The organism is Ruegeria atlantica, from assembly GCF_013033965.1.
Taxonomy (GTDB): Bacteria; Pseudomonadota; Alphaproteobacteria; order Rhodobacterales; family Rhodobacteraceae; genus Ruegeria; species Ruegeria atlantica_D.
In genome coordinates this window covers 173,015-230,685 of record NZ_WQFE01000006.1, presented here as the reverse complement: position 1 = coordinate 230,685, position 57,671 = coordinate 173,015, and the positions used below count along the sequence as shown (strand labels likewise).

Here is a 57,671-nt window from a genome sequence, read left to right as displayed (position 1 = left end):
TCGCTGTTTCTGCTTGAGGACAGGTTGATCGAAGCCGGAGTCGATCCCGGCATTCTGTGGAAAAAGCCCCAGGATTGGAGCAACATTTCGCGCTATGTTGAGCCCTGGATCGGAACGACCGCACAGGAATTGGCCAAAGCCGCTCTTTCAATTTGCGCTGTTATCGACTTTGAGGCGATTTTCATCGATGGCGCGTTCCCGCCGGGCGTCCGGGAAGAACTGGTTTCAAGGGTGCGCCGTTACTTAATTAATCAGGACAAGCGCGGATTGATTCCTCCGGTCGTGGAAGCCGCGGCGGTTGGGGAAAACGCCCGTGGCATCGGGGCGGCAAGCAGCCCGATTTTCCGCCAGTTTCTATTAAACACCAATGCAGGTCTGTCTGGGATGTAGCCGAAGCAGCGTCGCGATCAAATATGCTAATCAGAAAACTCGGCAATCCCGATGTTTGAGATTGCAGCTGACTAAAGTTCACCAATCACCAACGCAAATACCCAAGTCGCCAGAGCCGCCTGGAGGCAACCGGTCTCGCCGGGCATGTTTGGTCTCGATTCGAACACACTTCGACAAGTTTTTGACAGGCATCTTGAATATGCAGCTCGTATCCCACAAGCATTCTGCAATTCATTGCTACTTTCGTTGAATGCTTGATGACTGAGCTTTTGGCTGAAGTGATAAAGTTCAAAGGATTATGATGCGCGCAGTCGTATTGTTTTTTACGCTTTACTTCTTGGTGCTTGCCGGAACTGTTCAAGCTCAGAGCGTCATCCCTCTTTCTGAGAAAGGCGGATTATACGCAGCCTATGTGGTTCCGAGAGATGACTTCGACCGCGTGGACGTACAGCTAATTGTTCTTTCGGGGGCGTATGATGATCCGGAACCATCTGGGACCGCTCATCTAACAGAGCATCTGGCCGCGTTTTCAGCGGACGCCACAATACTCAGAAAGCCCCGAGAGCGCGACATCTATGCGACAACGCACAACGTATCAACAGTGTACACGAATTCCGGCGTGCCTTCTGACATAGAAATGCTGTTGCAGTTGTCACGGGCCGTTCTTGACACGCCATCACTGCCTGCAGGATTTGCGAAAAGCGAAATTGATATAGTACAGCGTGAAACTCTGCTGCGCGAAAGGCAGTCTCCGCTCCGCTGGCTCCGAAGAATTGCGCTTCAAAACCTCTATGGCACTCTACGCGGCCGGGCAAACAACACCATTAAAGATCTTCCCAATTTGAACCTTGAGAAGGCCTATCAGTTTCACGAAACACACTATACGCCATCCAATGTGACGTTAATCGTATCGGGAAAAATTGAACCTGGTAAAGCCGAAGAACTCGTAGCGCGAATATTTGGGGACACAGAACCTTCTGAGGCCCCTCATAAACGCTGGTTAGACCACAAACCAGATCCTGAGCTTAGGTTTGTTGAACGCATTCGGTCGGACAAGTTGGCGCATGACACAGTGCAATTTGCGAAATTCGTGGACTTCGAAAATCGATCAACCAGCATCGATATGCAGGGCGCATTTTTTATCACCACCGATATTTTGAACGAAAGGCTTTATAAGGCCCTGTACTATCAAGACGAGCGTATCTTCAGCGTCGACGCTGACTGGTTTTTTGCCAAGAACGCTGATCTGGAACTTACCATAGATTTGCACCTGATGCCCGGCTTCAGCTTGGACATGGCGCACAGTCATCTGGCAGAGACTCTGGCCAATTTGTTGAACGAACCGATCACCAGGGATGAGATCAATCAAGCGCGCCAGACGCAGGTCGTTGGAGCCCGGAATGCCGCGCGCCGACCCGTAGCTTTTCTATCATTCCTGACGAATGTGGCTTCTGATGGCTTCCCCCCTGTCAGCCCGTCGGTATTTATCGACATCTTGAACGAAACGACAGATCAGGATGTTATTGATTTTGCGGAAAAGATCATCAAGCCATCGGCCACATCTGTCGTGTTGGCCGAAAAAGCAGATTAACATGCAAACACTCAAAGGCCAGTTCATTTCCTCTCTCTTAATGGTCCTCAGCCTGTTGTCAGCGCAGCAGGCCCGAGCAGAATTGATTGCAACGACCGGTGATGCGAAAATTACTTATCTGGAGCCTCTGAGAAACGGCATTTCAGAACTCTCTCTGGTTTGGCCGATTGATCGACCGACAAAGGATCGGGTGGCCGCATTACGTGCCGGTCTCGCAAGCGTAGTTTCCGGAGGAACATCAAGCCGTTCTTCCTACAAAATTGCTGAATACAGGCAGTTGAAGGGGATCAAGCATTTCGTTGAAACAAGTCGCCATAGTCTGATGCTCACTGTTTCGGCGCCAAACGAAGTCTTTCCAGAGACCATCATACACCTCGAAAATCTCTTGCTTGAGCCGGAATACTCGGACGGCTGGTATGCAAGAGAGCTGCAGCATTCCAGCTCTATCAAGTCTACCAGAACCAGAAGGCCAGAAGATGTTCTGAAGGAAGTGGCGCATTTCCTGGAGTACGAACCTGGCGACGCAGTTGCTGAAGTGGGGGATGGCGAGTTTCGTTTTGGCCGGCCCATTCAGGCAATTCTACGATCCGGAGATCAAGAAGTAGAACGCCGCACTCTTCGATTGGTCAACAAGCTTCCCCGCCCGAAGGGTAAGTGGGAATTGCCTTTCGCAAGATGGGCTGATGCGTTGTTTGGCGCCAATGAGGAAGATTTCACCCTTCCGAAGGGTGTCATTCACTTTGCCGATCCTGACTCTACCGAGATGCTGATCCTTTTTGTCAAAGCTGAAAAGTTTGCAGATGAGACTGAACAGATTGGGACAAATGTCTTGGTGGATTACATCGGTGCTAATCAAGGATCCGAGATGTTTCGTATTATCCGCCAGGAAATGCGCGCGGCTTACGATCCACGCTCGGACTTCGTTGTCATGGGAAAGAAAAAGGCGATTATCTCACTAAGCGCCACAGTTGAGGCCGTGAGATGGCCTGAAGTCTATGAGAAAATAAGGGACATTTACCAGAGTGTCCGCAGCGGGAAAATTGAACAAGAAGGTTTGGGGATTCAGTTCAGTCAGTTGGACCGGGCTTACTATCGCGACTTTTTCACTGAACCTGTCTGGGGAGCGCGACAATACCTGCACGAATATCCCGAGGGCACCGACGGCACTATCGAAATTCCGCTTTTTGGCGTGTTTCAATCACTGTCGTTGGAGGAGACGGCAGCAAACTCAAATGAGCTTTTGCCGCCTTTGGAGGATTTCCTCCTTATACTGATCGGAGGTGGAAGTTCACCTTCGGACATCTTGCCTACAAAAGGTTACTGCTCGCTGCCGAAAAGCACTCCCTTAAGGTTTTGCCTGGATGTTCTTTCCAAAGCTGAAAACTTATAGGCTATGCTTGGCGCCGTGACACGCTTGCAACGGCCGCCGACGACAAACGAATGCTGCGTGAAATTGGCTTTGCTTATGCGGATGTGACTGAGGGTTACGTCCATGCATTGCGATCGGACCAGGCCACTTTTGAACGGGCACGTCAGCGGTGGGGCGAGTTTTTTGCTCAACTGCTTCTCACAGACCGGCATCAGAAAACCACTGCTGGAGCTATTGGTGGACAAGCACTGCTGTTCGAGATGAACGCATTGTTTGAGAGATACGCCGCCAGACTGGTCACTCGTGCGCAGGCCGGCAGGTTTGGGGTGTCACGAGCCTGACAGCAAAACGGAGGCGGCATTGATGGTGCGCTTGCACGGAAGTCGGGCGTGAGTCCCAAGAAGGGGTGTCATTCTAGTCTAGGATAGCTTTCGGATGCCAACTTTTCAAATTTGAAGACACTCCCAATACTCTAGGTTTTGCAAAACCAGCTTTCGGAAATAGGATGTGTGCAGTTTTATTCAATTTGCATTGGAACAATGGCATGGCAACAGAATGCTGGACCGTCGGATCATACCTGGCAAAAAGACTGCAAGAAGCTGGGATCGTAGAGTACTTTGTGGTCCCGGGTGACTATAACCTGGTTCTTCTGGATGAATTGCTGTGTAACCGGGATCTGCACATGGTCAGTTGCTGCAACGAGCTCAATGCAGGCTATGCAGCAGACGGATACGCCCGTGCGACAGGAGGGCCGTCCGCGGCGGTTGTGACCTATTCGGTCGGTGGATTGAGCCTTTTGAATGCTGTTGCGGGCGCTTATGCCGAAGATCTTCCATTGATCGCTATTTCCGGAGGGCCAAACACGAATTCTGAGGCTGAGTGGGAATATCTGCATCACACGCTGGGAGAGGTTGACTACGACTATCAGCGCGAGATCTTTGCCCGTGTCACGGCCGAGGCCGTCACGATTCATCATCCGTCCCTTGCCCCTGTGGCAATCGACCGGGCGATCGACACCGCAATGCTTCGGCGCAAACCGGTTTACATCGAAATCGCCTCAAACATAGCCGGTGCGCCCACATCAGCGCCCGTGCCGCGCAGTTTTGCGAGACGATCCAGCAGTGATCCGAACACTCTGGCAACCGCTGTGGCGCAGGTTTCGGAATTTCTGAACGCCGCAGTGCGCCCAGTGCTGATCGCCGGAAGCAAAACCCGCGCGGGTCAGGCAGAGACTGCGTTGCGCGGGCTTGCTGCCACCTGTGAATATGCACAGGCATCCATGCCCAATGCCAAAAGCTTTTTGAATGAAGCAAATGAAAACTTTATGGGGATTTATTGGGGACCTGTAAGCACACCGGGCTGTGGAGAGATTGTCGATGCCGCGGACGGGCTGTTGTTTGTCGGCCCCGTTTTCACCGACTATACCACTACCGGCCACCAGCTTGGTTTTGATCCCGGCAAAGCAGTTATGGTTCATCCGACCTCTGTTCTTTTGGGTGACACCCATTTCAGCAACGTTCGTATGGACGAGTTTCTGGATGCGCTGGCGGACAAGCTGACGCCGAATGATGGCGCGGTCACGACATTTGAACGTGTCAGAACTCCGCAAAGCCTACCCGAGCCCGGAGTGCCCGAAACGGCGCTGACGGTTCGGCAACTGTTTGCCCGTGTTCAGAAGATGTTGGACAAACATAGCACGCTGCTCGTTGAGACGGGGGACTCATGGTTCAACGGGATGGAGATCACCTTGCCCGAAGGGAGCCGTTTCGAGATACAAATGCAATACGGGTCCATTGGCTGGTCTGTCGGTGCATCGCTGGGATACGCGTTGGGCAATGCCGGGCGCCGACTAATCTCATGCATCGGTGACGGTTCGTTTCAACTAACCGTCCAAGAGGTTTCGACCATGATCCGGTATAACGCAAAGCCGATTATTTTCCTCATCAACAACGGCGGTTATACGATCGAAGTCGAAATCCACGACGGGCCTTACAACACCATCAAGAACTGGGATTATGCGGGCCTGATCGACGTGTTCAGCGCCGGGGAGGGCAGCGCCTGGGGATGTAAGGTGACAACAGAAGGCGAGTTGGACAAGGCGATCGAAACGGCTATGGATCATGATGGTCTGTGCCTAATCGAAGTTCTGATCGACCGGGACGATTGCAACGTCAATCTGCTGCGGTGGGGCAATCAGGTTGCGCGAAACAACGGTCGGCCCAATCGATGCCGATAGGGGGTGTATGTTCAAATCGTGACAGGCTAATAAACAAAGCCGGTCGCATTCCTGTCAGCTGCTGCGGATTGACCGAAACTCAACTTGGAATTTGTGGCCGTTGTTAGTCCGGGCTTAGTGAATGCGGTGTGCCTTCGCAGCTTCGCAACGCCGCACTGAAAGTCGGCTTTGGGTCGTCCTAGGCGAGCGCCGTGAAATTTGTAGCGTCTTGGCGTCCAGTCAGCTCCACAGATGAAGGCAGATACGGGACACAAACTAGGGCTTTGATGTGAGATACTTTTCCTTAAGGTAGGCGAAACCCCTTTCCCCGCTTTGGCGACAAAAGGTCAGCCGGGTTTCCATCTGCCTTTGGCGATAGGCGCCTGGAGGTGTCTATACTCACGACTTCGTCTATGTCAGCTACGCGCGGTAGGTTGAGGCGCGAGACTGCGCCAACTATCGCCGCCGGTCCGGCACTGGTCACAACGACCTCCAGCTTGTCGAGCTTATCGCAAACGCTATCCGGGTCGGTGTTCGGAGCGATCCGAAAAATCAAGGTTTGTGTCTCGTTCGGATCCCCACTTTCCGCCCAAGCAGTCAGACTGGCCGGAAGCTTGTTCGACTTTGGGTTTTCGCCTTTGTCTGTCATATTACTCTCAAGGTTTAGGTGACCACCGAGTAGTTCAAGAGCCCTTCGACATCGACTTTGCCGTAACCAAAAGCTGGGTTCCACACAGCGCCGGTATCGTCGTCGCGCTGACCCGTGGCCCGCAGCCGCAACTGCACGTCCTCTGGTGTAAGATTGGGTTCCTGTTGCAACATAAGCGCTATCACGCCGGTCAGGAAAGGGGTCGCCATGCTGGTGCCCTGGATGGAGATATAATTGTTTCCAGGCAGGCGCCGCGACGCATATCTTGGATCGGTTGCCATCGAGCTGTTGCTGGCCAATGCGGCGACCACATGCTGCCCCGGGCCAGCGATAGTTGGGCGCTGTACGCCTGTTCGCGTGGGTCCGTTGCTTGAAAATGGTGAAATTTGCCCTACTGAAAGCCCGGGAACAGACGAACCGCCTGGCAAGATCGAAGCGCGGCTGACGAAGGAGCTGACCGAGATCGCGCGCTCTTCCGACGCTGGCATGCCAATCGAGTAGAGGGGTGAATTCTGCGACATGAAGATGTTCCGAGCGTTGTCGAAATCAGCTGTATGTCCCCATGCGTGGACCTCGCCTTGAATAACCCGTGTCGCGTACAGTCGGATTGTCCAGCGGCGGTTTCGCTGTAGAGCTCCGACCGCGAAGAACAGGTTTGTGTCGCCGTTGAATTGATCCTGTCGCATATCCCCAATGAACTGGCCCGCACTTGATTCTTGAAGTTGGCCGTTTAGGGCAATTTGGCTCCCGTCCGGGTCGACTACCGAGGCATCAACCTCGTCTCCGCGTGGAATCCATATGTCGATCCATTGAGGAGAATCGCGAATGGTAAACTCGATATCGAGCGCAGCACCTTCAATCAGTACACCCCGAAAGTGGATGCGGTCCTGTGCTTCGTTGCCGGCCGCCACGACTACGATCCGGCCAGGCCCGCTTTCCTTGGAAATAACATTCTCCAGCGCACTTGTCCCGTCATGCGGACCGATGTGGCCGCCAAGCGACAGGTTCACTACGGCTGGGCGGTCTCCAGCGGCGTCAAAAATACGCCGGATTCCTTCAATCGTGTGAGTGTCAAACAATGAGTCCGACCGCACGCCCATCAAGGTTGCTCGCGGTGCGACACCTCGAAATTGGGCGCCGTTCGAGGCGCGGCCATTGCCAGCAGCAATCGACAAGCAATGTGTGCCGTGACCGTTGAGATCGCCTTGTGGAACACCAACGCCGCCGGCGAGAGCGTTGTCAATCTGGCTTTTGTCGAATACATCAAAGATGTCCTGATCGCTGGCCTGATCGCGCCTCGCATGGATGAACATTTCAAGCCGACTGTCATTAGGACCACTTTGAAAATCCGGATGGGTCCAATCGACACCACTGTCGACAATCCCGACGACGACGTTGTAGCCGGTAAGTGTTGGATGGCTGGCCGCGGCGATGTCGGCGCGTGTCGCCGGGCCGCGCGCCTCGTCAAGAAGCATGTGCAGCTTGCGGCTGAGCTCGGCACGCCGCAGGCCAGGAATTCTATCGAGTTCAGCTATGTTTTCTTTGGGGATATTGGCCAGTACGACATTTGGGCCGCGCGAAACGATTTTGCCGCCAATATTGTCCAGTTCATCTACAACCTGCCGATGCGCTGAACCATCGAAAACAAGTTTTACCGTCAATGTCTCACGGGGTAGAATGGCGGTCCGACTGACATTCGCCTGGCGGCCTTTCGGCACGGGCGTTTGGGCTAGCTGCATCGTTGCGGGTGGTTCGTCGAGGAACGTATCTGAAAAAAGAGTTTCGGTCTCGATTACCGTTTTTGTCAGTTCGTAGAGCCCGCCATCGAATACCGATTGTCTGGTTTCCATTTCGAAAATCCTCCAACTGAAACAAAATAGAAGAAACACACGGCTTATGCGCAGTATACGCACTTTTCAGCGGACTTGCGATCACACGCGACAACCCGCCATTGTGGATGGTATAGCTATCGCCCTGTGCCAGGCTGTTTCCAAGGAACTGCCGCCCTACGATGTGATGAAGGGCTGCGGGATCTGATCGCCAACATGGTCGTCCTTAAAACAGGTGTGGACCCGCAAGATGTCGCCGTATTTCATGCCTACGAAAATGGCGGGTTTGGAGATTTTCTGCGAGCGGCTGTCAAAGCCAAGTGGAGCGTTCTTTTGACGGGCCAGACGTCCTCCGGCAAAACCACCCGGTTGGCTGCGAATGCGGATCAGTTCGGTAGGTCGTAACTGGCGATTCTATTGTAACCTACGTATGTCATTGCACAATTTTCCAAATCCAGTCAGGAAGCGCTTTTGGCATATCCATGCGCATTCACCCCACTGACTTTCAGATCACGGTCGGGGACCTGAAGACCTTTCAGTGACAGACCGACAGTAGCCAGGTGCTTACAAATTCGTTTTGCCCTGATTGTGGCGTCCGCATCCGTCACCAAGCCAGCAAGGCGGCTGATCACCTCAGCCTCAAGCCAGGATCTCTGGACGACACGAGCTGGTTGCAACCCACGCATCGCGAATTTGCCCCAAGTGTACAGTCATGGCTAAGAGTTCCGAGAAAAGCACAGGTCATCAACAGCGGGCCCTCGGATTGCGCTTGGCTTTTGGGACAAGGTTGAGATAGTGACGCCGTGCACTCAACTACCATTGGACTAGAAATCCCTGATTTTTGGACCGGTATTACTTGAACAACAGCCTTGCAAAGCCCCAGAAATTCCCAGCGATCGAGTCAAACAATCACGACGTTCAACACCTTGAGGGATGTCAGAAAAATTTGACTTTTACTTCCAAAACTGACCCTACCAGATCCGGCCAAACTTACTTTTCCCAAGTATTCGCTCTCTTTCGGCAGACGACGCACTGTATTGCCGCAAGCCCGCTCTGAGCTCAAGGTGCTCTTAGATTGAGGCATTGACCCAGAATAAGCCGTTGCTTCGCCGCGAACGTCCGTGCCCGCAAACAGGCGTATGCTTGCCGCCGGCAAAAATGGCCACGAGTTTTTGCCGCTGCCGACAAAGACGCCGAAAGTTTCTGGGCAATTACAAGCTCCGGACTGGAGCACCCTAACCTTGGACCCCACTAGCTGTTTAAGACGGATACCGGTCGCCTGCGACCTTTTTGTTGATGTCATGAAAGCCGCAATTGGCTCAGGCGCGGCGAATGCTCACTTCGTCGGCAGACTGTGAGTTTGAGTTCGTAGGAATTACGCACGTGCAGAAAATGGCTGGAACTTGGATTGCGCCGGCAGCATCGCCGTTGGATGGTGGATGACTGCTTTGGATGGATCCTGCATTGCAAAAATTTGCTGGCGATTTTTGCAGAGTTATTGTCACTACGATTGTCTGTTCGGCCTGTTGCGTGGGGCAGTGTTGTCGCAACTGGCTCTGATGAATTGCGCAAGCGAGGTTCCAATCGGTTTATCAACCTTAACAAAGAACGCTGATATTCACGGACTGTCATTGTTCTTGGTTGACTTAACTCCGCATCATCACTTCTACGTCTTGCATTTCGTGGACAGCTTGCGCGAATAGATTGAGGGCTGCTGGTATTCCTGTTTCTTTGTGAGCATCGACCAGACGATCTTGGCGACTTTTTTCGTATTTCGGTTGTTGTGAGGCGGAAGGACTTGTCCGCGATGATCTTCGCGGAACAGAGATCAAGTTTTTGGGGTGGGCGCTTTATGATGACCGCACGTGATGTCATACTGACGACCAGAAGCTTCCGGATGAAGCGACCACCTTTCTTGCTGATCTTGCCCATTCGTTCTTTGCCGCTGCTGGACATGTTTAGTGGTGTGAGGTCCAGCCTGTCTGACGTCAGCACTTTATGCAGCGACAATCGCTGAAGCCGTGTTCGGCCCGGTTCTAAGCCTGCGCTTGACGATGAATTTACCCACAATTGCTGTGATCTACAAATCCGGGGCAGGATTTGGCACCCGTACTTAACACGCTTGCCGGCGTTGTGCGGGGCGCTCAGCGCGCGCTGCTCATACTTGACATAGACCAACATAAGGGAGGCATTCAGAAGCAGCGTCATATCTACAATTTCGGACCGATCGCGCGTTTGTTGACAAATCCGTGATCGAAATGGTTTTCCTATTGGTTTGAAAGAGTTGCGTTCGATAGTCTTTGTGAGATCGCGCTTGGCTGAATGCAGGTCGCGGTTGTGTGGTGGATACAGCTCAATCTGGATCTGGCCACGTTCTCTCTTCGGTGTAGCGCCACATGCATCGAAGAGAGTTTGGCAGGAAGAAAGCTTGCCGTGCAATTTTTGTGTCGAAGACCTTGGCAATCGCGTCTACGTTCACCAAGATAGCCGGTTTATTTTACATAATCTCTATTATCGGAGTTGTGAATCGCAAATGGGTACATTTTGATTGGATTGCGACTTTCCCCCATCTTGCTTAAAAACACTATACGGCGAAGACGCCTTAGGCTCAGGACTCATAGTTAGAGAATTACGATAGCAGCCAGTGCGATTGCGGACAGGCAGACCATTGGGCATCTGTCGTATCACTTTGCTACCCGGCGCCAGCCCTTAAGTCTACCGAACTTGATCTCTATTCGGTTTGGGCCGAGCTCGACCGTCTGACAACAGTTGAACCCATTCAATGGGCAAGTTTGACAGATGCCTTGTAGTCTGAGACGCTCCCACCATTCGCAAAGGAGATTCTAACAATGGACCAGCCTACACTCTGATCCCGCCGCGCGCTGACCTGGATTGGCAGAATGCGCGTTGAAAAACTCCTGCGGAGGACTCTGACAATGGACAAACGACGCTAGCCTCTTGTGGGCGTTAACTGTCGTGCATCTGCGCGACTTCAGCTTCCTTTTGTCATGAGGTGCATCATGCCCTTCAAACCACCAAAAACCGCCCTCGGGCGGGCCCTTCCTGCTGTGGAGGACACAGCTAAAACCGCCAAGTTAGTGAAAGCCAAAGTCAAGCCGCCGCGCGACCTGCGTATGAAGACATCGCCGCGTGCGGCCAAGCGCTTGAACATTCCCGGCAAAGCGGGGGGTCGATAGAGACTAGTGCGGGGCGTGTTGAGCGCCCCGCATTTACGTCCGGCACCGGTTACTGTGAAGTACGAGCATGCGCGTGAAATTTGGAATAACGTGTCTGCTTTGCAGATCTTGCGACAGCAACGGAAGTAGTCGCTGGGTAGTAAAGTGGGGCAAGGCGATCTGCTGATCGACCAAGCCCAAGGAATACAAACCTGTGCCGGTATCCAGGCTACGACGAGGCCAATTTGGCCTTCCGCTTAACTGCGACACGACCAGAAATCAGCGAATACTTCAACGCTTTCTGACGTCGACTTGTAACGTTTGGATCGTCGAGGCACGCAAAGAGGGCAAAAACTAGGGTGTTGAATTCAATCAGAGGCGTATCTCAATAATTTAGTCTCATTGTTTACGCACTCCGACATGGGGGAAGATCAACACCGGAAACTTTGATAATGCATCTAACGTTCAATATAGAACACGGAAACTTACCAGCTTGTTCCGAACGCTCGACCGGGAACCAGTAAGGTTGACCCGCGCGAATTCATCTACCATCCTGTTTACGTATAGCTTGTTTTATTGTGCTAACCTGCACGTTTGTTTTGGCAAGGTCGATGGAATGACCGATAACTCACAAAAGAACTACGTGCATGATACCCATCGTTTGCGCGACCCGGGGCAAACACTTAGCGTCGTGCAACCATTTCTTCGAGAAATGGGTATTACTCGGATTGCAAATCTGACTGGACTGGATCGGATCGGTTTGCCGACCGTTATGGTGGCGCGCCCAAACTCCCGGTCTGTTGCAGTGTCGCTGGGTAAAGGATTGTCGCTACAGGCAGCGCAGGCATCGGGCGTTATGGAAGCTATCGAATCCTGGCATGCCGAACGTGTAAGTCTACCGCAACGGCTGGCGAGATACACAGATCTGATCGACGAAGTGGATGTTGTGGATGTGGACAGACTTCCTCGGGTAATTGGCGCGCAATTTGATCCAAACCGCAACATGCTTTGGGTTGAAGGTCGAGACTTGAACCGTCAACACGCCTGCTGGGTTCCCCTTGAGATGGTGGATACCGACTACACCGCTGCTCCACTCGCTGGGCAGCGCGCCTTTCCCAGAACGACAAACGGCTTGGCTTCGGGTAACAATGTCGCCGAGGCCAGTTGCCATGCAATTTGCGAATTGATTGAGCGCGACGCAACGACGCTGTGGTCTCATCGACCCAAAACTGCGCGGCTTGATCCCGAAACCATCGACGACTCGAGATGCCAGGAAGCCATCGAAATGGTGTCAAACGCAAATCTAGAGATCGGGTTGTGGAACACGACGTCGGATATCGGTATTGCCAGCTTTCGTTGCGTAATCTGTGAAAGTGGTGGGCAGCCAGGACACATCGGCATCGGCGACGGATGTCACCCAGACCGTGCAATCGCCTTGCTGCGCGCAGTGACAGAGGCCGCCCAAACGCGGCTGACCTACATCTCGGGCGCGCGCGACGACCTGGACCCGGAAGAGTTCACCGATCAGGCAAAAACGGATCGGTGTCGATATATTCGAAATCTGATCGACAGTTCAGCTCCGACAGAGGCTTTCAAAGACTGCCCGACACATTCAACCGACACGTTCGAGGATGACCTGGCGTTGCTTATGAACCAGTTGGAGGTTGTCGGGATTTCTCAGGTGGTAGTGGTGGACCTGTCCCGGTCCGAATACGATCTTTCGGTGGTACGAGCGGTCGTACCGGGCTTGGAGGCACCGCATGACGACGCGGACTATGTCGCCGGCAAAAGAGCACTGCGGGTCAGGGAAGCATCCGCATGACGATCGCCATATTTGTAGGCCCTACCCTGCCATCACACGAGGTGACCGCACACCTAAATGCGACGGTTTTGCCACCGGTTCGGCAAGGTGATGTCTATCGAGTAGCAAAGGACCGGCCGCAGGCCATCGGGATCATTGATGGGTTTTTTGAAGGTGTGCCCTCGGTTTGGCACAAAGAAATTTTATGGGCGATGGAGCAAGGGATACCTGTCTTTGGCAGCGCCAGCATGGGTGCCTTGCGAGCTGCGGAACTCGCTGATTTCGGAATGATCGGTGTTGGCAGTATTTTTGAGGACTACCGCAGCGGCGTTTTGCATGATGACGATGAGGTTGCCGTTTTGCACAGCCCGGCAGAGCTGGGATTTCAACCTCTCGGCACACCGATGGTGTCCATCCGAGCCACTGTTAAATATGCGCAATCCGCAGGGATACTACCTCCTGAAAGCGCCGCAAAAATACTGGAACATGCCAAATCCAGACACTACCGACACCGCACGTGGCAGGACATCGGCAAAGTGCTGAAGGATCTGCCCGGCGTTACGGCCCTCGTGGATTGGTTGCCTGAAGGCGAAATTGATGCCAAGGCAGACGATGCACGCGCGATGCTCGCACTCATGGCGGATTGTCTGTCGCAGGGCACCCTCCCCCCAAGCCCTGTAACGCGGACCGAGACGACATTGGTTTGGAAGCAGCTACGCAATCGTATAGACGTCGACGAGGTCAAAAACCACGCGGTGATCGACGAATTGAGGTTGAACCCAGACCTTTACTCAGAACTGCGGAACCGTGCCGTACTGAGCGTGATTGCCCAAGAAGAAGCCGCTGAGCAGGATCAGAAGCCAGATCGTGACGCCCTGATCCGGCAAATGACGACCCATAGAGCCAACGCAGGACTATCTCACAAAACGCATTTGGTAGAATGGTTGGCGTCCAATGATCTGAACCTCGCGGAGTACGAGGACATTTTGGCGGATGCTGCGCGCATCGATGCGACGGTCGCGGCGCGCTTGAAACAGTTGCACGGACCGTTGTTGGCCGAATTGAAACGTACCGGCAGATATGTCGAGTTACGAGATCGGGCGGACGCCAAGAAAAAAGCCGCTGTTGTGAACGAACACCGTTCAGGCGCGGATCGTCTGCAAATGATCCTGTGGTATTTTGAAACGCGCCTGAAACAGGATGTACCGGATAACTTGGATAGCTACGCGGCTTCGCTTGGCCTGTCCGGACGCGCGGCACTTGATAAATTGATCGAAGCAGAGTTTTTGTATTGCCGCAGGAAGTCCTGTGCGGACATCCCCAAAAGCCAAGAGACTGCCGTCAGACACGAGGGGTCTATTGATGAGTGTACATAAGCATGTAGACGTTGAAGAACCCGGCACACGGTTTCTGTTGTATCCGCAATCGCCTTTTCTGGAACCCGGCATCCAGCCGGAACTTGTCGAGATTTCAGCTCCGCAAGGCAGCATTGGGCCGGGGCCATCCGGGCCGCGCATGTACACCGTCAATCCTGTCGGTAAAACAACACCTTACGGCGCCATCGTTCCGGGGCCGAATGGACCCGGCATGTATCTGCCGCCATGGGACGGGTACGTCCAGCCGCCTGCGATGCCAGATGAGTTCGGGAATTTTTTTCATATTGCCCCAACCGATCCCGCTTTTGAGGCCGCGCATTTGTTCGGGTCAGCCCATTTTACAATGGATGTGTGGCAAGGTTATTTCGACCGGCCGATCCCCTGGCATTTTGCGCGCGATTTCGACCGGCTTGAACTGTCGCTGCTACCCAGTCTGGACAACGCGCATATTGGCTGGGGGTTTCTGGAAACGGGCGGCACACATGAACATGGAAACGAATACCGCCCTTACAGCCTGAACTTTGACGTGGTCGCCCATGAAATCGGTCACGCCATTATTTACAGTGTCATTGGCATGCCTTCGAATGGGGATGCATCGGGTGAGTATTATGGGTTTCACGAATCCGCGGCTGACATGGTGGCCCTGCTGGCCTCGTTGCATTTCGGATCGGTTGTCGATGACCTGCTGGAAAACACACGGGGCAATCTTTACACGTTCAACCGTTTGAACCGATTTGCGGAACTGTCAGAAAACGCTCAGATCCGAGTTGCCGCCAACACCCGGTCCCTGTCCGAGTTTGCAGCAGGATGGACCAGCGAACACGATCTGTCCGAACCATTGACCGGGGCTATGTTCGACATTTTCGTGGACATCTACCATGAACGCCTATTGCTACATGACCTGATCTCACCCGAAGAAGAACACCTGTCCGATCAGCTGGAGGATTCACCGGACTACAGCGAGGTTATGCAGGGTATTTTTGATGCACGTTACGCTGAAAACCCCGATGGGTTCCGCATCGCTTTGCTTGAAGCACGCGACTATCTGGGGTCTTATCTGGCTGACACGTGGGAGCGGTTGGACGCAGATATGCTCAGCTATTTCGGCGTTGAAAAAGCTCTGCTCGCGGTTGACCAAGAGATCACTGGTGGCGCGTTCCGTAACATCATTGAAGGCAACTTCCGCTCGCGTGATATTGGCCTGACATCTGCCGGACCGCGTCTTCCCGATCCCGAGGAAGAAAGCCACTCGAACTCGGTTCGCACGAAGGTGCCGGAATGACGTGCAAAATCCTTTATTTTTAAGTGGTTTTGTGGCATGCAATCGGAAGAAGATTTTTGGAACGCATTTGCCCGAATTTTCTTTTCGGGTTTAATTTGAGGGGGAGATGAGGATTCTGGCTTCGTCGATCCCGTAATTGGGAGAGAGAAATATGCCTGAATCCTTGCTCAGTTTTTCAGAAGTGTTGATATACGGTCGTGAGCTCGAAGATTTAGAGTACAAACGTATTCCGTCCGGCGGAAAGGGTGATAACAAGCATCTGGACAAGCAATTTGGCGTAGCTAAAGGAGACATGGGACCTCGCTTCGCCAAAATTTATGGCTTTGCCTTTGAAGGTACCTACTACGATATGCCAGAGCCGGTGATTTTTCTGGTTCATGGTAAAGGTGAGCTGGTCGCTGATCCTGCAAAACCTGCAGACGATGCATCCAGAGCACCGAAAGAGCCGGGTATTGGCGGTGTTGCTGCAGCAGATTATCAGGTGGCAGACGAAATTCGAGTCTGGAAGTATGACAAATCCGACCAGACCATGCGTATGGATGTGATGACCGGTCAGTTCGAACAGGTCCTGCTGGACATCTATTTCGGCTTTGACAGCCCGGCCATTAGCGGCGCCAAAGTGAGCGGCGCAAAGGTCAGTGGCGCGAAAGTAAGCGGAGCAAAAGTCAGTGGTGCAAAAGTGAGCGGCGCCAAGGTCAGCGGCGCAAAGGTGCGCGGCGGCGATTAAGTCTAACTTACAAAAGGAAATTCAGGGCCCCCTATCGTGGGGCCCTTTGCTATTCAGAACCCGGCTTTTTTCAAACCTTCCACAAAGTGCTGCGTGTCTTCCTCCAGCCGATCCGGCTGAATGGACGTCCACCGGTCCAGCGAAAAGTTAGGGTGAGCTTCGTGGTGTTTTTCCCGTATCAGGCGGGCCATGTCCGTTTGGCCAAGCTGCGCATAGCTAGCAGCCAGCATACGCTGCCCCTCGGTCGGATTATTCATCTTGTTGACCGTCTCAATGACATCCTCATACCGTCTTAGATTATAATACGCTCCACCCAAGTGCCAAAGGTATTGATCCGGGAAGTAGGGATTTAGGCGCATTGCTTGCTGAAGATGCGTTATGGCCGTTTCATTGTCGCCCGAATGGGCCAGCGCGTCTGCAAAGTCAGAATGCATATCCGCGTCATTCGGGTTTAAAGCCAACGCCCTCTGATAGGACTGAATGGCTGCGTCATGCTCTTTGCGGTAAAGGTGCACATAGCCCAATTCGCCGAAACCACGCGCATCAGTCGGGTCCAACTCGATTGCGCGTTGCGCCAGCATCAGCGCTTTTTCCAACGCCTGCGATGGCTCGTCGGCCCAGGAATAACGCCAATCAATATTTAATGTTCGCGACAGCGCTGCGGCAGCACGGGCATACCTTTCGTCCCTTTCTAGGGCTGATTGATAGAAATTCTGGGCCTTGCGGTTGTCGTTTCGGGTATATTTGAAGATGTGATGCTGGCCTTGCAAAACCGAACCATAGGCTTCCAGATCGGATGGGATAGCCTGAATCATTCGCCGCTTTTCATGCGACTCGATCATCACTGCTGTGGCCGCAACGATGCACTCCGTCACTTCGTCAAGTATGTCGAAGATATCGTCAATTTTGCGATCAAACCGTTCGCCCCAGATCGTGCGCTCGGTGTTGGCATCAATCAATTCAGCGGAAATCCTAATGCGACTGGCCGATCGACGTACGCTGCCGCGTGCGACATACCGAACGTTTAGCTTTTGCGCTGCCTCTTTTGGAGGCATCGATTGTGTCTTGAAGAAAAACGACGAGTTCCGGGCGATGACAAACAGATTCCGAAACTTGGACAGGTTCATGATAATGTCGTCTGTCAGACCTTCGGCAATCCAACTGTCAGATTCATCCCCGCCTGAGCTGCTGAAGGGCAGAATCGCCACTGACGGCGTGTCCGGCCGCTCGAAGATGTCTCCCTGCAAATCCGGACGCATCGTGCCAGCCATTGTCGCACCGGCCATTTCGCTGCGAACGCAGTATGTCGAGATCGGATTCAGGATGTTCTTTAGCTGTTTTGGTCCAAGAAACTCGTACCCAAAACGCAAGCGATTGCAGACCTGCTCATATACGGCCGAGCTGACATAAACCCGTTCAGGCTCTGCAATTTCTTGCAACCGGGCGGCGATATTGACGTTGTCGCCGTGTATGCCGCGCTCGTCGATCAGGATTTCTCCGAGGTGAATCCCGGCCCGGAACTTGATTCGCTTGTCCTGTGGCCTGGTTTTGTTGTGATCGCTTGCGATCTGATGCAACTCGACCCCAAACTCCACTGCGCTGGTTGCAGTTTCGAACAGGACCAAAATCCCGTCTCCACGCACTTCGACAACGCGACCGTGGTATTTAGCACAAGACTCTTCCAGTAAAGATATCAATGATTTCAATTCATTATACGTATCCAGCTCATTTTCACTCATAAGCCGGGAATATCCAACGACATCAGCAAACAATACCGCGCCGAGTCGTTGAGTAATTGGAATGTCAGAAATTGTCGTACTCACAAGTGTAACTCTTTTTTCGGATTCAATGCGGACCCGTAACCAACATATATCAAAATTAGCTTTTGACGACTGAAGCTGTTTTGACCAGAACTGATCAAACCTCTGATTTCCGAGGCGGCCATGACCAGGCGACGCAATCGTTCGGTCCTAGTATCACCGTCGTCTTCGCATCCAGTTCCTGCGCCAGAACCTCTCGATGAACCATCCATTCGGACTTCAAAATGCCTACGACAACCATGTCACTAAACTCTCCTTCAGCGAACCAGGCTTGGCGCATCGTCCCTTCTATCTGGAACCCGATCTTAGCCACGAGATCGCGACTGTGATGATTGTCTGCGCGATAATAAGAGGTTATGCGATTTAAACCCAGCTGCCGAAACGCCAAATCCAGCACCAAAGCGGACGCCCGCAGCCCAACACCGGATCTGCGCATGGCCCTGTCGACAAAGACCGCAACCACTGCATCGCGATTGATGTTGGAGATGGACTCAAGCCCAGCCAACCCAACGGCTTTACCTGCGGAGGACTCGACCACAAACCAACATTTGCGGCTGGCATCGGAAGACGTGAATGCGTCTTTCCACCATTCTTCGGCATGCGATGTATTGAGGGGAACACGCGTCGTACGATCAAAGCGCGCAAGGTCTTCAACGTCCTGAAACCAACTCAGAACGGAATCCAGATCTGCCCTTTCCATTGGGCGCAACCTGAACGTGTTATTTGAACTGCTGCTCACGATAAAAAGTACCTTTGAAAGAAATCTGTAAAATCTGTTCAGACACTAGCACAAAAGTTTCGGAATTACGAAACGAGAATACAATAACTCAACCGCACGATTAACCCGTTACAGAAGTTGGTTTTTTGACAAGGCAGGTCAAAAACCTGCTGCAACTTGTGTTTGGTTCGACCTAGTTCGACGGTACGGCCAGTGCCGGTTAGAATACTTGGGAATCGCGTCGGCTGCGGCAGACAAATGTTCGAAAAACTGAATATCGTGCGCCGGATCACTCGGGCCACGGCAGCGAATATGTTTTGACGTTGGTGAAGAACTTCATTGCTTCTATCACACCTTCTTTGACGCCATTGCCGCTGTCCTTGATGCCGCCAAACGGGGACATTTCGATCCGGTATCCGGGTTGTTCCCAGATATTGCAGGTGCCGACCTTCAAACCATTGATAAAGGCAATCGCGCGGTTCAAGTCATTTGTGCAGACCCCGGCCGATAGGCCAAATGCGGTTCCGTTCGAGATATCCATAACCTGCGCGTCGTCATCCGGGACACGTACGATCGGTACGATTGGCCCAAACGTCTCTTCCATCACCAACTCGCTGCTGTGGGGCACCCTGTCGACAACAATCGGAGGTAACAATGCCCCGTTACGACCCGGATGATAGAGGATATCCGCCCCCTCTTCTGCTGCCATTTGCACGCGACTTTCGAACAATTCAGCAGCTTGCTCATGGATGACGCAACCCAACTGCGTTTCCGGGTCCTGAGGATCACCAAACCGGATGGCCTTGGCCTTTTTCAAAACAAATGGCACAAACCTGTCTGCGACGCTTTCCTGAACCAAAATGCGCTTGATCGCGGTGCAACGCTGTCCCGAATTTCCGGTGGCCCCGGCCATAGCGATACTGGCGGCCTTGTCCAAATCGGCGTCGCTCAAATCGTTCAGAACGATCAGAGGATCGTTGCCGCCCAACTCTAGTGCCTGTCGTTTGTAACCCGCCTTGGACGCGATCATCTTGCCCACCGACACGCCTCCGGTGAAGGTGATGATGTCGATATGCTCATTGGTGATCATCTCTTCGCCTATGTCCTGCGGCCAGCCAGTCACGACTTGAAACATCTCCGACGGCAGCCCTGCTTCGTACAGGATGTCTGCCAACGTCAATGCTGTCAGGGGGGTCAGCTCGGTCGGCTTGCAGACCATACAGTTATTGGTGGCTATGGACGGCGCAATTTTGTGACTGACCATGTTCAGCGGATGATTGAACGGTGTAATCGCACTGATGGCATTGACTGGTTCGCGTTTGGTAAAGATTTTGCGCTCTTTACCGTTGGGGGTCAGATCACACGAGAATACTTCTGCATCGTCCTTTAGTGCCTCAGCTGCGGAAAACTGGAAAACGTCCTGCGCGCGCCTGGTTTCGTAGATCGAGTGCTGATGGCAGATGCCAAGCTCAAGCGTCAACCATTTAGCGAGATATTCCCGTTTCTCGCCAATCAAGATACCGGCGCGCCGCAGAATTTCACTGCGTTCATAGCGCGTTAGTTTTGGAGTGTAATTTGCCGCAATCTCGAATGCTCTGCGCGCATGTTCAGCGGTACCAGCGGGGACGGTTCCGACAACCTCATTCGTGTAGGGGTAGTGTACGGGGACGGTAGCATCGGTAAAGACGATCTCGCCACCTATTCGCATGCCTTCGTTGCGGACATCGGAAGTGTTCATGATACCGTCCATGTTTATGGGGCCGCCGCTACAGTGACATATTTGTTTAAGCGCGGATGTTGCGGATTTTCGATCATGGGAATGACGATGAAAGGAACTTCCTTCTTGGTCAATGCACCGCAAGCAGTGACGTCACTCAAGATTGCCAAAAAAATGCCACGCCTGGTGCGCAATTCACACCATTGATCTTAGCTATCCTGCGACCAAGACCGGCGGAAGTTATGTGGAGAGATCTTGTATCGGCCACGGAAATGCACCGACAGCCTATCCGTGCTGGAAAACCCGGAGGCAAAGGCAATCTCGGATACGCTTAGATCGGTCTCATTCAAAAGGGCAAAGGCGCGATCCAGCCTGAGGTTGTTGTAATATTGGCCGGGTGACATCTTGGTGTGTTGCTGGAACAGCCGCTCCATATGGCGTCTGGAAAGAGATGCCTGACCTGCCACCGCCTCAAGGCTTAATGGCGTTTCAACGTTGTCCCGCATGATCTGGACTGCTTCGACCAGCTTGGCGTTGCGGGTCCCCAAAAGCGCCGAGACAGGCGAAACCTGCTTGCTGCCGCTTTCTCCGACACGCCTGTGCAAACACATCTCGGATACATTGACAGCCAGAGTATTGCCGAACAGTTCCTCGATCACTTCCAACATCATATCGGTGCTTGCATGCCCGCCGCCACAGGTGCGCAGTTTGCCGTCTATCTCATACAGGTTCTGGGTTGGCGTCATCGAGGGGAAGTACTCGCAGAACCCAGGGCGGTTTTCCCAATGGACCGTGAATTTCTTATCTTTGATCAAGCCCGCCTTGGCCAAGGCAAATGCCCCGGTGCAGATACCGCCAAAATCGCATCCATGGGCCTTTTGCCGACGAATCCAATTCAGAACACGGTCGTCAAACGAAGCCATCGGCTCGGTGCCGGAACACACGAAAGTATATGCCCCTTGCTCGAGGTCGTGCATAGGTTGGTCGGCCTGAATGCGAATACCGTTTGAGCACGTGACCGGAGCGCCATCCGTCGTCAGAACGTACCATTCGAACAACTGCTTCCGGGCCAATTGGTTTGAAACACGCAGAGGTTCAATCGCGGCGCTGAAAGCCAGCATCGTGGTTTTAGGCAGCAACAGGAAATGGAACGCCTTGGGCGGCCCATCATAGGGAACATCGACGGAGATCGCCCCCTTGGGCAGGAAACGCTGGCTGTCCACTAAACCCCTCCTCCGCTTTGGAACATTGCAACCTCACCTGCTCTGGTGTCCGGAAAATTGCCTGCCAAAGCCCTCGTGCAATTTATGTTTATCAATAGATGCAACACCCTTGGAAATCGAACGCTCATTTTGTATTTTGGATACAAGTTTACACCGACTGAGACCACTCTAATGCCCAGAACCCGCGCTATCGCACGTCAAAGCCTTCCAGAAGTCATCACCAATGATCTGCGGGAACGTATCCTAAGCGGAGAGATGGCCGAGGGCGAAACCATCCGGCAAGAGGCCCTTGCCGAGGATTATGATGTCTCGCGGATGCCAATCCGCGAGGCCTTGAAACGGCTTGATGCCGAGGGCCTTGTGCAGCTGACAAACAACCGTGGTGCATCGGTGACCTCGCATTCGCTTTCGGAAATTGGCGAAATTTTTGATCTTCGTGTGTTGCTGGAGGTCGATCTGTTCAAACGGGCTATCCCGCAGATGACCGAAGCCGATTTTGCCAAATGTGAAAAGCTGCTCGACGACATGGAAAAGTCTTACGAAGCTTATAATGTCGGGCGATGGGGTAGCCTGAACTATGAATACCACAAGGCGCTTTACGCAGCCGCTGACCGAGGGTTGACCAACGAGATCCTGCAACGGGTCAATCTGCAATCGGACCGCTATGTTCGCATGCATCTAAGCGTGATGGAACAGCGCGAGCCCGCCAAGAAAGATCACCGCCAGCTTTTGTCACTTGCCCGCAAGGGTCAGGTTGACGCCGCAGGCGAACTGCTGACCAAGCATATTCAAAGGACCAAAGATCAATTGCTGGCAATGGTCATAAAGACGCGGAAAGGCGAGATCGGCTGAACGCCCGCCCTTGTTATCCCAGTGGATGTAGGCAGGCCACTTTGTGGTCCGCGCCGCTCAACTCGGGCGGCGCTGCACGGCACTTTTCGGTCGCAAGCCAGCAACGCTGTGCAAAGGCGCAGCCTTTGGGGATGTTCATTGGGGAAGGAAGCTCGCCTTCCAGTTTGATCCGATCCTTTTGCGCTTCGGGGTCGGCCCTGGGCGTCGTCGACAAAAGCGCCTTGGAATAAGGGTGCCGGGGGGCGGCAAACAGTTTTTCCTTCGGAGCCTTCTCAACCGCACGGCCCAAGTACATGACGATCACATCGTCGGCGAAATGCTTCACCACCGAGAGGTCATGCGAAATGAACAGATAGGCGAGGTTCAGGCGTTCCTGCAGCTCGACCAACAGGTTCAGAATTTGCGATTGGATTGAGACGTCCAAAGCCGAGACAGGCTCATCCAGCACCAGAACTTTTGGGTTCAGCATCAGCGCACGGGCGATGGCGATCCGCTGCCGCTGCCCGCCCGAGAACATATGCGGATAGCGATCGTAATGTTCGGGACGCAGGCCCACAAGCTCGATCATTTCGCGCGCGCGCGCTTCCCGGTCGGCTGCGGACATGTCGCGGCGATTTATGATCAATGGCTCTTGCAGGATTTGCCCGATCCGTTGGCGCGGGTTGAGCGAGCCGTACGGGTCCTGAAAAACGATCTGTACTGTCTCACGCATCTGAGCCCATTTCGACGGGGTGATGTCAACGCCATCGATAACCAGATTGCCCGAGGTCGGCTCTTCAATCATAGTCACCACCCGTGCGAGGGTCGATTTTCCGCAGCCGGATTCCCCAACGATGGCCAGAGTTTTGCCCGGCCGCAGTTCGAAATCCACACCGGACAATGCCTTTACGGTTGCCGGTTTCGACAGCAGCCCACCTTTGACAGTGTAAAACCTGGCCAATTCACTGGCCTGAACAATGGGGGCAGTCATGCCAGTTCTCCGGCTGTAATCTTTTCAACATAATGGCAGCGGGCTTTGCCGAACTCCGCACCGTGCGGGGTTGGTGGCAACGACCGGCACAGATCATCGGCATATCGGCATCTGGGGCTGAACAGACAGCCTTTGGGCCGGTCGAACTGCCCCGGAACGACGCCGGGAATGGTTGGCAATATCTTGGAGGTAGCCCGTTCCGGCAAAGCGCTGAGCAGAGCAGTGGTATAGGGGTGACGCGGGGTGCGGAACAGGTCTTTGACCGGCTGTTCTTCAACCTTTTGGCCAGCATATTGGACCTGCACGCGTTCGGCTGTTTCCGCGACGACGCCCATATCGTGCGTAATAAGGACCAAACCCATCTCCTGTTCATCCCTCAGACGGACCAACAGATCAAGGATTTGTGCCTGAATGGTCACATCCAGAGCTGTCGTCGGCTCATCCGCTATCAACAGCTTGGGGTTGCAGGCGATGGCCATCGCTATCATCACCCGCTGGTTCATGCCGCCGGACATCTGATGAGGAAACGTGTTCAGGCGGCTTTCCGGTGCCGGAATACCGACCTGATCGAACAGCTCAATGGCGCGTTGGTGGCGTTCCTTTCGGTTCAGGCCCAGGTGGATGCGCAAGGCTTCCTTGATCTGGAAGCCGACCGTAAAGCAAGGATTCAGCGATGACATCGGTTCCTGAAAAATCATGGCAATGTCCTTGCCGATGATCTTGCGGCGGTCACGAGCCGAGATTTTGGTTAGGTCAATGCCTTCGAAACTCAGCTGATCGGCGGTGATAGTGGCGGTCCACGGCAACAACCCCATCAGCGCCAGCATCGACACGGATTTACCCGAGCCGCTTTCGCCGACAATGGCCATCAACTCGCCCTTGTCGACGGACAGGTCAACGCCATCCACAGCGCGGAACTGACCCGAGGCAGTGGCAAACTCGACGGTGAGGTTTCGGATGTCCAACAGGCTCATGTCGTCAGCTCCGCTTTAGCTTTGGATCTAGCGCATCGCGCAGACCGTCGCCCATCAGGTTGATGGCCAGCACAGTGACAAGGATGGCCAACCCGGGGAAAGTCACCACCCACCATGCGCGCAAGATGAATTCACGCGCCTCGGCCAGCATGGTGCCCCATTCCGGTGTCGGCGGCTGTGCGCCCATGCCCAGAAAACCAAGGGCTGCGGCATCCAGAATGGCAGTCGAGAACGACAGCGCCGCCTGAACGATGATCGGGGCCAGACAATTCGGCAGCACGGTCTTGAACATCAACCGGGCCTTGCCCGCACCGGCTACGCGGGCCGACGTGACATAGTCCTTTTGCCGTTCTGCCAACACTGATGCCCGGGTTAAACGCACGTAATGCGGTTGGAACACGATAGCGATGGCGATCATTGCATTCGTGAGCGAGGGACCAAGGATGGCCACCAGAACCAGCGCAAGCAGCAGCGAAGGGAAGGACAAAATGATATCCATTACCCGCATGATCATAGTATCGACCCATTTGGGCGCAAAACCCGACAGCAGCCCGACAATCACACCGCCCGTCACGGCCACACAAACCACCACGATGCCGACAAAGAAGGAATAGCGCGAGCCCATGATCAGCCGGGACAACATATCCCTGCCCAACGGGTCGGTCCCCAACGGGAAGGCCCAACTGCCGCCCTCTTGCCACGCTGGGGGCTGCAGGATGTGATTGCGGAACTGTTCGGTCGGGTCATAGGGGGCCAGTAAGGGCGCAAAGGCTGCGCAGAGGACGAAAGCGGAAAACACCCACAGTCCGAACACGGCACCTCGGTTTTCGCTGAAATAGTACCAAAACTCTCGCAGGGCACTGGGGCGGTCTTCGGTCTTAGGTGGGGTCGCGGACAGTTCAGCCATCACCGCCTCCGGATTTTGGGGTTGATGACGCCATACAGGACATCGACCAGCAGGTTCACCAGCATCACGATCACAGCGATCATCAACAGACCACCCTGCACTACCGGGTAGTCGCGGCGGAATATGCTGTCGACCATCCACTTGCCGATACCGGGCCAGCTAAAGATCGTCTCGGTCAGGATTGCCCCTGCCAGCAGCGTGCCAACGGACAAGCCGATCACGGTGATCACCGGGATCAGAGCGTTGCGTAGCGCATGCAGGCCATTGATCCGTGCCGGCGCAAGCCCTTTGGCGCGGGCCGTGCGGATGTAGTCTTCGCCCAGCACCTCCAACATGGCTGAGCGGGTCTGGCGCGCAATAACGGCCAGCGGGATCGTACCCAGAACAATCGTCGGCAGGATCAGGTGCCGTACGGCTGAACCAAACGCGCCCGGCTGCCCTGACAACAGGCTATCGATCAGCATAAAGCCGGTCACGCTGGGGAAATAGTAGAGCAGGTCGATCCGACCCGAGACCGGTGTCCAGCCCAAATTGCCCGAGAAGACAATGATTAACAACAGCGCCCACCAGAAGATCGGCATCGAATATCCAACCAGCGCGGACGACATCAGTGCGCGGTCAAAGAATTTACCCCGGTTTACCGCCGCGATCACGCCAGCGGGCAGACCAAGGGCCACGGCAAAAATCATCGCGCAAAGCGAAAGCTCCAGCGTGGCGGGGAACAGGGCAAAGAATTCATCCCAAACCGGTTTCTTGGTGACAAAGCTCTCGCCCAGATCGCCATGCAACACGCCGACAAGGTAATCCCAATATTGCTGCAGAACGGGTTTGTCGAAGCCCAACTTCTCGACCATCTCCTGATAACGTTCTTCGGTCATCCCGCGCTCACCGGCCATCACGATGATCGGATCGCCCGGAAGAACCCGGATGAACATGAACGAGATCAGTGTAACGCCCAGAAATGTCGGTACGAACATACCGAGGCGGGTAAGAAAATAGCCAAACATCAGCGACCTATGATTGTAAGATCTTTGGGAAAGCTGGTCAGCGAACGGCAACCATCGTCAGTCACCAGAACATCATCTTCGATCCGAACGCCGAAATTGTCCAGATCGTAGAGGCCCGGCTCATTAGTCCAAACCATGCCCGCGCGCATGATCTGGTCGTTCCCACGCATGATGTAGGGCGCTTCGTGCACATCGCGGCCCAACCCATGGCCCGTTTTGGTCCGAATACGGTCTCCATAGGGCGACGCTTCGAGGACGCAGGTTACCGCGTCGTCGACGTCATGAGCGGTCACGCCCGGTCGGCAGGCCTCGAACCCTGCCAAATTAGCGCGCAGAACCGTGTCATAGACCGCCCTGCCCTCGTCCGAGACCTCTCCGACGAAGAATGTACGCGTGATATCTGCAGCAAACCCGTGTTTGCGGGCACCAAAATCGAACAGAAGGGCATCGCCCGGCCTGATCTGGTAGTCCGCCCGTGCCTTGCCATGCGGCCTTGCCGAGTTATCGCCTGCCGTGACGATCGGCGAAAACGCCAAAGAGGCGGCACCTTCAGCGAACAACGCCTGGATCAGCGCCTGCTCGATCTGCAGCTCTGTCTGACCGACGCGTACATCTGCAATGACGCGCTCCAGCGCGCGTTCCGAGATGCCAATCGCCGCCTGTAGCGCGGCAATGTCCTCATCGGTTTTGATAATGCGGAGTCCGGAGATTTCCCTCTCGGCATCCACGATTTGAAGGCCTGGTTGAGCATTTGCAAAAGCCACTGACACAAAGACCCGCATCACTTGCCCTTCAACCGCCAGCGATCGCAATGGCATATGTTCGGCAAGGGCAGCGAAAGCTCCGTCATAGCCGGCTTGGTCGCGCCAGTCGAAAACAGCGCCTTCAAATCCGACCAGTTCCCACGAACCCAGTTCCAGATTGGGCACAATTGCGGCTGGTTCTCCCTCGGCCGGGATCACGACCACAAAGGGGCGCTCGTGGCTCATAAATGGTTTTCCCAATGCGCGGGTAAAATTCGGGCCGGGCACCAGTGCCACGGCATCTACTGACATGTCCTTTGCCAGTTGACGGTACTCGGACAAATCCGGCATTCGCGCCGACCTCCCAATAAAGAAAACCGGAGCCGCCAATTGGGCGGCTCCGGTTGGTGAGTGGTGATTTATTCGACGCTCACACCATAGAAGATGTGGCCGCCCAGAGGGTGCACCTTGTAGCCCTGAACCTTGTTGCTCATTGGCATATACACGACCGAGTGTGCGATGGTTGCCCAAGGGGCCTGCTCTTTGAAGATAACCTGAGCATCCTCGTAGAGCTTGGTGCGCTCAGCCTGATCGGTGGACTGCTTGGCCTTCAGGATTAGATCTTCGAAGGGTTCGTGGCACCACTGTGCGCGGTTCGACGCTTCGCGACCGTCACAGCCCAGCAAAACCGCCAGGAAGTTGTCTGGGTCACCATTGTCACCGGTCCAGCCCAGCAGAACGGCACCGTCGCGGTCCAGATCTTTTGAACGCGACAGATACTCGCCCCATTCATAGGACACGATCTCGACGTCCACACCGACCTTGGCAAAATCCGCCTGGATCAGTTCGGCCATACGACGTGCGTTCGGGTTGTATGGACGCTGCACCGGCATCGCCCATACTTTCATCGACAGGTCAGAAACACCTTCGGCTTCCAGCATCGCCTTGGCCGCTTCGGGATCATAGGCATCGTCGGTGATAGCGTCGTTATAGCCCCACATGGTCGGCGGGATCGGGTTTTTGGCAACCTGACCTGAGCCCTGGAACACCACGTCGATGATCGCGTTCTTGTCGATCGCCATGTTCAGCGCTTTGCGGACGTTGGGGTTATCGAACGGCGCCATAGTGGTGTTATAGGCTAGGTAACCAACGTTCAGGCCCTCCTGCTCCATCATATTGATGTCGCCGTCATCCTTCATCGCCTGAATATCGGCAGGGTTCGGATACGGCATGATGTGGCATTCGCCCGCCTTCAGCTTCTGATAACGAACCGATGCATCAGGTGTGATCGCGAAGATCAGGTTTTCAACATCCGCAGGTGCCTTCCAGTAGTCGGCATTCTGAGCATAACGGATCACGGCGTCTTTCTGGTAAGCCAAGAACGAGAACGGGCCAGTGCCGATCGGTGCGGTATTCAGCTTTTCAGGCGTGCCCGCTTCCATCATCGCATCTGCATACTCCGCGGACAGGATCGACGCAAAATCCATCGCCATGTTGGCGACAAAGGGTGCTTCTGGCTTAGTCAGTTTGAATTTGACAGTGTAGTCGTCGACCTTTTCGATGGACTCCACCAGATCCGGCATGCCCATACCCTTGAAGTATTCCCAGGTTCCACCGGACACCTGGTTATAGGGATGGCTGTCATCTTTTTGGCGCATGAACGAGAAAATCACGTCGTCAGCATTGAAATCGCGGGTCGGTGTGAATTCGTCATTCGAATGGAACTTCACGCCCTGACGCAGTTTGAAAGTGTATTCCAGACCATCATCGCTGGCTTCGACGCTTTCAGCCAATCCCGGGATGACGTTGGTCGTGCCGGTTTCGAATTCCAACAGGCGATTGTAGATAGGGTGCGACGAAGCATCAAAGGTGGTTCCAGCCGTAAACAGCGCCGGATCGAACCCCTCGGGCGAACCTTCTGAACAATAAACCAACGTATTTGCCTGAGCGGCTGCGCCGGACAGGGCTATCGCCGCTGTTGCAGCCAATAATTTGAGTTTCATGATTGTCTCCCAGAAAAATTTTCAATCGGCTTTCGCGTTGCTTTTGTTGATCAAGCAATTCCAGACGACTCTCATCGCCGCGAAATCTGTGCCCAATGTATCCAAAATACAAAATCCATTGTCAACTCACTTTGAGAGCTAAAGAAGTGCTTGCACTAACGCTATCGACGAGGCCAAAGAAATACCTTCTTCGGTTTCATTGTTGATTGCATAGATCAGGTCGTGCTCAGGCCGTGAAAGTTGGTGTCACACCGACCGGAGGTTGTTCCTGAATGTAAGCGCCTACACGGCTTAAAACCTGGCTTCTGGGACATCCCGGGCGGGTCGCAGCACCCAGATTGCGCAGGTTGCCGGGACCCTCAAACGGAACAAAGCACAATGGCCATTTGTCTCGCTTGAATTGTTCGGCGGCCAGGGCCGACACAATTGTGCAGTCGTCAGAATGGCAGATGTGCCTGCAGATCGTTTCAAACCTCAGTGCGCTCAGGTCGAAACGCTTGGCGACTCGGATTGCGGGATCGGCTTTCGGCAAGCGGTCCTCAAGCTCGTAGCCAAAACTGTGAGGAAGCCGGATAAAATCGTGCGGTGGAACATCTTCGGGCTCTATAGAGGGCAGCATACACAGCGGATGCCCGTCCCGCATGGCCAGAAACAGCGGCTCGGCCCAAATCGAGGTGAATGCCAGAGTGTCGCTGTTGTTGACTTTGGCCACCAGCGCCATGTCCAATTGATGATCTTCGACCATCTGCAACATGTTCTGCGGAAGATCCTCGATCATAGTGACACGCATACGCGGATATAGATCGCTAAAAAGCTCCGAGAAATACTGTGTCAGGTAGGGTGCAAGTGTTGGCGTCATGCCAATCCGATATGCAACGGCCTCGGGGTCGCGAAACTGGGTGGCGGAGTCGCGGATTCTTTGCACATCGGACAGGATGGTTTCGGCAATCTTGAGGATGCTTTGACCAAACGCGGTTGGACGCACTTCGTTATTCAGCCGCAGAAACAGCTCAACGCCCAGTTCCTGTTCCAACTTCTTGATCTGGTTCGACAGTGCAGGCTGCGAAACATTGCAGGCAACCGCTGCCTGACTGAACTTTCCATGCTTTGCTATGGCAAGCACGTACTCTAAATCTCTGAAATTCATCCGCTCAATCTCTCTGCGGTCAAACAAAAGCGGCATCGAACCGCCCCTTTATGTACCTTAAAGCCGCCAAAGGTGCATGAAATCCCGATCAACTCCGCTGACAAAACTGTTAACCAGCGCTTTCGAATAGAACTTCGCATGCGGCGGAAAACTGTAACCCATTGATTTATATAAACTGAGCATCCCGGATTCTCACGGAAACCGTGATTATTTGCATTGGTTATACGACCGATTTGCAGGATGAATTTTTGCTGACCCGGGGTGCCGTCTACCCCTTTGATACGTGGACTGCCCGAAACGCAGGGCGGACCGCCAAACGTAACAATTTTTGACGGAGTACCCCATGCTGTCCCAAATGCTGACAAGCCTGCGCGCTCAGCTCTTGACCACGTCTACCATGGCGCAAGAGACAAACCGCGTCGGCCAAACCCTTTTTAACAACTTCTTTCAAAGTACCGTTGTCGATGACACTCCGGCCTTTGTTCTGGCAAATGACTTTTCGCGTCTGCTGAATTTTGGCGAGATCATCACCAACAACGCCGTTGCCGCCGTTCAGGCGCAGGGCCAGGATGTGGATGTCTTCAACTTTCGTTCGGGCCTGATTGAGGCAAACAACGGCCCTGACGCGCAGGCCACAGGCGTTCAGGTCACCGGCAGCGCCCAAGTTCGCAACTTTGGTGAGATCGCGGGCGAGTTCAACGGCGTTCAATTCGCAGGTGCTCAAAGCTCGGGCGGTCTGGATAACTTCCGCGGTGGTGTGATCAGCTCGGACAGCCGCGCAGTGGACATTCAGGGCCAGGGTATTGATGTACGCAACTTCGGCGACATTATCGGCACCGGCGATCAGCGCAATGGCACGATCTACACCAACAGCACTGCCGAAGACATTTCGATCTCGAACTTTACGGGTGGCACGATTGATGCCGGTGAGGGCAATCAGGGTGCCGGCATTTCGTTGCAGATCGGCGACGAGCTTGGCGATCGCGTGGAAACTGACATCTTCAATGGATTTGGCGCAACGATCCAAGGGCGTGGTCAGGGCGCAGCCAACACCGGATTGGCCGGGGATGGCATTCGCATTGACGACGGTGTCGAAGGGGCCACTTTGGAAACTGAAATCGTCAACAGCGGCCTGATCTCGACCGAAAGCAACCAGGGCACAGCCGCCGGTATCCGCATTGCAGATGGCGTAAACGCCGAAGGTGAGATCCTGAACACTTCGACCGGTGTGATCGAAGGCCCCCGCAACGGTCTTTACATCGGCAATGGCGAGCATGACCTGGATGTGCTGAACTTCGGCACCATCCAATCCGGAAGCCGGGCGGTGAACATCGACGGCTCGGGTGTCGACCTGATCAACGGCGGCGACATTCTGGGAACCGACGACCAACGTAACGGTACCGTTTATGCCGACGGCACCGCAGATGACTTTTCGGTCCGCAATCTGGCCAATGGCACAATCGATGCGGGTGAGCACAACCAGGGCTCGGGTTTCGCAGCAGAAATCGGTGGAGCCGCCGACAGTGCCAACACGTTCTCGCTGGAAAACGATGGCCTGATCCAGGGTCGGGGCAACGGCGCGGCAGGTACTGGCCTGGCCGGAGATGGTATCCGCATCGGCAACCCCGGAAATCAGGGCATCGCCGAAGCGACCATTGTCAACCGTGGCGAGGTGCGTTCGGAAGGTGCCAACGGCACTGTAGCCGGTGCGCGCGTTGTGGATGGTGTAAGCTTCCAGGGCGAATTTACCAACTCCGGCACAATCTCGGGTGTCCAAAACGGCGTCTATTTTGGCAACGCGGATCATACGGGTGGTCGTTTCGTCAACGAAGCGGGCGGCGTTGTGTCCTCGGATAGCCGCGCGTTCAACATTGATGGCACGGGGCTTGAGGTCGACAACCAAGGTGACATCCTAGGCACCGGAGATCAGCGCAACGGTACGGTTTATGCTGACGGAACTGCGGATGACTTCTCGGTACAGAACTCAGGTCTGATTGATGCAGGTGACGGCAATCAGGGTTCTGGCTTTGGTGTGGAAATCGGCGGCGCAGAAGATGGTGCCAACACATTCACACTGGAAAACACGGGCGTGATCAACGGACGCGGAAACGCTGGTGCGGCCACGCCGCTTGCTGGTGATGGCATTCGCATCGGCAACGTTGGCAACACGGGAACTACCGATGCGACGATCTCCAATTTTGGCGGGATTTTCTCTGAAGGTGCCAATGGCACGGTTGCCGGCATCCGAGTTGTCAATGGCGTGAACTTCCAGGGCACATTGCTTAACGCGGGTGCCATCGAGGGCGTGCAAAACGGTGTCTACTTTGGCACTGGTGACCACTCGGGCGGGTCGTTTGTCAATAGCGGCACCGTTTCCTCGGACAGCCGGGCGCTGAACATCGATGGTAACGGGCTTTCCGTTCAGAACCTGGGTGCCATCTTAGGTACAGGTAATCAGCGCAACGGCACAGTCTACGCTGATAGTACAGCAGACAACTACACCTTCACCAACACTGGTTTGGTGGACGCAGGCGAGGGCAACAACGGCTCGGCTGTTTCGCTGCAAACAGGTGACGTTTCAGGCGATGTCGTCTCGGCAGCGATTGTAAACGAAGGTGTCTTGCAGGGCCGCGGCGATGCAACCGAGGGCAATCAGGTCGGCGACGGCCTGCGTCTGTTCACCGGACAAAATGATGCGTCTTTTGCCGGAGTTGTTATCAATGAAGGCCTGATTGCCGGTTCCGAACAATCGGATGCTGCAGCCGGCATTCGTATTGACGGCGGCTTGAACCTTCTTGGTGCAATCCTGAACGAAGGCGAAATTCGCGGCACGGTCAATGCGATCGATGCATCGGATGCTGGAGACGTTACCATCGTCAACGACGACGAAGGCGTGATCAACGGCAACGTCCTGCTGGGCGATGGCAATGACATCTTTGTCGATCTGGGCACCACCAATGGCGACATCAACGGTGGCGCCGGGGATGATGTTCTGATTGCGGGTGATGCAGACAATGTGCTGACCGGCGGTCTGGGCAATGACTTCATCGATGGCGGAGAAGGCATCGATACCGCCGATTTCTCGGATCTGGATGTCGCGGTCGAGGTCCGTCTGGACGCCAACGGCAACGGTACTGCCACGCGCGATACCGGGTTCAACGTCTCGATCGTGGATGCGGCTGTTGTGGCTCCGGACCAGTTTGGTGCGAATATCCCGGATGGAGGCTGGTTTGTAGAAGAGGCCGTTCTGGGCAACCTGTACTACAATATCCACACCTCTGACTTCCCTTCTGGAGAAATTCGCGGGCAACTGCTGGTCGACAGCGATGTGACCGAAAACGGCATCCGCACGGTTTCGCTGAGCGGCGGTCTGGACGCAGCGCAAGAGCCTGGGCCCACATCGGACAGCGAGGCCAGCGGCAACGCAACCCTTGTCATCACGCAGAACCTGGCAACGGGCGAAGTCACCTATTCGAGCGAACTTAGTGTGGTAGGCCTGAACGAAGCCGACCTTGCCACGCCGAATTCCGGTGTCCTCTCGGCAATCCATCTGCACAATGCTCCGGCGGGTGAAAATGGACCGGTCGTTCAGGACACGCTGGTGGATGCAGGTGCGACGCTGGGTGATGTGGATACAGGCGGCACCGGTGTTGTCGGGCTGGACGTGATCGACAACCAGATTGAAACCGACGTTTTGGTTTCGATCGAGAATGTCATCGGCTCTAACGATGGTGACGTGATTGTCGGTAGCGATCTGGAGAACGTTCTGAATGGAGCGGATGGCGACGACCTGCTGAACGGTGAGGGCGGCAATGACGTCCTGATCGGAGGCGAAGGCGCTGACACCTTCCTGTTCCAGGGCATCTTCGGTGATGACACGGTTACCGACTTTGAAGCGGGCGTCGACAGAATTCAGATCGGTGATCTGGGTCCTGACTTCGCCGGTCCTCTGAACCCCGTTCAGGATGGTGAGGACGCTGTGATCAGCTTCGGTGACGCAGGCTCGATCCGCCTGGCCGGTGTCGATGTCGCTGACCTGAACGAAAACGACTTCGTCGTCTAACCGATCAACAGCGGGGCGGCCAAGGTCGCCCCGTTTGTCAAACCGGAAAGGGTTCCGTGATGTTCCAGAAAGCCAATCCCGTGAAATCCGCCTGGGGGTCTCTGCGCAAAGGATTTGTCGCAGTTGCCTTCTTTAGCTTGTTTCTGAACCTTCTTATGCTGGCCGGTCCACTGTATATGCTGCAGGTCTATGACCGCGTCCTGACCAGCCAGAATGTCGACACCCTTGTGGCACTGACCGCTTTGCTGGCGGGTGTTTTCGTCGTGGTTGCCTGCCTTGACCTGATGCGCATGCGCATTTTAGGACGTCTGGCCGCCCGCTTCGAACTGAACGTTGGCGCTCCGGTCCTTGGCGCTGCGATGCGCCGCCGCGTTCAGGGTGAAAGCGAGGCCGGCGAAAACCTTGTCGAAGACGTGAACGGCTTTCGCGAATTCATCTCGGGAACCACACTGACCGCGTTCTTTGACGCTCCGTGGATCCCGCTCTATTTGCTGGTCCTTTATGCCCTTCACCCCTATCTGGGCCTGCTCGGGTTGGCCGGAGCCGTCACACTGACGATCATGGCCCTGATCAACAACGCCCGCGCGCGGGAACCGATGCAGTCAGCTTCGCAAGCCCGCGGTCGCTCGGATGCGTTGTTCGCTACCGGTGACAGGAATGCCGAACTGGTTCATGCGCTGGGTATGAAATCCGACCTATTGCGGCGTTGGACTTCGCTGCAGGCCGAGGCCCATCAGCACAAAACCCGCGCCGCAGACCGGGTTGCCAGTTTTTCAGTCGTGTCCAAGACCGTTCGGATGGGATTGCAGTCGGCCATTCTTGGTCTAGGGGCGGCCCTTGCTATCACCGGAGAGTCGACCGCTGGTGTTATGATCGCGGCAACTATCGTTCTGGCCCGCGCACTGGCCCCAATCGACCAATTGATCGGTCAGTGGCGCAGCTTTCTGGCCGCGCGTGGATCTTATTCCAAGCTGGCAAAACTGACCGAAGAGTTTGCCGAAACCCCACCCAACCTGCACCTGCCGCGTGCGTTCAAATCCCTGGACGTCAAGATTGCGCAGGCAGGACCCCCGCGCGCCGTAAACGCCTCGCTCCGCCAAATCGATTTTGGTCTGGAGGCCGGAGACGTGTTGGCGATTATCGGACACAGCGGTTCCGGCAAGACCACTTTGGGTAAGATGATGGCCGGTATCTGGCATCCCCAACGCGGCGAAGTTTTGCTGGACGGAAGCCCGATATCAAAATGGAACCATGAGGATCTGGGCAAGCAGATCGGGTATCTGCCACAGGATGTCGAACTGTTCGATGGCACGATCCGCGAGAACATCGGGCGTTTCTCGGTCGCCATCGATGATGCCGAAGTGCTGCGTTCCGCCCGCGAGGCCGGTGTACACGAGATGATCAGCGCCCTGCCCGATGGTTACGAAACACGCATCGGTCGCGGGTTCTTTCTGTCCGGTGGTCAACGTCAACGGCTGGCTCTGGCCCGCGCGCTGTATGGCGATCCGTTTGTACTGATCTTGGACGAGCCGAATTCGGATCTGGATGCCGAAGGCGAACAGGCCTTGCGCGATGCGATCACGGCGGCGCAGTCCCGCGGCGCAATCTGCATCGTCATGACCCACCGCCCGGCCACGCTGCAGGCTGCCAACAAAGTAATGGTCCTGCGAAACGGCACCCAAACACAGTTCGGGGATAAGGAGGACGTCCTGAAGGTCAATCGTCGGAACGTCTTGGACAATCCCACCCAATCCGGGGCGAAGGAACCCGCAGCGCGCCCTGTCAATGCAACTCAGATCAGCGGAGCCACCCAATGACCCAGTTGATGAAACGCTCGCACTCTAACAACACGCTTGTTGTCCACGATGGGCAGGTTCTGGACATCACCGCCGAGACATCTGGCATCAAACGCTATGTGCTGTTCGGATTGTTTACTCTGATGGCCTTCGTTGGTGGCAGCATATATTGGGCCTTCGCCTCGAAATTGGATGGGGCGGTGGTCGCGCCAGCATCCTTTGTGGTGGAAGGAGATCGCAAAACCGTTGAGCATCTGGATGGAGGCATTATCGACTCGATCCTGGTCACGGATGGAGAATTCGTTCAGGTTGGTCAGCCACTCGTGCGGCTGGACAGCTCGGAGATCGACGTAGATCTGAGTGTTCTGGGCAGCCAGTTAGGCGAGTTGTCAGTACGTCGCGCCCGTCTGCTGGCGCAAATCAACGGTTCGGACGGTTTTGACGAACCAACTGCTTTGGCTGGGTTCAGCGATGGGATGGAGCGGCTGCACTGGCTGTCGCCCTATCTGACGCAGAAACAACTGTTCGACGCTGAAGCCCGTGCCCGTCAGACCGAGGCCCAGATCACCGACCAGCGCATTCAGGGACTGCGCAACCAGATTGCGGGCCTGAATGAACAACGCAACTCCACGCAAAATCAGATCGACATCACTCAGGATGAGCTGTCAAATCTGAAGTCACTGCTGGACAAAGGGTTGGTCGCCGCCACTCGTGTCAGCGCGCGCCAGATCGAAATGGAACGACTGGGCGGTGTCGATGCGTCGCTTCGCACGCAGATCGCACAGGCCGAAGATCAAGTGCAGGAATTGCAACTGTCCCTGATCAGCCAGCAAAAGCTACGCGACGAAGTGATCGCCGGAGAGCTTGCGGTCGTGGATGCTCAGCTTGATCTGATCCGCTCGCAATACATGGGCGCATCAGACCGGTTGAAACGGACACAAGTCCTGGCCCCGGCCAGCGGGCGGGTCGTCAATCTGTCCGTATCCACGACCGGCGGCGTTATTCGCCCCGGAGAGTCCATGATGGATATTGTTCCCGCCAATCAGGCCCTGATCGTCGAAGCGCGGATAAAAACCGCCGATATCGATAAGCTGCAGATCGGTCAGGCAACGCGCATTCGCCTGTCGGCTTTTACGCAGACGGATGTGCCCGAAGCCAGCGGTCGGATTTTTGACATCTCGGCAGACGCGCTAGAGGACGACCGCACTGGCGAACCCTACTACAAAGCGCGGGTGAAACTGGATGCCGATCAACCTACCGAAGTGGCCGCTTTGGAACTGGTGCCTGGAATGCCTGCGGATCTGTTCGTGAATACCGGTGAGCGCGCAGTCATTAGCTACTTGTCGCAGCCGATCAGTGACCGGCTGGCCAAGACTTTTATCGAGTGATTTGTTTCGCCCGCATCCGGTTAACCGGGTGCGGGTATTTCGCACTTTCGCTTAGGTTTTAAATTAGTTGGTCAGACGCCGTATCGGGCCATGAACATATCAACGGCCTGCAGCGCAATCTCATCGACCTCTTCCTGAGAAAAGTTTTTTTGGACACCGATGGCGGCACGGGTCCAAATCCGAACCTTGCAAAGCTCGCTGAACTGTTCCGCCGCCAATTGCAGATCGTCGATGGCCAGCTCACCCTTTTTGACTGCCTTCTCCAGATATTCGACCATCTGGCGTTGACCGTTCTGTGGCCCGGCTTCGTAGAATGTTTGGCCCAGCTCCGGAAATCTGTCACGTTCCGCAATGCAGATACGAAACATCTGTTGCGAGAAATCCGAGACCAGAAAGGCCGTCAGTTCTGTCGCAGCGATTGTCAGAACTTCGCGCGCCGGTTTGCAGTCGTCGACCATCGCAACGACGTTTTCCGCCATGCGCCTGCACTCGACTTGAGCCACTTCCATGAACAGCAGGCGTTTGTCCGGGAAATAGCTGTACAGCGTCGCCTTGGACACCCCCGCAGCGCGCGCGATGTCGTCGACGCTTGCACCTTCGAAACCATCCGCCATGAAAACCTCTCGGGCTCCGCGCAGGACCTGATCAAATTTTCGGCCTGTACGCAGGATGGCGGCTGCTTCGGTCATGTGCTCTCCTTGGGTCGTGTGGGTGACAATTTATAAACTGTTCAGTTCAGACACAACAATTCGCACAAATTGCAGGCACCTGGCAACACACGTGACGTTAGGTTTGCGACCGGCAAGTTAAGCTTGGTGGCACCGAAAGACAGTAAAGGCCACAAACGGTCGGACATGGCTTGCAGCTGGCGTCATCCGTGTTACCAATTTGCCCATGGTCGAAATCTTCCTGCGCACCCTGCCCTTCTTCGCAATCATCGGCTTGGGATACTGGGCCGGGCGCAGTCGGTTTTTCTCGGAAGAAGCAACCGCTTATCTGACGAAATTTGTTTTTTATTTTGCACTGTCGGCCATGTTGTTCCGCTTTGCCGCCACCCTGCCCTTTGCCGAAATTTTCAATGCAAGGCTGGTCGTTGGATATTTGATGGGAACCGCTGCTGTATATGCGCTGGCAACTGTTGTCGCATGGATGCGGCGGCTCGACGTTCCGACCGCCGCGGTCGAGGCGCAATGCGCGGCCATTGGCAATGTCGGCTTTCTGGGCCTACCCATGCTGGCGCTGCTGTTTACCGAAGCCGCCATTGGTCCGGTCATGTTGGTTCTGACGGTCGATCTGGTGGTGTTTTCATCGCTGATCGTCATTCTGATCAACGGAGGGCGTGACGGGCGATTGAAACCTGCAACTTTCCGCCTGATCGGTATCGGTCTGCTGAAGAACCCAATGATTGTCTCGATCTCGGCAGGATTGCTGTGGTCCGCATTGCGGATCCCCGTCCCCGCGCCATTGAATGACTTCCTGACAATTCTGGGCGGGGCGGCAACCCCCGGTGCATTGTTCGCGATAGGCGCCTCGCTGGCCAGTAAATCCGCCGAACGTGTGCATATCGCGGGCTGGTTGAGTTTTTGCAAACTGGTCATTCACCCCGCATGTGTAGCCGTCGCACTTCTTTGGGTTTTGCCCGTCGCCGCGTTTCCCGCATCCGTTGCCATTGCTGCGGCGGCCCTGCCGGTTGCGGGTAACGTCTATATGCTAGCCGCGCACTACGGCGTGGCCCCGCACAGGGCGTCTGCGGCGATTTTGTTATCCACAGCGGCCAGCATCCTGACGGTTCCATTGGTCATTGCCTGGGTGGGAACACCCTGACGTCAGCAATATGAAAAATGACCCGCCAAAGTCACTCAGCCTTTACGTATGGGTCGTGTAGCGGTAGCCATAGCGCAAACCCAACGTAAGGATAGAACCAAATGGAAACCCTTTCGGAAAATGCTTGCTTCGGAGGCGTTCAGGGCGTCTACCGCCACGCCTCGGCCGCGTGCCAATGCGACATGACCTTTGGCCTGTTCCTACCGGCCGAAGCCAAGGACGGGCCTGTTCCGATTTTGTGGTATCTGTCGGGTCTGACCTGTACCCACGAAAACGCGATGACCAAAGCAGGCGCGCAGGCCTGGGCAGCTGAACAAGGCATTGCGGTAGTGTTTCCTGACACCTCGCCACGCGGGGAAGGTGTTGCCGATCACGAAGATTACGATCTGGGCCAGGGTGCTGGGTTCTATGTGAATGCCACGCAAAAACCATGGGCCCCGCATTTTAATATGTGGAATTACGTGGCCGAAGAATTGCCCGCGTTTCTGATCGAAAACTTCGCAATTGACGGGGATCGTCAAGCAATCACCGGACATTCCATGGGAGGGCACGGCGCGCTGACGATGGCCATGAACCTGCCCGGGCGCTTCCGGTCGGTGTCCGCCTTTGCACCAATCTCGAACCCGACCGGCGCGGATTGGGGCCGCAAGCAACTTAGCGCTTATCTGGGCGATGATCAGTCCGTTTGGGACACTCATGACGCTTCGGTATTGATGAGGGAAAAAGGTTTTGACGGCCCGATCCTGATCGACACCGGAGCCAGTGACCAGTTCATCGATCTGCTGCGTCCTGAAGCTTTGGCGCAGGCGATTGCCGAGCGTCGTCAGCAAGCGATATTCCGTCTGCAGCCTGGGTATGACCACTCGTACTTCTTTGTGTCGACCTTCATGGAAGACCACATCACCTTCCACGCCGAGGCGCTGTACGGAGACTGAGGTATGAGCAAATACGACTATGACCTGATCATCATCGGGTCCGGCCCTTCGGGCCGATCGGCCGCCATTCAGGCAGGCAAACTGAAACGGCGTGTTCTGGTCATTGATCGCAAGGACCGGTTTGGCGGCGTGTCCGTCCACACCGGCACGATCCCGTCAAAGACCCTGCGCGAAACGGTGCTGAACCTGTCCGGCTGGCGCGAACGCAGCTTTTACGGTCGCTCGTACCGGGTCAAAGACCAGATCCGGGCCGAAGACCTCAAGGCACGTCTGCATATGACGCTGGACCACGAGGTTGATGTGCTGGAACACCAGTTCAACCGCAACCATGTAGAGACGATGAACGGGTTGGCCAAATTCGTTGGCCCGCACGAGATTGAGGTCGCGACAGACGCCGGTGAAACCACACGTCTGACCGCGGCGAAGTTCCTGATCGCCACCGGAACCAAAACTTACCGGCCTGATTACGTCCCCTTTAACGGCAAAACCGTAGTGGATGGCGACGACTTCCTGGAGATGGCAGAGATACCACGTTCACTGGTTGTGATCGGTGCAGGCGTGATCGGCGTGGAATATGCCACCATGTTCTCGGCTCTGGACGTTCGGGTGACGCTGATCGAACCGCGCGAAACCTTCCTTGATTTCATCGACAGCCGATTGATCCATGATTTCACCCACCAGATCCGCGAAAACGGCGTGGACCTGCGCCTGGGCTCCGCGGTTGAAAAAATCGAAGACGCCGGTGGCCACGTCGAAGTGACCCTTGAAAATGGGCGCCATGTGCGGGCCGAGATGTTGCTGTTCGCCGCCGGACGTATGGGGGCCACATCGGCATTAAACCTCGGCGCCGTCGGTCTGGAGACCGATCATCGCAACCGGATCAACGTGGATCGCAAGACCTACCAAACAGCGGTTCCGCACATTTACGCGACTGGTGATGTGATCGGTCATCCGTCGCTGGCCTCAACGTCGCTGCAGCAAGGTCGTGTTGCTGCGTGCCATGCACTGGACACCCCTACCCTGCCAGAAAGCCCATGGTATCCCTACGGCATCTATTCTGTGCCCGAAATCTCAACCTGCGGCATGTCCGAGGAAGAATTGCAGGAGCGCGGCATCCCCTATGAAGTGGGCGTGGCGCGTTTCCGCGAAACCTCACGCGGGCACATCATGGGCTTGGAGCATGGCATGTTGAAGATGCTATTCTCGTTGAAAACCCGCCGGGTATTGGGCGTTCAGATCGTGGGTGAAGGCGCGACTGAGCTCATCCATATCGCGCAGGCAGTTCTGAACCTGAAAGGCACAGTGGACTATTTCGTGCAGAACACGTTCAACTATCCGACGCTGGCCGAGGCCTACAAAATCGCTGGCCTTGACGCCTTTAACCGGATGCCGATTCCGGACGAGTTTAAAGTGCGCAAGAAGCCCGCTGATCCAGCCAAGAAAGAGGCCAAGAAGGCGTGACGACCCTCTATATCGACGGCGATGCCTGCCCCGTGAAGGCCGAGGCCGAACGGGTTGCCACACGACACAAGGTGCCAATTGCTCTGGTGTCGAATGGTGGCTTGCGGCCATCCGCCAACCCACTGGTGCAGGTTGTCATCGTGTCCGAAGGGGCCGATGAGGCCGACAAATGGATCGCGGAACGCTGTGGCCGAGGGGATGTTGTGGTGACATCCGACATCCCGTTGGCCGCAAAGTGTGTCGAAGCCGGGGCACGGGTTCTGCGTCCCAATGGCGAGGCGTTTACCGCGGCCAATATTGGCCAGCAACTGGCGATACGCGACCTGATGGCCGACCTGCGCGCCGCCAACCCGCTGGGCGCGGGTGGCGGTGGCAAACCTTTCGGCAAAGCTGACCGATCCCGATTTCTGGACGCTTTGGAGCGCGAATTAAGAGCTGCGCAACGAAGTTAGCCCTCCCGCTTGCCAGCGACGCATCAAAGATGCGTCTTTGACAATTGGGCCAAGCAGCGCTGCGCGCTGCGGTTGGTCTTGAACAATGCCGCAGCACTTGGTTCAGTTGGGCCAACCAAAGAATTGCAAACAGGTACGAATATGTCGGTGAAAGCTGTTGTTTTTGATATCGGGAACGTTCTGATCGAATGGCAGCCCGAACGCTATTATGACAAGATCATTGGCGAAGAACGCCGTCGCGCAATGTTCTCGGAAGTTGATCTACATGGGATGAATGATCTTGTTGATCAGGGCCATCACTTCACCGACACGATTTATGACTGGGCCGAGAAATACCCGGAATGGCGGGATGAGATCCGCATGTGGCACGACAAGTGGATCGAACTGGCCGCGCCTGAAATCCCCCATTCGGTTCGCCTGCAACGGGCATTACGTGCCAAAGGTGTCCCGGTTTTTGCGTTGACCAATTTCGGTGTGCAGAACTTCGACTATGCTACCACGATCTACCCGTTTCTCAACGAATTCGACAAACAATACGTGTCGGGACGGATGCAGACCGTCAAACCGCATGTCCCGATCTATGAAATGGTCGAAACGGATTGTGGACTGCCGCCCGAGGCGCTTTTGTTTACCGACGACCGGATCGACAACATCGATACGGCGCGCGCCCGTGGATGGCAAACGCATCACTTTACCGGCCCGCAGGGCTGGGCCGATCGACTGGTGGAAGAGGGCTTGCTGAGCGCCGAAGAGGCCATCTAACTCAGGCGGTGACAGCTGCTGAACTGTTTTCGCGAATAGGCAGGTGGACGATCGCACTGAACGCTCCGACTGCGACACCGATCCACCAGACCATGGTGTAGTCGCCGTATTGGTCATACATGCGCCCGCCCAGCCAAACGCCAAGAAAACTGCCGACTTGGTGGCTGAGAAAGATGATCCCGTACAGCGTTCCCATGTAACGCAAGCCATAAAGATGCGCGACCAGCCCCGAGGTCAGGGGAACGGTGGCAAGCCAAAGTGAGCCCATGACCAGCGAAAACACGATAACGGACAGCGGTGTTATCGGAAAAACAATGAAGGCTGCCGCTGCGACCGTGCGCGCGGTATAGACGCTGGCCAGCAGGTACTTTTTGGGAAAATGGTTCCCGGCCCATCCCGCCAGCAACGTTCCCGCAATGTTGGCCAGCCCAATCAATGAAATTGAAACAGCCCCCAAGGCGGAGGTGGTTGTGATGCCAATCGAATGCAAAACGCCGCCGGGTTGAATAGGGCCACACATCTCGGTCACAAAAGCGGGGAAATGGGCCGTGATGAAACCAAGCTGATAACCGCAACTGAAAAAGCCCAGGAAGATCAGCGTATACGACGGATCGCGGAAGGCTTTGGTCAGGATCTGACTCATGCTCTCTTCGATTTCTGCCTTACTGGCAGCCTGCGGGGCACGCATGAATGGCAGTGTCAGAACCAGTGCCAAAATCGCTATGGCAAATACGATGAATACCTGCTGCCACGGCAAAAAGCTCAACATCCATTCAGCGGTTGGCGCTCCCAAAACCTGTCCAAAACTGCCCGCTGCGGTGACGATCGCAAGCGACATGGAGCGGTTTTCGTCAGATGACGCCCGGCCGACCACCGCAAGCACAACACCAAACCCGGTTCCAGCGATGCCAAACCCCACGAGCCATGCGTACATTTGATGTTCAAACGGGGTGACGGACCAGGCCGACAGAACCATGCCCGCCGCATAAGTCAGCGCCCCAAGGATTATCGCGCGTCTGTCGCCGACCTTTTCAGCGATGGCCCCGAAAATCGGCTGCCCAATGCCCCACGCCAGGTTCTGGATCGCGATGGCCATCGAAAAATCGGTACGCAACCAGCCGAACTCATCAGCAATAGGTATCTGGAATACACCAAAAGATGCGCGCACGGCAAAACTGACCGTGATGATGATACATCCAACGATCAGGATTGGATTTAGTAAGCGCGTGTATTGGGGCATTGGGTCCTCGGGAATTCAGAGGGCAGACGTTATAGCGTTTGGCACACGCGTCAATTCAGGAGTTTTGCGGTCACGGATCAGCAAAATTGATGTGTCTGAGAAAAGGCTTCTTTTCAATGTGCATACCGGGCGCTATGCCTGAATCTATGACGGGTTTGATTTCGCTTTATGAGACACAGGTCGCCGAAGGCACCCTGACCAGAGATGACGCGCAAGAGGCTGTCCTTCCCCATTTTGAACGTATCCGGGCGACTTTGTCCGAACCTGTAAAACGCGGATTTTTTCGAAAAGCTCCGCCACCGCCCAAAGGTCTGTACCTGTGGGGAGGCGTCGGGCGCGGGAAATCTATGCTGATGGATATGTTTGTGGATTCGTTGACAGACATACCTGCCCGTCGGGTTCATTTTCATGCCTTCATGCAGGAAATCCACGCTGGTATGCACAAAGCGCGCAAGGATGGAGTCGAGGATGCCCTGGCACCAGTAGCCGCTTCGGTGGTCAAGTCGGTGCGGGTTCTGGCGTTTGACGAAATGCAGATTACCGATATCACTGACGCGATGATTGTTGGGCGTTTGTTCGATCTGCTTTATGAGGGTGGCGTTGTTGTCGTGACGACATCGAACCGCCATCCAGATGACCTGTACAAGGACGGCCTCAACCGGCAGCTCTTTCTACCCTTCATCGCACATATCAAAGACCAGCTTGAAGTGTGGGAGTTAATCTCACCCACGGATTACCGACAAAATCGGCTGGAAGGTGCGCCTGTCTATTTTACCCCAATTGGTCCCGAAGCGCGCGCGAGCATTCGCAGCGTCTGGATCGACCTGGCAGGGGGCGCTGCCGACCCGTTGATCCTGCAGGTCAACGGCCGTGCGGTGGAGCTGCCCGCCTTTCGCAATGGCGTGGCTCGGGCAAACTTTTACGACCTTTGCGGGCGCATGCTGGGCCCAGCGGATTATCTTGCCATCGCAGAAGAGGTCAAAGTGCTGGTGCTCGAAGACATACCGCGCCTGTCGCGTAACAACTTCAACGAAGCCAAACGCTTCGTCACGCTGATCGACGCGCTTTATGAGGCGAAAGTCCGGTTGATTTGTTCGGCTGCTGCTGAACCGGAGATGTTGTACGTCGAAGGTGAAGGCACGTTTGAGTTTGAGCGCACCGCGTCGCGCCTGCGCGAGATGCAGGATCAGGATTGGGGGGCATAGGGGGCACTGCCCCACCACGCGCTACACGGTTCCCCCCGGATATTTTTGGCCAGATGCAGCCGTACGGGGGCCTTTTCTCAGCCGTTTTCGCGCAGAATATGACCGGCCAGATACAAAGACCCGCAAATCAGAACCCGCGCGTGCGGGTCATATTCGGTGATGGTCTGCAAAGCGTCTGCCACACTATCGGACGTTGAAGCAGATAACCCGATCTGTGCGGCGGCGGCTGATGTTTCTTCAGCGCTCAACGTATTGGCCTCGCCTGGAATAGAGACCGCCGTCAGACTCTGCACTTGAGTTGCCAAAGGTGCCAGATATCCGGTGACATCCTTCGTGTTCAACATCCCGCAGATCATATGGGTTGGACGTTCAGGCAATGTCGCCAAAAGATCGGCCAATGCCCATCCTGCCGCTGCGTTGTGTCCGCCATCCAGCCATAGTTCGACCTCGGGGGCCTGTTCGACAAGGGGTCCGGATTTCAACCGCTGCATGCGGGCGGGCCATTCGGCCTTGGTCACTGCAGCCTCATAGGCATCATCACCAAGATCCAAGTGGCGCAAGACGGCCAGCGCGGCTCCGGCGTTTTGAAGCTGGTGTGCACCCAACAGATTTGGCAGTGGCAGGTCTCGCAACCCAGTTTCATCCTGATATACCAGACGCCCGTTTTCTTCTGTGACATGCCAGTGTTGGCCATGTACCAACAGCGGCGCACCTAGACGGGCGGCGGTGTATTCGATGACCTCCAACGCTTCGTCCTGCTGCGGACCAACGATGCAGGGAACGCCGGGCTTGATGATGCCTGCCTTTTCCGCTGCAATCTTGCCCAAGGTGTTTCCCAGGAACTGCTCATGGTCGATTGAGACCGGTGTGATGACCGTTACCGCCGGTTCATGAATGACATTGGTCGCGTCTAGCCGACCGCCCAGCCCAACTTCAAGCAACGTATAATCAGCTTTGGACCGTGAAAACGCCAGTAGGGCCGCGCAGGTTGTAATCTCGAAATACGTAATACTGCCGCCACCATTGGCAGCGTAGCATTCGTCCAGAACCGCGGTCAGATCCGGTTCGGAAATCAGCTCTCCCGCCAGACGAATACGCTCGTGAAAACGCGCCAGGTGAGGTGAGGTATAGGCATGGGCCGACAGCCCTGCACCTTCCAGGCCTGCGCGGATCATCGCCTGGGTCGACCCCTTGCCGTTGGTGCCCGCAATATGGATCACCGGCGGTAGTTTGACCTGCGGATTGTCCAGCGCAGCCAACAAACGCCATACGCGATCCAAGGTCAGGTCAATGATCTTGGGATGCAGTGCCATCATCCGATCGAGGATGACGTCCGAGGTCTGAGAGGTCATTTTTCTTCCGCGTCTTCAGTCGGAGTCTCTACCTTGGCGTCTTCTGCCTCTGGTGCGGGCAGATCGCCTTTGACGGCCGGAGGTTGGTTCATCAGCATCCGGATGATGGTGATTAGCTCTTCACGCATTTCGGTCCGCTTTGTCACCCGGTCCAACATGCCATGATCCAGCAGGTATTCCGCACGCTGAAACCCTTCGGGCAGCTTTTCCCGAATGGTTTGTTCGATGACGCGCGGACCGGCAAAACAGATCAGCGCATTGGGTTCCGAGATATGGACGTCACCCAGCATCGCGTATGAGGCGGTCACACCACCCGTCGTTGGGTGAGTCAGCACAACGATGTACGGTAGATTTGCTTCTTTCAGCATCTCTACTGCAACGGTCGTGCGCGGCATCTGCATCAGGCTCAGTATACCTTCCTGCATTCGGGCTCCGCCTGCGGCGGAAAACAGAACCAGCGGGCGCTTTAGCTTTACCGCCTCTTGCGCGGCGGCAATGATCGCGTTGCCCACATACATGCCCATCGACCCGCCCATGAACGAAAAGTCCTGAGCAGCTGCAACAATCGGGGTTCGGCCAATTTCGCCCAACGCGACCAGCATCGCCTCTTTCTCGCCCGTCTTCTTTTGAGCGGCTTTCATCCGATCGGGGTACTTCTTCTGATCGCGGAATTGCAGCGGGTCGTCCTTGGGCGCGGGAACCTCGACTTCCGTAAAGATCCCACCATCGAACAGGTGACTAAAACGCTCGCGCGGTGTGATCGCCATATGGTGTCCGCATTGAGTGCAGACGTTCTGGTTCTCTGCCAGCTCTCGATGAAACAGCATCGTTCCGCATTCATCGCATTTGTGCCAAAGGTTTTCAGGCACTTCTCGGCGCGAGAAGATCGAGTTGATCCGGGGGCGGACGTAGTTTGTGATCCAGTTCATATCGGAACCTTGGCTTGTGCGGCTTTGACGTCAAATAAGACGCTACGGAAAGAAATGCAATCAACGCCTGAGCGCAACCCGCGCAGTTAGCCAACTGACGATCATCACAGCGAAATCCACATACAGCCATTGCCGCAGCACTCCTGTATCCGACATATCGTAGGGCAACAGGTACAATGCCAGACCGCTTAGGCCATCCGGCAAAGAAATAAACAGCAGTGCAACTATATTATTGAACAGATGCAACGCGATAGCAGGTCCCAATGTCCCTGACCGGGCCGTCAGATCAGCCGCCAAAAAACCAAACAACCCGGACCAAACAGCTACTAACAAGGCGTTATCTCCGGCCGCGCCCGGGGCATAGTGACCTACGGCGAACAAGATCGAAGGCACGCCCAACCAAATAATGGGTGAACGGAACCGCGCCGCAAGGCTTTGTTGAATGTATCCTCGAAACAAAACCTCTTCGGCGCTGGTTTGAATCAGCACGGCAAAAAGCGAGAAAGGCAAGAACAACAGCCATGTGGACAATGCCAGGTTCTGCGTCAGCGTTGCGCCCATGTCATATGGCGGCAGTATGGCCACAACGACCCCAAGAACAGTTAACGCCTTAAAAACACGGACGAATTGCCAAGTGCCTTCGCGCCACGGGCCACAGATCGAGCTCAGCGTTCGATGCTGCAGGCGTCGTGCGGCGATGGACACACCCAAAGTTATGAACCCAAAGCTTGCCAACAACACCAATAGCGCAACTGGGGACGCGCCGGTCAGCAGGTTTTGGGCCCATTCAACAGACACAAGACCGGCAACTAACCCAAAAAGCAAAAAGTTCAACAGGATGCCAACCACGCCAACAATGGCCAACCCGACCAATAAACGCCAAAGCTCGGGCCGAGTGCGCGCAGGCGCAACCAGTCTCTCATGCGGTGCGTATCTGCCGGTTCGGACGTCAGGCACTGTCGGCCGTTTCTTTGCTGGGTTCGTCATCATCGAAGATCAGAGAGGTTGCATTTGCAGCGTTCAATTTCTGGGAAATCGTGGTCAGATAGCCGGCAACTGTTTGCAGCAGCTGCATTGCAACACCTGCGTCACTTTCAATAACGGCGCGCAATTCCTCGGCCCCAATGCGCAGGAACGAACAGTTCTTTACCGCAACCAAATCAAACTGTCGAATTTCGCCAGTAATAATCGACAAGTCTCCGATCAGACGCCCTGGCTCAATAACCGAGATCGTACGCGCGGTTCCACTTCCTTCGTTCCAGATCAAGTCTGCTTCACCCGATATGCAGAGATAAGCGGCATCCGGAGTCTGCCCTTCGGAAAAGATGATCTGCCCAGCCGCAGCATCATACCATTGCGCCGAAAACGCCAGAAGGCGCTGGTTTCGGCCGTCAATGCCAGAGAACAGCTCGGTCGATGAGATGATTCTAAGCTTGCGGCTTAGATCGTCTGTGGTGCTGGCTTCTTCTTCGGGGCGGGTCCGCGAGACACCGTCAATTCGACCATCCTTGATCTCGACGAACAGATCATAGGCTTCGGGGTGGGCAAAATGATCTTCCATGAAGATCATGATGGAATCCGGTAGCAATTCCCGCAATTTCAGCCGAGTTCTCAGCCTGCTCTCGGAGTCGTGGCTGGCCAGGGCTTTGTCCAGAATCAATACATCAGGACGCTTGATACCTGCGCGCGAGAATGCAGCGCGTTCCTGAAACACTGTCGGCAGATTGTTCCCGCCCAGGCCCGATGGCAGGTCATAGATGATAGCCGCGGCCCGACGGCGCAAGCCAGCTTCGTTCATTGCTGCGGCGACCACATCTTCAATTTCATCTCTATGCGCCCCCGCCATCAAAGAAACCCGCCCGAACAACGCGTTTTCCATGACGGTCATGCGTTCGATATAGGTATCCGGAGTGACCGGAATGAACATACCATTCATCGAGGCACGCAGTTGTTCCGCCTGCCCCTTTCGAATGGCCAAAATCTTGTCTTTGTACTCGTCGGGAAAATCAGGCCCGATTTGTTCAGCCGTCAGTAGGAAAGGAACAGTCAACAACAATGCCCGCTCACCATCACTGATCGCTGCATCCCCTTTGGCTTTGCGCCGGTCCTCGATATCCAGCAGACGGTGGAACATATCTTTGGCCATACCCAGACGCAGGAACAGCGGGTGATCGGCCCCGTCTCGTCCAAAGGTTTGGTTCAGTGTATCCAGCACCGCGCTTGCAATGCTCTTCGCATCATCGTCCAGGTCGTGGCGACGTAACATAGACATAAACCGATCATCACCGGCCAGAATGTCCGGAGAAATATCCCGCGAGGGGGCCGCATAGAGCAAATTGCCACCCAGAGGGACAGCCGGGTTGAACCGGTCCGGGTCGAACCGATAGACGTATTGGTCCAACCCCTTTTCCCGTAGTCTCTGCGCGACTGTTTCGCGCAGATTAACGATGTCGCGAGCCAAGGCCGGGTGCTGTTCCGGATCAAATTGAGTCCGCAGTGTCCGACGGAACATGAATTCGTCGATTCCCATCGCCTCGACCAACTGGAACCACCAGTCGCGAATATCATCGATGTCTTCCAACCCGGCCAGACCAGGGTCGATCCACTCGTCCGACAGGGAATCCGGAGGGTTCCCGGCCCGCACCGCTTCGATCTGCCGCCGGGTCGGTGCCTTCTTGGCGTCCGTTTCGTGTTGCGGATGGGTCCGCAAGGGCATCAAAAGGTTGTCGCCTAAAGTCCCGTCAAACAGATAAGGCCGCGAATACGCATAGCCGATCCGCGCCGCAATAACCGTCTGATGCAGTTGTTGCAGATTATGACCCGCGATTGTGACGTCGCCCTGAATGGGCAAAAGCTCTCGGGTCAGCAGTTGCGCCAATGCACTGCGCTCGGCCGCGCTTGAGGACTGAATCGCGATGCGGGCACCCTTGGGGATGGTCAGATCGATGTCCTCAAGGATCGTCTTACCGTCATCGTCGCGTACCGTGACATTGCGCAACTCGATATCGCCGGTGAGATGCGGAATGGACTCAGGCTCACCCACAAACAGCTCTTCAGGGATCATATTGTCCGGCGCAAAGCGCTCTGTGACGACTTCCCACCGCAGAGACATGTCCTGAACCTGATTATAATAGGTCAGCAGATCCTTCCACGGACCGCTGAGGTCTTTATACGCCCCAAGCGCCGCGACAAGCGCGCCAACCGTCACCTCACCCGTGATCGCAAGATAACCGCCGACTGAATAAAACAGGAATGGCGTCATCTGCGTGATCAGATTGTTGAGGAACTTCATGAAGAACTTCTTGTTGTAGATCTTGAACCGGATCTCAAACAAGGTTCCCAAGCGGTGGCTGAACTGTGCCAACCTATAGCGCCAACCCCCATTGGTGCGCAGATCGCTGATGCCCGCGGCGCTTTCACCGATTTCCGAGCTGAGGTGGCGAACCTCCTGAATGCGTTCTTTGTTCAACAGATTGATCTGGCGCTGCAACTTCGGGATCAGCCACGCCTGCAGCGGGATCAACGCAATACTGGCCAGACCAAACCATACGCTTTGCATAAACAAGAAGGTAACGATGGTCATCATCTGACCGAACTGGAACACTGGCTGGGCAATCGCATCGCCCATCAGGCCGCCCATCGGCTCGGCCTCGGACGTGATCATCGACACCAATTCGCCCTGACTGGTGGTGGCAAAATAGGATTTCGGGAATCGCATGGAGCGATGAATCAGCGTGAATCGCAGCCTGCGAAGCATACGTTCGGCAAGCACGCCTTTCATTGTGTTGATGCGCATCTTCATAAGGCCGCTGGCAATAACAGTGGCCAGGAAAGCAACACACAGGATCAGCAGGTATTGGACTTGTGTAACTGTAATTCCCAGAACCGTAACGCTGTCGCTGGGTGCGCCAATAGCGTCGTTGATGATTTGCTTTGGCAGCTCAAGCGAAGCGTAGAGAAACGGGAACGACAATACCGTCAGACTCAACAGCACAAGCTGCTGCTTTTTCGAGTATTTCCAGATGAATGAAAACAGTGTGGGTTCCATGCCCGGCCTTGCCCCAAAGAAGTTGATACGCGGTTTTTTCGGATGATCCACAGCAATCAGGTTCCGGACGGTACGCACAGTCCCGATTGATTGCAAGAACGGCGATCGCGCCCCTAACAGACCCAACCACAACCGCCTAGTCACAACCGCGTTAGATGGTGGGCAGTTTTATGCGGAATTCACCAATTCGGCCTTATCCTTGCCGTCGTCTTTGACTAAAGAAGGTCAAGTTCAGACGATGGGACCATGGGCAAACTTCTGGAGCGATATCTACACCGCAAAACGATTGCGCGTTGGCAACGGGCCGTACAAGGCGCGGCCGCGGCAACGAACGCTCAATTGCGCCAACAGCGCGACGAAGCGCGCAAATTGCGTTTGGTATTGGACCGGTTGCTACGTGAAGCGAACGAGCGGCTGACCTGGCCCTTGATAGGGTCAAAGCAGTTCCCCAAACCTCTGGGCACAGACTGGAGCTGGCGACCTGACTTGTGGCGTGCTCCGCTGCCTCGCCCCGGTGTTGCCTCAATTCCACGCAAGGTCGAGTTGGATCAACAGGTTAAAATTTTCCACGACTGCCCGCTCTCCGAAATCAGCGTACGACAGACGCGAAACACTGATCAAAAGGATCTGGCCGCGTTTGGCCTTGGCATAGATGTGTTTGGATTTTCAGGGTCATTTCTGTCTTTGTCGCTGGATTTGCCACCGGAGGCGGTGCAAGGTCTGACGCGGCAGCACCTGATGCGGGTCGATGCTCACATTGAAACGGAACGTCCATTGGACGTAATAGCGCGATTGAACATTCAGCACGGCCCGAACACCGATTCCGTTCCACGGTCTCTTGATCTGTCAGCAAATTCGAATTCACTGGACTTCGATCTTGCCAATCTACCGCTGAACGAACGACGGATAGACAAGATTTGGCTGGATCTGGTTTTGGGTAATCCGGCAATGAACCGAATAGTCCTTCGGGATTTGACACTGTGCCGCCACCACCGCGCCGATTTGTGAGGGCATTGGCCATGACACAACTAACTTTAACCCCAACCCTGTTCGAAAACGGCATCTGGCGCGGGTATCTTCAAGCCGACACGGAACCGCGCATCGAAGTTCACTACCTGAGTCAGGTGTTAGCGGATGTACACATGACCGCCACCGAAGGCGGGTGGGAGCTGAGTGTTCCAGTTCCACCTGCTGCGATTGCCGATGGGGTTCATTGCTTTGTGATAACGGATGCAGATTCATCAACTGAGATCGGTCATTTCACACTCATTGCAGGAACGCCGACCGAAGATGACATTCGGACTGAAATCGCCTTGTTGCGTGCGGAACTGGACATGCTGAAACGAGCATTTAGAAGGTCTCAGGCATCCTTGGACTGATGCGCGACTAGCTCGCTATCCGGGCCTTCCACTATCTTTCAATCAGATTTCGTGCATCATTGTCGCTCTCTGAAGCAACTCGGGTGCATGTATGGACCGTAGCAGTATCGTCAAGGTCATCGCCCTGATGGTTACAGGATTCGGAATTGGCATCGACTTCACCGGTGCTCTTATTCTTGTACCGGCCATCGAAAGCAGCTTTGACGCAGACATAACCAGCACCCAGTGGGTGTTGAACATCTACGCCCTGTTTTTCGCGATGACCATGGTCGCCGGAGGCCGAATGGGGGACATGTTCGGGCATCGCAAGATGATGATCATCGGGTTGGCGATCTTTCTGTTTGCGTCTGTTATGTGCTTTGTCTCACCTAGCCTCGATTTTCTGATCGCGGCCCGCGCATTGCAGGGGATTGGCTCCGGCTGCGTCTGGCCTTGCACTTTGGCTTTTGGCGCAACCAAAGTCTCGCGCCCTGAACACCGCGCCATGATCATGGGCATGATCTTGGCCGGAGTGACCAGCGGCAATGTCTTTGGCCCGCTGATCAGTGGTGCCGCAGTCAGCTTTGGGGATTGGCGGTTTTTCTTTCTGGCAAACGTTGTTTTTTCGACCATTTCGATGGTTACGGCCTTGGTCCTTATGGAGCGCGAAACCCAACACAAAAAGGGTGAACATATCGACTTTGCCGGGATGGGTATTCTCTCATTTGCTGTTCTTTTGCTGCTTTACGGCCTGGACGTTGGCGCAGATTGGGGTTGGACTTCGGTCCCGCTGCTGATGTTGTTTTTCGTCAGTGCTGTGCTGTTTTTCCTGTTCCCCCGCGTCGAGAAACGAGTGAAAGAACCGCTTCTGCTGCCGCAAATGATGCAGAACCGCGAATTTCGCATTACTCTGGGACTGAATATGTTCAACGTTTCGGCCGCATTCGTCGGGCTGCTTTACTTCCCTCAATACATGCAGAAAGTCCTTGGTTGGTCGGTGTTTGAGTCAGCGATCGGGCTTGCCCCGCTGACACTCTTGCTGGCTGTCGGTTCAATTGTATCGGGCACTTTGTACAATGATTTTGGGCCAAAGCGTCTGTTGTTCTGGGGATACATGGTCGCAACGATTGGCGCGCTCAGCATTGTTGTCATGCCAGCCGGGTTTGGTTATTTCCAGATTTTGCCAGGAATGGCGATGATCGGACTGGGTGCGACGTTGACGGTAGGGCCATCGGGTACTGCCGCCGTTTGCGCCGTCAAACCCGAGCGCGCCGGCCTGGTAGGCGGGCTGAGCTTTATGACCCATCTGGTGTACGGTGCCCTGTCGGTCGCGTTTGCAACGGCAATAATGTATGTTGTTAGCCTGTCCAGCCTCGGCAAACAGTTGGCTGCGGATGGTATCAATATGTCAGAAGCGGATCAAAGAGCCATAAATGGCGGAACGCTCACCACCGACACGGCCCGCGCCGTGATGGAAAAGCTAAGCTCAGAAGAGGCTGAAAAGGTCAAATCCGCCATTGCATCTGCATTCGACTCAGGCATGAACATGGCTTTTGTGTTTGCAGCCATATCAGTCTCGATAGGTGTTGTTCTGGCGGTAATGCTGGACGAGGAAAAACTGCACAAGGTTGAGAGTTGATCCACGCCCCTTGTGGTGAGGGCCGCCAATAATGGCGGCCCAGCTCGTTACTGTGACGGTCCGTTTGGATTGAACGCCGACAGGCCTTTGAGGATATCGATGGCGTAAGCCAGTTGGTAATCCTCTTCCCGCAGTTCAGCCGTTGCTTCGGCTTTGGCGCGGTCTTCCTCAATTTGACGGATTTCGTCTTCGCTCAAGCTGTCATTGTTCAGGCTGCCGCGCAGATCGGCTTCGGACCGTGTGCGCGCGTTTGCCTCTTCTTCCTCCTCATCCGGTGCTGGGCGCGGTTGTTCGACGATGATGTCTGGGCTGACACCCAGTGCCTGAATTGACCGACCCGAAGGCGTGTAATAGCGCGAGGTTGTCAGACGCATCGCGCCATCACCACGCAACGGCATAACCGTTTGCACCGATCCTTTGCCAAAGCTCTTGGTACCAACAATGATCGCACGGCGGTGGTCCTGCAGCGCACCGGCCACGATTTCCGAAGCAGAAGCAGAGCCGCCATTGATCAGCACAACAATGGGCTTGCCTTCCGCCAGATCGCCCGGTGTTGCATTGAACCGCTCGCCATCGCTGGGGTCGCGGCCGCGTGTAGACACGATCTCGCCTTCGTTCAGGAATGCGTCCGAAACTTTGATGGCTTGGGTCAGCAATCCGCCGGGGTTATTCCGCAGGTCGAGGACAACGCCGTTAACCTTATCCAGACCACCAGCCTCTTCAATCTGCTCATTCAGACCTTCCTGCAGGTTCGGGAACGTCTGGTCGTTGAAGGTGGTGACGCGCAGGACGACGCTGGTGCCTTCCGTCCGGGCTCGAACGGCTGTCAGCTTGATGGTGTCGCGAATAATCGTGATATCGAAGGGCTCTTGTTCGCCCTCGCGAACGACCGTGATCACGATTTCCGACCCAACCGGACCACGCATCAGATCAACGGCCTTGTCCAGTGTCAGGCCGAGGATGCTTTCACCATCGACATGGGTGATGAAGTCACCGGCCTCGATCCCCGCCTCGTCGGCCGGGGTATCGTCGATCGGCGAGACGACTTTGACATAGCCTTCTTCTTGCGTGACCTCGATGCCCAATCCACCGAATTCGCCCCGCGTCTGCACGCGCATCTGCTCGGCATCATCAGGCGAAAGGTAGCTGGAATGCGGGTCAAGCGATGTGAGCATGCCGTCAATGGCTGCTTCAATCAGCTCTTCCGGCTCGACGTCTTCGACATACTGGGCGCGGATGCGTTCGAAAATATCGCCAAACAGATCCAGTTGTTCGTAGACGCTGGCCTTCCGGTCAGCCTCTTGCGCCAGCAAGGGACCGGCAATTTGTGTGGTTGCGATTACACCTGCCACAGTTCCGGCCAAACCGGCCATCAGAAATTTCTTCATACTCGTTTATCCATCCTTGTCGGTCCGAAACCATGATTCCGGGTCCACGGGGCTATTATTCTGTCTTACCTCTATATAGAGCGTTTCTGACCGGTCAGTTCCAGTGCCATCACCGCTTGTTGACAAAATTGCGCCGATTTTAGGCGATTCACCGGGCATCAAACCCACCGGAGTACCTTCGGGGATCACCTCACCCATGTCTCCGTAAACTTCTTGAAGGCCTGCAAAAACGAATAACAAGCCCGGTTGCGGCTCCAGGATCATCACATTTCCAAGTTCCAGCAATGGTCCGCGATACCGGATCGTTGCAGCAGTCGGTGCTGTAACAATCGCCCGAGGACGAGTGGCCAAAACCACACCGGGACGCGTCACGCCGGCTGCATCGGTGTCATCCGCGCGGTGCAAAACAACGCCTTGGGTTGGCAGTGCAATCTGCCCCTTCCGGTCCGAGACATCTGCATCCGTCTCGGCAATTTCACCTTCTGAGATTTCAGACAACCCGCTGGCAAACCCGTCCAGCGTCTCGGTCGATGAGATCAGGATGGCGGTGCGCACCGGATCTTCGACAAAGCGACGGGGCAAGTCCGTGCGGTCGGCGATGGCCTCGCTGAGGCTGGTGCGCGCGTTTTGCACGCCAGTCAGCCCTTCGACCAGTGTTTTTGCAGCACTTTGCTGCAGTTTTTGAAGCGTCTGAACCTCTTGCAGATCATGGGCCAGCGCCTGGACGCGTGCGTTCAGACCGGGCGTGACCTCGGACAGCATCATGCCCGCGCGCGCGGAACCGAGGGGACCGGACGGATGCAGCATCAGAACGGGTGGTGCCGTGGTTTCAATGGTCTGCAGAACACCCAGCAGCTGCGCGACCTCCTGTTCCCGCGACCGCAACTCTGCCGTAAGCTGTGCTTCACGGGTCGCCGCCATGCGCAGCCCGTCGCGCATTGCCGAAAGCCCAGCCTCATAAGCCTGGATGGTTTCGGTCAGGGCGCGCACACGGTCACGAGCTCCGTCGGCTTCGGTCAGGTTGATCGAGGCTTGTTCCAGCATCCGCGCAGCATTCAAAGCTGCCGCAGACGGATCGTTCTGCGCTGCGGCTGGCGACGCAAGACACATCGCAAGGATTAGCGCGCGCGCATTCATGACAGCAGGCTCTGCCCCGTCATCTCGGGCGGTTTTTCAAGACCCATCAGATCCAACAGCGTCGGGGCCAGATCGGAAAGACGTCCATTGCGCAGCGACGCACCTTCCGGTCCACCGACAAGCGCCACGGGGACCGGGTTCAGAGTATGTGCAGTATGCGGTCCGCCGGTTTCGGGGTCGACCATGACCTCGCAATTGCCATGATCGG

44 protein-coding genes and 1 pseudogene (2 of these 45 running past the window's edge) are annotated in these 57,671 nt (G+C 55.2%); 24 read left to right on the top strand and 21 right to left on the bottom strand.

Going from position 1 to position 57,671, the window contains the following annotated elements; translation table 11 throughout:
• From GOW16_RS13350 to GOW16_RS13330, 5 genes are all read left to right on the top strand, one after another.
• Positions 1-390 carry the final stretch of an ROK family transcriptional regulator gene (locus tag GOW16_RS13350; RefSeq protein WP_170415797.1) on the top strand. Its footprint begins 810 nt before the window's first position, so only the last 390 of its 1,200 coding nucleotides appear in the window; its start codon lies beyond the left edge, outside the window; it ends in the stop codon at positions 388-390.
• A 301-nt stretch (positions 391-691) separates the two neighbouring features.
• A complete protein-coding gene (locus GOW16_RS13345) occupies positions 692-1,981 on the top strand; it encodes a M16 family metallopeptidase (RefSeq protein ID WP_170415761.1) in 1,290 nt (429 codons plus the stop codon).
• Position 1,982: 1 nt separating this feature from the next.
• Positions 1,983-3,371 (top strand): hypothetical protein, encoded by a 1,389-nt coding sequence (locus tag GOW16_RS22670; RefSeq protein WP_217354612.1) that lies wholly within the window; start codon positions 1,983-1,985, stop codon positions 3,369-3,371.
• Between the two features lie 50 nt (positions 3,372-3,421).
• The gene (locus tag GOW16_RS13335; protein WP_170415759.1) at positions 3,422-3,691 is read left to right on the top strand and encodes a hypothetical protein; all 270 of its coding nucleotides are present in this window, start codon (positions 3,422-3,424) and stop codon (positions 3,689-3,691) included.
• 203 nt (positions 3,692-3,894) lie between these two features.
• On the top strand, positions 3,895-5,586 hold the full coding sequence (locus GOW16_RS13330) for a thiamine pyrophosphate-binding protein (RefSeq protein WP_170415757.1): 1,692 nt from the start codon (positions 3,895-3,897) through the stop codon (positions 5,584-5,586).
• A 642-nt stretch (positions 5,587-6,228) separates the two neighbouring features.
• Here the strand turns inward: GOW16_RS13330 and GOW16_RS13325 are convergent.
• Positions 6,229-8,064, bottom strand: a complete 1,836-nt coding sequence (locus GOW16_RS13325; RefSeq protein WP_170415754.1) for a S8 family serine peptidase — start codon at positions 8,062-8,064, stop codon at positions 6,229-6,231.
• 195 nt (positions 8,065-8,259) lie between these two features.
• Here GOW16_RS13325 and GOW16_RS13320 point away from each other — a divergent pair, with 195 nt between their 5' ends.
• The 6 genes and pseudogenes from GOW16_RS13320 (at position 8,260) to GOW16_RS13290 (ending at position 16,405) form a co-directional block, all read left to right on the top strand.
• Complete coding sequence (locus GOW16_RS13320; protein ID WP_170415753.1) at positions 8,260-8,448, top strand: Flp pilus assembly complex ATPase component TadA; 189 nt, start codon at positions 8,260-8,262, stop codon at positions 8,446-8,448.
• 11 nt (positions 8,449-8,459) lie between these two features.
• Positions 8,460-8,834: pseudogene (locus GOW16_RS23085) on the top strand (GFA family protein).
• 3,001 nt (positions 8,835-11,835) lie between these two features.
• Positions 11,836-13,041, top strand: coding sequence for a YcaO-like family protein (locus tag GOW16_RS13305; protein ID WP_170415749.1), 1,206 nt, complete (start codon positions 11,836-11,838; stop codon positions 13,039-13,041).
• Positions 13,038-14,396, top strand: coding sequence for a TfuA-like protein (locus GOW16_RS13300; protein WP_170415747.1), 1,359 nt, complete (start codon positions 13,038-13,040; stop codon positions 14,394-14,396). Before GOW16_RS13305 ends, GOW16_RS13300 begins: the two co-directional genes overlap by 4 nt.
• Positions 14,383-15,678 (top strand): hypothetical protein, encoded by a 1,296-nt coding sequence (locus tag GOW16_RS13295; RefSeq protein ID WP_170415744.1) that lies wholly within the window; start codon positions 14,383-14,385, stop codon positions 15,676-15,678. Before GOW16_RS13300 ends, GOW16_RS13295 begins: the two co-directional genes overlap by 14 nt.
• 151 nt (positions 15,679-15,829) lie before the next feature.
• Entirely contained in the window at positions 15,830-16,405 is a 576-nt protein-coding gene (locus GOW16_RS13290) for a pentapeptide repeat-containing protein (protein ID WP_170415742.1), read from the top strand.
• Between the two features lie 53 nt (positions 16,406-16,458).
• Here the strand turns inward: GOW16_RS13290 and GOW16_RS13285 are convergent, their stop codons facing one another.
• The 4 genes from GOW16_RS13285 to GOW16_RS13270 form a co-directional block, all read right to left on the bottom strand.
• A complete protein-coding gene (locus GOW16_RS13285; RefSeq protein WP_170415740.1) occupies positions 16,459-18,228 on the bottom strand; it encodes a tetratricopeptide repeat protein in 1,770 nt (589 codons plus the stop codon).
• A gap of 94 nt (positions 18,229-18,322) precedes the next feature.
• A complete protein-coding gene (locus tag GOW16_RS13280) occupies positions 18,323-18,925 on the bottom strand; it encodes a GNAT family N-acetyltransferase (RefSeq protein ID WP_170415738.1) in 603 nt (200 codons plus the stop codon).
• Between the two features lie 307 nt (positions 18,926-19,232).
• Positions 19,233-20,681, bottom strand: coding sequence for a phosphonoacetaldehyde dehydrogenase (gene phnY, locus GOW16_RS13275; RefSeq protein ID WP_170415736.1), 1,449 nt, complete (start codon positions 20,679-20,681; stop codon positions 19,233-19,235).
• 188 nt (positions 20,682-20,869) lie between these two features.
• Positions 20,870-21,883 carry a GlxA family transcriptional regulator gene (locus tag GOW16_RS13270; protein ID WP_170415733.1) on the bottom strand — a complete coding sequence of 338 codons (1,014 nt, stop codon included), beginning with the start codon at positions 21,881-21,883 and terminating at the stop codon, positions 20,870-20,872.
• 171 nt (positions 21,884-22,054) lie between these two features.
• Between GOW16_RS13270 and GOW16_RS13265 the strand changes: the two genes are divergently transcribed.
• Positions 22,055-22,735 carry a GntR family transcriptional regulator gene (locus tag GOW16_RS13265; protein ID WP_170415731.1) on the top strand — a complete coding sequence of 227 codons (681 nt, stop codon included), beginning with the start codon at positions 22,055-22,057 and terminating at the stop codon, positions 22,733-22,735.
• Positions 22,736-22,748: 13 nt separating this feature from the next.
• On the opposite strand, the gene GOW16_RS13260 is transcribed toward GOW16_RS13265, so the two are convergent.
• The 7 genes from GOW16_RS13260 to GOW16_RS13230 all read right to left on the bottom strand — a co-directional run bounded on the left by GOW16_RS13260 (position 22,749) and on the right by GOW16_RS13230 (position 30,522).
• Complete coding sequence (locus GOW16_RS13260; protein WP_170415729.1) at positions 22,749-23,705, bottom strand: ABC transporter ATP-binding protein; 957 nt, start codon at positions 23,703-23,705, stop codon at positions 22,749-22,751.
• The gene (locus tag GOW16_RS13255; RefSeq protein ID WP_170415727.1) at positions 23,702-24,679 is read right to left on the bottom strand and encodes an ABC transporter ATP-binding protein; all 978 of its coding nucleotides are present in this window, start codon (positions 24,677-24,679) and stop codon (positions 23,702-23,704) included. Before GOW16_RS13255 ends, GOW16_RS13260 begins: the two co-directional genes overlap by 4 nt.
• Before the next feature lie 4 nt (positions 24,680-24,683).
• Positions 24,684-25,586 carry an ABC transporter permease subunit gene (locus GOW16_RS13250; protein ID WP_170415725.1) on the bottom strand — a complete coding sequence of 301 codons (903 nt, stop codon included), beginning with the start codon at positions 25,584-25,586 and terminating at the stop codon, positions 24,684-24,686.
• The gene (locus tag GOW16_RS13245; RefSeq protein ID WP_170415723.1) at positions 25,586-26,593 is read right to left on the bottom strand and encodes an ABC transporter permease subunit; all 1,008 of its coding nucleotides are present in this window, start codon (positions 26,591-26,593) and stop codon (positions 25,586-25,588) included. Before GOW16_RS13245 ends, GOW16_RS13250 begins: the two co-directional genes overlap by 1 nt.
• A complete protein-coding gene (locus tag GOW16_RS13240; RefSeq protein WP_170415721.1) occupies positions 26,593-27,687 on the bottom strand; it encodes a M24 family metallopeptidase in 1,095 nt (364 codons plus the stop codon). Before GOW16_RS13240 ends, GOW16_RS13245 begins: the two co-directional genes overlap by 1 nt.
• Before the next feature lie 68 nt (positions 27,688-27,755).
• Positions 27,756-29,339 (bottom strand): ABC transporter substrate-binding protein, encoded by a 1,584-nt coding sequence (locus tag GOW16_RS13235; RefSeq protein ID WP_170415719.1) that lies wholly within the window; start codon positions 29,337-29,339, stop codon positions 27,756-27,758.
• A gap of 226 nt (positions 29,340-29,565) precedes the next feature.
• Positions 29,566-30,522, bottom strand: coding sequence for a LysR family transcriptional regulator (locus GOW16_RS13230; RefSeq protein ID WP_170415717.1), 957 nt, complete (start codon positions 30,520-30,522; stop codon positions 29,566-29,568).
• A 307-nt stretch (positions 30,523-30,829) separates the two neighbouring features.
• Here GOW16_RS13230 and GOW16_RS13225 point away from each other — a divergent pair, with 307 nt between their 5' ends.
• Genes GOW16_RS13225 through GOW16_RS13215 form a run of 3 tightly spaced genes read left to right on the top strand, consistent with a single transcriptional unit; the run spans position 30,830 to position 37,733 of the window.
• A complete protein-coding gene (locus GOW16_RS13225) occupies positions 30,830-34,549 on the top strand; it encodes a beta strand repeat-containing protein (RefSeq protein ID WP_170415714.1) in 3,720 nt (1,239 codons plus the stop codon).
• A gap of 59 nt (positions 34,550-34,608) precedes the next feature.
• Complete coding sequence (locus tag GOW16_RS13220; protein ID WP_170415712.1) at positions 34,609-36,366, top strand: type I secretion system permease/ATPase; 1,758 nt, start codon at positions 34,609-34,611, stop codon at positions 36,364-36,366.
• Entirely contained in the window at positions 36,363-37,733 is a 1,371-nt protein-coding gene (locus GOW16_RS13215; RefSeq protein ID WP_170415710.1) for an HlyD family type I secretion periplasmic adaptor subunit, read from the top strand. The genes GOW16_RS13220 and GOW16_RS13215 overlap by 4 nt, the downstream gene beginning before the upstream one ends.
• Positions 37,734-37,804: 71 nt before the next feature.
• On the opposite strand, the gene GOW16_RS13210 is transcribed toward GOW16_RS13215, so the two are convergent.
• Positions 37,805-38,422, bottom strand: a complete 618-nt coding sequence (locus GOW16_RS13210; RefSeq protein ID WP_170415708.1) for a TetR/AcrR family transcriptional regulator — start codon at positions 38,420-38,422, stop codon at positions 37,805-37,807.
• 205 nt (positions 38,423-38,627) lie between these two features.
• On the opposite strand from GOW16_RS13210, the gene GOW16_RS13205 reads away from it, so the two are divergent.
• From GOW16_RS13205 to GOW16_RS13185, 5 genes are all read left to right on the top strand, one after another.
• Entirely contained in the window at positions 38,628-39,557 is a 930-nt protein-coding gene (locus GOW16_RS13205; RefSeq protein ID WP_170415706.1) for an AEC family transporter, read from the top strand.
• A gap of 101 nt (positions 39,558-39,658) precedes the next feature.
• Complete coding sequence (gene fghA, locus GOW16_RS13200; protein WP_170415704.1) at positions 39,659-40,492, top strand: S-formylglutathione hydrolase; 834 nt, start codon at positions 39,659-39,661, stop codon at positions 40,490-40,492.
• Between the two features lie 3 nt (positions 40,493-40,495).
• Positions 40,496-41,953 carry a Si-specific NAD(P)(+) transhydrogenase gene (gene sthA / locus GOW16_RS13195; protein ID WP_170415702.1) on the top strand — a complete coding sequence of 486 codons (1,458 nt, stop codon included), beginning with the start codon at positions 40,496-40,498 and terminating at the stop codon, positions 41,951-41,953.
• Positions 41,950-42,405 carry a YaiI/YqxD family protein gene (locus GOW16_RS13190; protein ID WP_170415700.1) on the top strand — a complete coding sequence of 152 codons (456 nt, stop codon included), beginning with the start codon at positions 41,950-41,952 and terminating at the stop codon, positions 42,403-42,405. Before sthA ends, GOW16_RS13190 begins: the two co-directional genes overlap by 4 nt.
• A gap of 141 nt (positions 42,406-42,546) precedes the next feature.
• Positions 42,547-43,167: an HAD family hydrolase gene (locus GOW16_RS13185; protein WP_170415698.1), complete on the top strand. Its 621-nt coding sequence runs from the start codon at positions 42,547-42,549 to the stop codon at positions 43,165-43,167.
• Between the two features lies 1 nt (position 43,168).
• Here the strand turns inward: GOW16_RS13185 and GOW16_RS13180 are convergent, their stop codons facing one another.
• Positions 43,169-44,407 (bottom strand): MFS transporter, encoded by a 1,239-nt coding sequence (locus GOW16_RS13180; RefSeq protein ID WP_170415696.1) that lies wholly within the window; start codon positions 44,405-44,407, stop codon positions 43,169-43,171.
• 146 nt (positions 44,408-44,553) lie between these two features.
• Between GOW16_RS13180 and zapE the strand changes: the two genes are divergently transcribed.
• Complete coding sequence (gene zapE, locus GOW16_RS13175; protein ID WP_170415694.1) at positions 44,554-45,612, top strand: cell division protein ZapE; 1,059 nt, start codon at positions 44,554-44,556, stop codon at positions 45,610-45,612.
• Positions 45,613-45,689: 77 nt separating this feature from the next.
• Here zapE and GOW16_RS13170 read toward each other — a convergent pair whose 3' ends face one another.
• The 4 genes from GOW16_RS13170 to GOW16_RS13155 are packed head-to-tail and all read right to left on the bottom strand — an operon-like array spanning position 45,690 to position 51,941.
• Positions 45,690-46,964 (bottom strand): bifunctional folylpolyglutamate synthase/dihydrofolate synthase, encoded by a 1,275-nt coding sequence (locus GOW16_RS13170; protein WP_170415692.1) that lies wholly within the window; start codon positions 46,962-46,964, stop codon positions 45,690-45,692.
• Positions 46,961-47,893, bottom strand: a complete 933-nt coding sequence (accD, locus tag GOW16_RS13165) for an acetyl-CoA carboxylase, carboxyltransferase subunit beta (protein WP_170415690.1) — start codon at positions 47,891-47,893, stop codon at positions 46,961-46,963. Before accD ends, GOW16_RS13170 begins: the two co-directional genes overlap by 4 nt.
• 60 nt (positions 47,894-47,953) lie before the next feature.
• A complete protein-coding gene (locus tag GOW16_RS13160) occupies positions 47,954-48,850 on the bottom strand; it encodes a lysostaphin resistance A-like protein (RefSeq protein ID WP_368039900.1) in 897 nt (298 codons plus the stop codon).
• Positions 48,843-51,941 (bottom strand): ABC transporter transmembrane domain-containing protein, encoded by a 3,099-nt coding sequence (locus tag GOW16_RS13155; RefSeq protein WP_170415687.1) that lies wholly within the window; start codon positions 51,939-51,941, stop codon positions 48,843-48,845. Before GOW16_RS13155 ends, GOW16_RS13160 begins: the two co-directional genes overlap by 8 nt.
• A 246-nt stretch (positions 51,942-52,187) precedes the next feature.
• Between GOW16_RS13155 and GOW16_RS13150 the strand changes: the two genes are divergently transcribed.
• The 3 genes from GOW16_RS13150 (at position 52,188) to GOW16_RS13140 (ending at position 54,938) form a co-directional block, all read left to right on the top strand.
• The gene (locus GOW16_RS13150; protein WP_170415685.1) at positions 52,188-52,949 is read left to right on the top strand and encodes a DUF6478 family protein; all 762 of its coding nucleotides are present in this window, start codon (positions 52,188-52,190) and stop codon (positions 52,947-52,949) included.
• An 11-nt stretch (positions 52,950-52,960) separates the two neighbouring features.
• On the top strand, positions 52,961-53,320 hold the full coding sequence (locus GOW16_RS13145; RefSeq protein ID WP_170415683.1) for a hypothetical protein: 360 nt from the start codon (positions 52,961-52,963) through the stop codon (positions 53,318-53,320).
• A gap of 91 nt (positions 53,321-53,411) precedes the next feature.
• Entirely contained in the window at positions 53,412-54,938 is a 1,527-nt protein-coding gene (locus GOW16_RS13140; RefSeq protein ID WP_170415681.1) for an MFS transporter, read from the top strand.
• A 47-nt stretch (positions 54,939-54,985) separates the two neighbouring features.
• Here GOW16_RS13140 and GOW16_RS13135 read toward each other — a convergent pair whose 3' ends face one another.
• The 3 genes in view from GOW16_RS13135 to gpmI are tightly spaced (at most 6 nt apart) and all read right to left on the bottom strand, a layout consistent with a single transcriptional unit that may run on beyond the window.
• Positions 54,986-56,326: a S41 family peptidase gene (locus GOW16_RS13135; protein WP_170415679.1), complete on the bottom strand. Its 1,341-nt coding sequence runs from the start codon at positions 56,324-56,326 to the stop codon at positions 54,986-54,988.
• 6 nt (positions 56,327-56,332) lie between these two features.
• Complete coding sequence (locus GOW16_RS13130) at positions 56,333-57,463, bottom strand: murein hydrolase activator EnvC family protein (protein ID WP_170415677.1); 1,131 nt, start codon at positions 57,461-57,463, stop codon at positions 56,333-56,335.
• Positions 57,460-57,671, bottom strand: partial view of a 2,3-bisphosphoglycerate-independent phosphoglycerate mutase gene (gene gpmI, locus GOW16_RS13125; RefSeq protein WP_170415675.1) — the 3' portion only. The gene runs 1,306 nt beyond the window's last position; only the last 212 of its 1,518 coding nucleotides appear in the window; its start codon lies beyond the right edge, outside the window — the gene reads right to left on this strand; the stop codon is at positions 57,460-57,462. The genes GOW16_RS13130 and gpmI overlap by 4 nt, the downstream gene beginning before the upstream one ends.

Excerpts from the sequence above, each read along its gene's own strand:
- GOW16_RS13320 (WP_170415753.1), top strand. The coding sequence starts at position 8,260 with ATGGTCGTCCTTAAAACAGGTGTGGACCCGCAAGATGTCGCCGTATTT.
- GOW16_RS13345 (WP_170415761.1), top strand. The coding sequence starts at position 692 with ATGCGCGCAGTCGTATTGTTTTTTACGCTTTACTTCTTGGTGCTTGCC.
- GOW16_RS13225 (WP_170415714.1), top strand. The coding sequence starts at position 30,830 with ATGCTGTCCCAAATGCTGACAAGCCTGCGCGCTCAGCTCTTGACCACG.
- GOW16_RS13140 (WP_170415681.1), top strand. The coding sequence starts at position 53,412 with ATGGACCGTAGCAGTATCGTCAAGGTCATCGCCCTGATGGTTACAGGA.
- GOW16_RS13295 (WP_170415744.1), top strand. The coding sequence starts at position 14,383 with ATGAGTGTACATAAGCATGTAGACGTTGAAGAACCCGGCACACGGTTT.
- GOW16_RS13280 (WP_170415738.1), bottom strand. The coding sequence starts at position 18,925 with ATGGAAAGGGCAGATCTGGATTCCGTTCTGAGTTGGTTTCAGGACGTT.
- GOW16_RS13170 (WP_170415692.1), bottom strand. The coding sequence starts at position 46,964 with ATGACCTCTCAGACCTCGGACGTCATCCTCGATCGGATGATGGCACTG.
- GOW16_RS13185 (WP_170415698.1), top strand. The coding sequence starts at position 42,547 with ATGTCGGTGAAAGCTGTTGTTTTTGATATCGGGAACGTTCTGATCGAA.
- GOW16_RS13150 (WP_170415685.1), top strand. The coding sequence starts at position 52,188 with ATGGGCAAACTTCTGGAGCGATATCTACACCGCAAAACGATTGCGCGT.
- GOW16_RS13210 (WP_170415708.1), bottom strand. The coding sequence starts at position 38,422 with ATGACCGAAGCAGCCGCCATCCTGCGTACAGGCCGAAAATTTGATCAG.
- GOW16_RS13305 (WP_170415749.1), top strand. The coding sequence starts at position 11,836 with ATGACCGATAACTCACAAAAGAACTACGTGCATGATACCCATCGTTTG.
- GOW16_RS13130 (WP_170415677.1), bottom strand. The coding sequence starts at position 57,463 with ATGAATGCGCGCGCGCTAATCCTTGCGATGTGTCTTGCGTCGCCAGCC.
- GOW16_RS13335 (WP_170415759.1), top strand. The coding sequence starts at position 3,422 with ATGCTGCGTGAAATTGGCTTTGCTTATGCGGATGTGACTGAGGGTTAC.
- phnY (WP_170415736.1), bottom strand. The coding sequence starts at position 20,681 with ATGAACACTTCCGATGTCCGCAACGAAGGCATGCGAATAGGTGGCGAG.
- accD (WP_170415690.1), bottom strand. The coding sequence starts at position 47,893 with ATGAACTGGATCACAAACTACGTCCGCCCCCGGATCAACTCGATCTTC.
- GOW16_RS13205 (WP_170415706.1), top strand. The coding sequence starts at position 38,628 with ATGGTCGAAATCTTCCTGCGCACCCTGCCCTTCTTCGCAATCATCGGC.
- GOW16_RS13215 (WP_170415710.1), top strand. The coding sequence starts at position 36,363 with ATGACCCAGTTGATGAAACGCTCGCACTCTAACAACACGCTTGTTGTC.
- GOW16_RS13325 (WP_170415754.1), bottom strand. The coding sequence starts at position 8,064 with ATGGAAACCAGACAATCGGTATTCGATGGCGGGCTCTACGAACTGACA.
- GOW16_RS13300 (WP_170415747.1), top strand. The coding sequence starts at position 13,038 with ATGACGATCGCCATATTTGTAGGCCCTACCCTGCCATCACACGAGGTG.
- GOW16_RS13240 (WP_170415721.1), bottom strand. The coding sequence starts at position 27,687 with ATGCCGGATTTGTCCGAGTACCGTCAACTGGCAAAGGACATGTCAGTA.
- GOW16_RS13220 (WP_170415712.1), top strand. The coding sequence starts at position 34,609 with ATGTTCCAGAAAGCCAATCCCGTGAAATCCGCCTGGGGGTCTCTGCGC.
- GOW16_RS13145 (WP_170415683.1), top strand. The coding sequence starts at position 52,961 with ATGACACAACTAACTTTAACCCCAACCCTGTTCGAAAACGGCATCTGG.
- zapE (WP_170415694.1), top strand. The coding sequence starts at position 44,554 with ATGACGGGTTTGATTTCGCTTTATGAGACACAGGTCGCCGAAGGCACC.
- GOW16_RS13235 (WP_170415719.1), bottom strand. The coding sequence starts at position 29,339 with ATGAAACTCAAATTATTGGCTGCAACAGCGGCGATAGCCCTGTCCGGC.
- GOW16_RS13135 (WP_170415679.1), bottom strand. The coding sequence starts at position 56,326 with ATGAAGAAATTTCTGATGGCCGGTTTGGCCGGAACTGTGGCAGGTGTA.
- GOW16_RS13155 (WP_170415687.1), bottom strand. The coding sequence starts at position 51,941 with ATGGAACCCACACTGTTTTCATTCATCTGGAAATACTCGAAAAAGCAG.
- GOW16_RS13230 (WP_170415717.1), bottom strand. The coding sequence starts at position 30,522 with ATGCCGCTTTTGTTTGACCGCAGAGAGATTGAGCGGATGAATTTCAGA.
- GOW16_RS13245 (WP_170415723.1), bottom strand. The coding sequence starts at position 26,593 with ATGTTTGGCTATTTTCTTACCCGCCTCGGTATGTTCGTACCGACATTT.
- sthA (WP_170415702.1), top strand. The coding sequence starts at position 40,496 with ATGAGCAAATACGACTATGACCTGATCATCATCGGGTCCGGCCCTTCG.
- GOW16_RS13250 (WP_170415725.1), bottom strand. The coding sequence starts at position 25,586 with ATGGCTGAACTGTCCGCGACCCCACCTAAGACCGAAGACCGCCCCAGT.
- GOW16_RS13255 (WP_170415727.1), bottom strand. The coding sequence starts at position 24,679 with ATGAGCCTGTTGGACATCCGAAACCTCACCGTCGAGTTTGCCACTGCC.
- GOW16_RS22670 (WP_217354612.1), top strand. The coding sequence starts at position 1,983 with ATGCAAACACTCAAAGGCCAGTTCATTTCCTCTCTCTTAATGGTCCTC.
- GOW16_RS13260 (WP_170415729.1), bottom strand. The coding sequence starts at position 23,705 with ATGACTGCCCCCATTGTTCAGGCCAGTGAATTGGCCAGGTTTTACACT.
- GOW16_RS13180 (WP_170415696.1), bottom strand. The coding sequence starts at position 44,407 with ATGCCCCAATACACGCGCTTACTAAATCCAATCCTGATCGTTGGATGT.
- GOW16_RS13290 (WP_170415742.1), top strand. The coding sequence starts at position 15,830 with ATGCCTGAATCCTTGCTCAGTTTTTCAGAAGTGTTGATATACGGTCGT.
- GOW16_RS13330 (WP_170415757.1), top strand. The coding sequence starts at position 3,895 with ATGGCAACAGAATGCTGGACCGTCGGATCATACCTGGCAAAAAGACTG.
- GOW16_RS13265 (WP_170415731.1), top strand. The coding sequence starts at position 22,055 with ATGCCCAGAACCCGCGCTATCGCACGTCAAAGCCTTCCAGAAGTCATC.
- fghA (WP_170415704.1), top strand. The coding sequence starts at position 39,659 with ATGGAAACCCTTTCGGAAAATGCTTGCTTCGGAGGCGTTCAGGGCGTC.